The organism is Sphingobacterium sp. BIGb0116, assembly GCF_024808035.1.
GTDB classification, from domain to species: Bacteria; Bacteroidota; Bacteroidia; order Sphingobacteriales; family Sphingobacteriaceae; genus Sphingobacterium; species Sphingobacterium paramultivorum.
Genome location: NZ_JANUDT010000010.1, coordinates 173015 through 230685, shown reverse-complemented (window position 1 = coordinate 230685; position 57671 = coordinate 173015). Strand labels below are relative to the sequence as shown.

The 57671-nt window shown below is 39.5% G+C and carries 53 protein-coding genes, 1 pseudogene and 1 riboswitch (2 of these 55 running past the window's edge); of the genes and pseudogenes, 34 read left to right on the top strand and 20 right to left on the bottom strand.

All coding sequences use genetic code 11. The annotated features are described in order from the left end of the window. Together M2419_RS22515 and M2419_RS22510 are read left to right on the top strand one after the other, a co-directional pair. Positions 1-521, top strand: the 3' portion of a protein-coding gene (locus M2419_RS22515) for a 5-formyltetrahydrofolate cyclo-ligase (protein ID WP_182983426.1). The gene continues 64 nt to the left of window position 1, outside the view; only the last 521 of its 585 coding nucleotides appear in the window; its start codon lies beyond the left edge, outside the window; the stop codon is at positions 519-521. Between the two features lie 327 nt (positions 522-848). Next, the gene (locus M2419_RS22510; RefSeq protein WP_259255646.1) at positions 849-2519 is read left to right on the top strand and encodes a hypothetical protein; all 1671 of its coding nucleotides are present in this window, start codon (positions 849-851) and stop codon (positions 2517-2519) included. Positions 2520-2642: 123 nt separating this feature from the next. Here the strand turns inward: M2419_RS22510 and galE are convergent, their stop codons facing one another. Both galE and M2419_RS22500 read right to left on the bottom strand, forming a co-directional pair. Further along, positions 2643-3674 carry a UDP-glucose 4-epimerase GalE gene (gene galE / locus M2419_RS22505; RefSeq protein ID WP_259255645.1) on the bottom strand — a complete coding sequence of 344 codons (1032 nt, stop codon included), beginning with the start codon at positions 3672-3674 and terminating at the stop codon, positions 2643-2645. After that, on the bottom strand, positions 3674-4666 hold the full coding sequence (locus M2419_RS22500; RefSeq protein ID WP_120333049.1) for a UDP-glucuronic acid decarboxylase family protein: 993 nt from the start codon (positions 4664-4666) through the stop codon (positions 3674-3676). Before M2419_RS22500 ends, galE begins: the two co-directional genes overlap by 1 nt. A gap of 65 nt (positions 4667-4731) precedes the next feature. On the opposite strand from M2419_RS22500, the gene M2419_RS22495 reads away from it, so the two are divergent. Then, positions 4732-5976 (top strand): 3-deoxy-D-manno-octulosonic acid transferase, encoded by a 1245-nt coding sequence (locus tag M2419_RS22495; RefSeq protein ID WP_259255644.1) that lies wholly within the window; start codon positions 4732-4734, stop codon positions 5974-5976. A 46-nt stretch (positions 5977-6022) separates the two neighbouring features. Here the strand turns inward: M2419_RS22495 and M2419_RS22490 are convergent, their stop codons facing one another. Together M2419_RS22490 and hemW are read right to left on the bottom strand one after the other, a co-directional pair. Continuing rightward, complete coding sequence (locus tag M2419_RS22490) at positions 6023-7474, bottom strand: glyceraldehyde-3-phosphate dehydrogenase (RefSeq protein ID WP_259255642.1); 1452 nt, start codon at positions 7472-7474, stop codon at positions 6023-6025. A 134-nt stretch (positions 7475-7608) separates the two neighbouring features. Next, the gene (hemW, locus tag M2419_RS22485; protein WP_153844866.1) at positions 7609-8736 is read right to left on the bottom strand and encodes a radical SAM family heme chaperone HemW; all 1128 of its coding nucleotides are present in this window, start codon (positions 8734-8736) and stop codon (positions 7609-7611) included. A 368-nt stretch (positions 8737-9104) separates the two neighbouring features. Here hemW and M2419_RS22480 point away from each other — a divergent pair, with 368 nt between their 5' ends. Further along, on the top strand, positions 9105-10226 hold the full coding sequence (locus tag M2419_RS22480; RefSeq protein ID WP_202883702.1) for a glycoside hydrolase family protein: 1122 nt from the start codon (positions 9105-9107) through the stop codon (positions 10224-10226). A 101-nt stretch (positions 10227-10327) separates the two neighbouring features. Here M2419_RS22480 and M2419_RS22475 read toward each other — a convergent pair whose 3' ends face one another. Next, positions 10328-12205 (bottom strand): M1 family metallopeptidase, encoded by a 1878-nt coding sequence (locus M2419_RS22475; RefSeq protein WP_259255636.1) that lies wholly within the window; start codon positions 12203-12205, stop codon positions 10328-10330. 160 nt (positions 12206-12365) lie between these two features. Between M2419_RS22475 and M2419_RS22470 the strand changes: the two genes are divergently transcribed. Further along, positions 12366-13223 carry a hypothetical protein gene (locus M2419_RS22470; RefSeq protein WP_201666661.1) on the top strand — a complete coding sequence of 286 codons (858 nt, stop codon included), beginning with the start codon at positions 12366-12368 and terminating at the stop codon, positions 13221-13223. A gap of 123 nt (positions 13224-13346) precedes the next feature. On the opposite strand, the gene M2419_RS22465 is transcribed toward M2419_RS22470, so the two are convergent. The 6 genes from M2419_RS22465 to M2419_RS22440 form a co-directional block, all read right to left on the bottom strand. Beyond that, on the bottom strand, positions 13347-14744 hold the full coding sequence (locus tag M2419_RS22465; RefSeq protein WP_259255635.1) for a rhodanese-like domain-containing protein: 1398 nt from the start codon (positions 14742-14744) through the stop codon (positions 13347-13349). Positions 14745-14755: 11 nt separating this feature from the next. Further along, positions 14756-15571: a sulfite exporter TauE/SafE family protein gene (locus tag M2419_RS22460; protein WP_259255634.1), complete on the bottom strand. Its 816-nt coding sequence runs from the start codon at positions 15569-15571 to the stop codon at positions 14756-14758. A gap of 88 nt (positions 15572-15659) precedes the next feature. After that, on the bottom strand, positions 15660-16073 hold the full coding sequence (locus tag M2419_RS22455; protein ID WP_259255633.1) for a YeeE/YedE family protein: 414 nt from the start codon (positions 16071-16073) through the stop codon (positions 15660-15662). Beyond that, positions 16074-16634, bottom strand: coding sequence for a YeeE/YedE family protein (locus tag M2419_RS22450; RefSeq protein ID WP_220801666.1), 561 nt, complete (start codon positions 16632-16634; stop codon positions 16074-16076). Positions 16635-16717: 83 nt separating this feature from the next. Next, the gene (locus tag M2419_RS22445) at positions 16718-17158 is read right to left on the bottom strand and encodes a hypothetical protein (RefSeq protein ID WP_083663466.1); all 441 of its coding nucleotides are present in this window, start codon (positions 17156-17158) and stop codon (positions 16718-16720) included. Further along, positions 17148-18551: a WG repeat-containing protein gene (locus M2419_RS22440; RefSeq protein WP_259255631.1), complete on the bottom strand. Its 1404-nt coding sequence runs from the start codon at positions 18549-18551 to the stop codon at positions 17148-17150. The genes M2419_RS22445 and M2419_RS22440 overlap by 11 nt, the downstream gene beginning before the upstream one ends. A gap of 408 nt (positions 18552-18959) precedes the next feature. Here M2419_RS22440 and M2419_RS22435 point away from each other — a divergent pair, with 408 nt between their 5' ends. The 26 genes and pseudogenes from M2419_RS22435 to groL all read left to right on the top strand — a co-directional run bounded on the left by M2419_RS22435 (position 18960) and on the right by groL (position 43121). Then, positions 18960-19640, top strand: coding sequence for a response regulator transcription factor (locus M2419_RS22435; RefSeq protein ID WP_088160011.1), 681 nt, complete (start codon positions 18960-18962; stop codon positions 19638-19640). Next, entirely contained in the window at positions 19630-21012 is a 1383-nt protein-coding gene (locus M2419_RS22430) for a cell wall metabolism sensor histidine kinase WalK (protein WP_088160012.1), read from the top strand. Before M2419_RS22435 ends, M2419_RS22430 begins: the two co-directional genes overlap by 11 nt. A 157-nt stretch (positions 21013-21169) precedes the next feature. Then, positions 21170-22360, top strand: coding sequence for a porin (locus tag M2419_RS22425; RefSeq protein WP_088160013.1), 1191 nt, complete (start codon positions 21170-21172; stop codon positions 22358-22360). A gap of 37 nt (positions 22361-22397) precedes the next feature. Continuing rightward, entirely contained in the window at positions 22398-22700 is a 303-nt protein-coding gene (gene ureA, locus M2419_RS22420) for an urease subunit gamma (protein WP_046674789.1), read from the top strand. A 15-nt stretch (positions 22701-22715) separates the two neighbouring features. Then, a pseudogene (gene ureB / locus M2419_RS22415) lies at positions 22716-23012 on the top strand (urease subunit beta); the annotation flags it as partial. A 77-nt stretch (positions 23013-23089) separates the two neighbouring features. Further along, positions 23090-24940, top strand: a complete 1851-nt coding sequence (gene ureC, locus M2419_RS22410) for an urease subunit alpha (protein WP_259255630.1) — start codon at positions 23090-23092, stop codon at positions 24938-24940. 10 nt (positions 24941-24950) lie between these two features. After that, positions 24951-25445 (top strand): urease accessory protein UreE, encoded by a 495-nt coding sequence (locus tag M2419_RS22405; RefSeq protein WP_088160015.1) that lies wholly within the window; start codon positions 24951-24953, stop codon positions 25443-25445. A gap of 23 nt (positions 25446-25468) precedes the next feature. After that, a complete protein-coding gene (locus tag M2419_RS22400; protein ID WP_088160016.1) occupies positions 25469-26155 on the top strand; it encodes an urease accessory protein UreF in 687 nt (228 codons plus the stop codon). A gap of 18 nt (positions 26156-26173) precedes the next feature. Continuing rightward, positions 26174-26794 carry an urease accessory protein UreG gene (ureG, locus tag M2419_RS22395; RefSeq protein WP_088160017.1) on the top strand — a complete coding sequence of 207 codons (621 nt, stop codon included), beginning with the start codon at positions 26174-26176 and terminating at the stop codon, positions 26792-26794. 12 nt (positions 26795-26806) lie between these two features. Beyond that, positions 26807-27748 (top strand): urease accessory protein UreD, encoded by a 942-nt coding sequence (locus M2419_RS22390; protein ID WP_088160018.1) that lies wholly within the window; start codon positions 26807-26809, stop codon positions 27746-27748. Next, complete coding sequence (locus M2419_RS22385; RefSeq protein WP_088160019.1) at positions 27741-28223, top strand: urease accessory protein UreE; 483 nt, start codon at positions 27741-27743, stop codon at positions 28221-28223. The genes M2419_RS22390 and M2419_RS22385 overlap by 8 nt, the downstream gene beginning before the upstream one ends. 42 nt (positions 28224-28265) lie before the next feature. Beyond that, on the top strand, positions 28266-29315 hold the full coding sequence (mutY, locus tag M2419_RS22380; protein ID WP_088160020.1) for an A/G-specific adenine glycosylase: 1050 nt from the start codon (positions 28266-28268) through the stop codon (positions 29313-29315). A 19-nt stretch (positions 29316-29334) separates the two neighbouring features. Then, positions 29335-29793 (top strand): single-stranded DNA-binding protein, encoded by a 459-nt coding sequence (locus tag M2419_RS22375; RefSeq protein WP_046674796.1) that lies wholly within the window; start codon positions 29335-29337, stop codon positions 29791-29793. Positions 29794-30032: 239 nt separating this feature from the next. Continuing rightward, entirely contained in the window at positions 30033-31073 is a 1041-nt protein-coding gene (gene pheS / locus M2419_RS22370; RefSeq protein ID WP_088160021.1) for a phenylalanine--tRNA ligase subunit alpha, read from the top strand. A gap of 125 nt (positions 31074-31198) precedes the next feature. Next, a complete protein-coding gene (locus M2419_RS22365; protein ID WP_046674798.1) occupies positions 31199-31774 on the top strand; it encodes a TetR/AcrR family transcriptional regulator in 576 nt (191 codons plus the stop codon). A gap of 233 nt (positions 31775-32007) precedes the next feature. Further along, the gene (rlmD, locus tag M2419_RS22360; RefSeq protein ID WP_153844881.1) at positions 32008-33417 is read left to right on the top strand and encodes a 23S rRNA (uracil(1939)-C(5))-methyltransferase RlmD; all 1410 of its coding nucleotides are present in this window, start codon (positions 32008-32010) and stop codon (positions 33415-33417) included. A gap of 11 nt (positions 33418-33428) precedes the next feature. Then, complete coding sequence (locus M2419_RS22355; RefSeq protein WP_182330336.1) at positions 33429-33827, top strand: hypothetical protein; 399 nt, start codon at positions 33429-33431, stop codon at positions 33825-33827. A gap of 207 nt (positions 33828-34034) precedes the next feature. Next, positions 34035-34787: a hypothetical protein gene (locus tag M2419_RS22350; RefSeq protein WP_153844882.1), complete on the top strand. Its 753-nt coding sequence runs from the start codon at positions 34035-34037 to the stop codon at positions 34785-34787. Positions 34788-35005: 218 nt separating this feature from the next. Further along, entirely contained in the window at positions 35006-35689 is a 684-nt protein-coding gene (locus tag M2419_RS22345; RefSeq protein WP_394353570.1) for an OmpA family protein, read from the top strand. Positions 35690-35955: 266 nt separating this feature from the next. Next, on the top strand, positions 35956-37392 hold the full coding sequence (miaB, locus tag M2419_RS22340) for a tRNA (N6-isopentenyl adenosine(37)-C2)-methylthiotransferase MiaB (RefSeq protein WP_153844883.1): 1437 nt from the start codon (positions 35956-35958) through the stop codon (positions 37390-37392). A gap of 36 nt (positions 37393-37428) precedes the next feature. Next, positions 37429-38703, top strand: coding sequence for a sigma-54-dependent Fis family transcriptional regulator (locus tag M2419_RS22335; RefSeq protein ID WP_153844884.1), 1275 nt, complete (start codon positions 37429-37431; stop codon positions 38701-38703). A gap of 9 nt (positions 38704-38712) precedes the next feature. Beyond that, complete coding sequence (locus M2419_RS22330) at positions 38713-39228, top strand: LptE family protein (protein WP_046674805.1); 516 nt, start codon at positions 38713-38715, stop codon at positions 39226-39228. 13 nt (positions 39229-39241) lie between these two features. Further along, the gene (locus M2419_RS22325; RefSeq protein WP_159731431.1) at positions 39242-40312 is read left to right on the top strand and encodes a hypothetical protein; all 1071 of its coding nucleotides are present in this window, start codon (positions 39242-39244) and stop codon (positions 40310-40312) included. 12 nt (positions 40313-40324) lie between these two features. Continuing rightward, positions 40325-40738: a preprotein translocase subunit SecG gene (gene secG, locus M2419_RS22320; RefSeq protein ID WP_159731429.1), complete on the top strand. Its 414-nt coding sequence runs from the start codon at positions 40325-40327 to the stop codon at positions 40736-40738. A 302-nt stretch (positions 40739-41040) separates the two neighbouring features. Further along, on the top strand, positions 41041-41316 hold the full coding sequence (groES, locus tag M2419_RS22315; protein ID WP_028070710.1) for a co-chaperone GroES: 276 nt from the start codon (positions 41041-41043) through the stop codon (positions 41314-41316). Positions 41317-41483: 167 nt separating this feature from the next. Continuing rightward, complete coding sequence (gene groL, locus M2419_RS22310) at positions 41484-43121, top strand: chaperonin GroEL (protein WP_153844887.1); 1638 nt, start codon at positions 41484-41486, stop codon at positions 43119-43121. Between the two features lie 60 nt (positions 43122-43181). Here the strand turns inward: groL and M2419_RS22305 are convergent, their stop codons facing one another. The 5 genes from M2419_RS22305 to M2419_RS22285 form a co-directional block, all read right to left on the bottom strand. After that, positions 43182-43556 (bottom strand): hypothetical protein, encoded by a 375-nt coding sequence (locus M2419_RS22305; RefSeq protein WP_159731427.1) that lies wholly within the window; start codon positions 43554-43556, stop codon positions 43182-43184. A 56-nt stretch (positions 43557-43612) separates the two neighbouring features. Further along, positions 43613-45313 (bottom strand): gamma-glutamyltransferase, encoded by a 1701-nt coding sequence (gene ggt, locus M2419_RS22300; protein ID WP_088160032.1) that lies wholly within the window; start codon positions 45311-45313, stop codon positions 43613-43615. Positions 45314-45374: 61 nt separating this feature from the next. After that, a complete protein-coding gene (locus M2419_RS22295) occupies positions 45375-45701 on the bottom strand; it encodes a nucleotide pyrophosphohydrolase (RefSeq protein ID WP_088160033.1) in 327 nt (108 codons plus the stop codon). Positions 45702-45717: 16 nt separating this feature from the next. Then, positions 45718-46176 (bottom strand): D-aminoacyl-tRNA deacylase, encoded by a 459-nt coding sequence (gene dtd, locus M2419_RS22290; protein WP_088163428.1) that lies wholly within the window; start codon positions 46174-46176, stop codon positions 45718-45720. A 140-nt stretch (positions 46177-46316) separates the two neighbouring features. Continuing rightward, a complete protein-coding gene (locus M2419_RS22285; protein WP_153844890.1) occupies positions 46317-48752 on the bottom strand; it encodes a TonB-dependent receptor domain-containing protein in 2436 nt (811 codons plus the stop codon). 54 nt (positions 48753-48806) lie between these two features. Then, positions 48807-48932: riboswitch (TPP riboswitch) on the bottom strand. A 228-nt stretch (positions 48933-49160) separates the two neighbouring features. Here M2419_RS22285 and M2419_RS22280 point away from each other — a divergent pair. From M2419_RS22280 to M2419_RS22270, 3 genes are all read left to right on the top strand, one after another. Next, on the top strand, positions 49161-50336 hold the full coding sequence (locus M2419_RS22280) for an amidohydrolase family protein (RefSeq protein WP_088160035.1): 1176 nt from the start codon (positions 49161-49163) through the stop codon (positions 50334-50336). A gap of 118 nt (positions 50337-50454) precedes the next feature. Then, a complete protein-coding gene (locus tag M2419_RS22275; RefSeq protein WP_046674815.1) occupies positions 50455-50736 on the top strand; it encodes an acylphosphatase in 282 nt (93 codons plus the stop codon). Between the two features lie 44 nt (positions 50737-50780). Then, the gene (locus M2419_RS22270; protein WP_088160036.1) at positions 50781-52250 is read left to right on the top strand and encodes a lipopolysaccharide biosynthesis protein; all 1470 of its coding nucleotides are present in this window, start codon (positions 50781-50783) and stop codon (positions 52248-52250) included. A gap of 67 nt (positions 52251-52317) precedes the next feature. On the opposite strand, the gene dusB is transcribed toward M2419_RS22270, so the two are convergent. From dusB to M2419_RS22250, 4 genes are all read right to left on the bottom strand, one after another. Continuing rightward, positions 52318-53313, bottom strand: coding sequence for a tRNA dihydrouridine synthase DusB (gene dusB, locus M2419_RS22265; RefSeq protein WP_153844891.1), 996 nt, complete (start codon positions 53311-53313; stop codon positions 52318-52320). Between the two features lie 66 nt (positions 53314-53379). After that, positions 53380-55821 carry an outer membrane beta-barrel family protein gene (locus M2419_RS22260; RefSeq protein WP_088160038.1) on the bottom strand — a complete coding sequence of 814 codons (2442 nt, stop codon included), beginning with the start codon at positions 55819-55821 and terminating at the stop codon, positions 53380-53382. A 28-nt stretch (positions 55822-55849) separates the two neighbouring features. Continuing rightward, positions 55850-56983 (bottom strand): PepSY domain-containing protein, encoded by a 1134-nt coding sequence (locus M2419_RS22255; protein WP_182330330.1) that lies wholly within the window; start codon positions 56981-56983, stop codon positions 55850-55852. 70 nt (positions 56984-57053) lie between these two features. Beyond that, positions 57054-57671, bottom strand: partial view of a DUF4374 domain-containing protein gene (locus M2419_RS22250; protein ID WP_088160040.1) — the 3' portion only. Its footprint extends 612 nt past the window's final position; the window shows 618 of its 1230 coding nt (coding positions 613-1230); its start codon lies beyond the right edge, outside the window; it ends in the stop codon at positions 57054-57056.

Sequence of the window (57671 nt, the reverse complement as noted above, 5' to 3'; positions counted from 1 at the left end):
AAGAAACTGCGCTCAATGAACAACTACTTTCGCGGTTTACAAAGCTTGATCTCTCAGGGGTCGAATTTTTGCATATTTTCATTCCTATAGGAAAATACCACGAACCCAATACATATTTAATAATAAATTATGTTCAAGAGTTTTTTCCACAGATAAAGATCGTTGTTTCGCGATCTAATTTTGATGATTATTCGATGCAACATTTCATATTGGATGAGCATACACTATTTGAGACGAACAGCTGGGGTATTCCAGAGCCAATATCTGGCATTAAGGTCGCTTCATCGGTTATTGATATGATTATAGTGCCATTGTTAATTTTTGATCTTTTCGGATACAGGGTAGGTTATGGGAAGGGGTTTTATGACCGTTTTTTCTCGTCCTGTAAAGTTGGTGTACAGCGTGTCGGACTATCTTTTTTTAATCCAATTGATGTTATTGCAGATAAAAATGAATATGATGTCCAATTAACGAAAGCTATTACACCAGATCATATTTATCATTTTTTTGATGACAAGTAATACTATTGGTCAGAAGAATAATCTCACCGCTTTTTGTGACTAGTCACAAGGTTTTTTAAAAAGTGGCTTCTCTGTTTAATTTGCGAACAATAGTAGGATATTATTTAATGCACTATTCTTCTTTTTAATCGAAGAGTGTAAGGCACGATTACGGTCTCAATCTTAACAGTGTTTGTAGTTGGTTGATTTTTTCTCATGATGATTTAATTAAAATTATTTTTTATTTTTATTGCGAAATTCAATGCCTGTGCCGATATGTTTCGATGTCTTCTATTTTTTCTTTTCCTAACAATCATACCTTGTCGTGTTGTCTATGGGATGGATTTAATGGATTCCAATTCCTCGATAGAAGAGAAGAACTTTTACGAAACAATTATAAAAGAATCAGCGCAGTATCAATCCTCTAGTCTGTCGTTGAGCAAGTATCTTGCGCCATATTTTAGCCAAGCGGTACGAAAAAATGATAAGGCACTTTTGGCAATCTATTATTGTTTATTGGCGGATCAGTCGTTTAATGACGAGGGTGCAAGAAATAACTTTAGTGATAAATACTATTTAAAAGCGCTGGACCTTGAAGAAGGCTATAGCTATCAAAACGTACGCGTTTGGGTAAAGGTAATGTATGGCTTTTACTTATATCGATGTCTGAAAGCCTCTGAGGCATTACCTTTTATCTTGGAAGGAGAGAAAGGGCTCGAAGATATACCGAAAGAACTTGTTTTAGACCTAACACAAACTTACAAGAAGCTTGGCTATTTTTTTGGAACTTTAGGTGATTATACTTCTGGAATTAAATATCTGGAATTAGGGCAACGAGAAGAACAAATTTCACCGAAATTGAAAGCTGAAATCTTAGACAATTTAGGTGTACTGACTCTGAAAAGTGGTGGTGATACCTTGCAGGCAATGAAAATTTTTGAATTGGCTCAAACTTTAGCACTTTCAGAAAACGACTCATTACGCTACGCGAAGATTTTAGGGAATCAGGCTGCTGTGTTTGAAGGTATGAAGGATTACCATAAGGCTTTATTGCTTCTAGATAAAGATCTTGAGATTTCCAGATCTCTTGGGAATGACCGAAATACAATCTTTGCCTTAATGATGCGGATTCGATTAGATATAGCGAATAAGGAAACGAAGGATGTTCGTCATATGATTGCGGAAGCTGAGTCCCTTTTGTTGGGCTCGGATGATAAGAAGACAATACTTGAACTTGAGATTCACAAGTTGAATTTGGCTATGCAAAGTAACGATATAGGTCGTGAGCTGAATGCACGAAGAAGGATAGAACGTCTCCAAGACTCACTACGCTTTTTAGATGGTGATCCAGTATTGTCCCAATTGAAGTTTATGGCCGACAAGCAAAAGTATGCCGATAAATTATCGCTGGCACAAGCTGTTATTAAGAAAAAGCAAGCTGAGAGACGATTATGGCTAATATTAAGTTTATTGGTATTGGTCTTATTCTTTTTTATTTATAATGCTGTTCGATCCCGTGCTAGAAAACGGATACGTGACTATGAATATCAGCTTCTTAATTTAAAGTATACAAAAGCGGAATTAGACAGGGAACTGGTGAGCTCTAAAAGCCAAGTGGAAGAGTACGTCGCTTATCTTAAGCGCAATAATGAACAGATAAATGTACTTTCTGCGATGCTTGAAGAAAAAGGGAATGTTGTTGAAAAAGATCGCGAGGAGCTAAAAATATTGTTGCAGTCACATCTCATCACTGAAGAGAAATGGCAGGAATTTAAATTATTGATTGTAAAAGAATTTCCCAATTTACTCCAGGATATACAATCTAGATTTCCCGATATAACGGAATCCAATCTGAGGGTAATTGTGCTTATGAAACTGGGGCTAAATAATAAGGAAGTAGCCAACGTATTGGGGGTTACTCCAGACGCGATAAAAAAATCTATGCAGCGCTTGAAAAAGAAGCTTGGAGATCAGGCCGGAATGCTCATGGAATATATTTCCGACAAAGAGTTTGTTTAATGTTGACCTTCAGTTGGCAGATAGACCCTTTGGGAGCCAAAAAGATGACCGTCTCAGTTTTTAAGACGGTCATATAAAGTTAAGCTGAGTATAATGCTTTGCTGTAGCAGCAGAGGCTATTGTTTAATCTAATGGATTTTCCTTCAGATTTTTTTCCCATGCCCAGGCAGAAGCCATCATTTCATCAATACCAAGTGCTGCTTTCCAATGCAACTGATTGGCCGATTTAGTGACGTCCCCATAAACCTTGATGATATCTCCGTCACGACGTGGACCAAATTCGTAATTTAGTTTTTGTCCTGAAGCTTTCTCAAAAGCCTCGATCGCTTCAAGGACAGAATATCCATTTCCTGTTCCCACATTAAAGACATCGTATTTTCCGTTCGGGTTGCCTTTTTCCAATAATCTGATTGCTGCAACGTGAGCTTTTGCTAAATCAACAACGTGGATATAGTCGCGGATACAAGATCCATCCGGTGTGTCGTAATCAGAGCCGAATACCGTTAATTTTTCTCTTTTTCCAATGGCTGTTTGTGTGATAAAAGGAAGCAGGTTCTGAGGAACACCGTTTGGTAATTCACCGATCAATGCCGACTCATGTGCACCTACAGGGTTGAAATAACGGAGCGCAATAATATTGTAGTTGTCATATGCAGCAGCAGTTTCCTGTAGGATTTCTTCAGCAATTTGTTTTGTATTTCCATAAGGAGAGGTTGCCTTTTTCACGGGAGCACTCTCGTCTACAGGTAAGTAGTCTGGCTCACCATATACGGTACAGCTTGAAGAAAAGACAAAATTAATAGGCTTATTTTGATATGCCTCTAATAAGTTAATTAACGAGAAGAAATTGTTGTGGTAATATTTCAAAGGCTTCTGTACAGATTCACCTACTGCTTTAGAGGCCGCAAAATGGATAATTCCTGAGATATCGGTATTGTTTTTTACAAATTCATTCACGCGGTCTGTGTCACAAAGGTCAAATTGGTGAAATTCAGGTCTAACGCCGATGATCTTCTCAACCTGATCCAAAATTTTGATGTTTGAATTGGACAGATCATCCACGATGACAGGTACATATCCTGCTTTATGTAGTTCGACTACTGTGTGCGAACCGATATAACCTGTTCCTCCTGTGACTAGTATTTTTTTGTTCATTATTGTTGATTATAGTAAGTAAAGTCTTTATGTGATAAGGTATCCAAAGGGATCTTTTTGTAAAATTCTATGGTTTTTTTCAATCCTGTTTTTCGGTCTATTTGAGGTTCCCAAGCTAATTTTGATTTGGCCAAGCCAATATCGGGTTTCCGTTGTTTGGGATCATCAACCGGCAATGGTTCGTAGACGATTTTACTCGAGCTGTCTGTCAATTCGACAATTTCATGGGCCAATTGTAGCAAGCTGATTTCGTCTGGATTACCAATATTTATAGGTGTTGCACATGCCGAATGCAGCAAGCGAAAGATGCCTTCGACCTGGTCGTCAATATAACAGAATGATCGTGTTTGTGAACCATCCCCAAAAATCGTGATGTCTTCGCCACGTATCGCTTGTGCGATAAAGGTGGGGATAGCTCGGCCGTCATTGAGACGCATTCTGGAACCAAAGGTGTTAAATATCCTGACAATACGGGTCTCCAGACCATGTGCATTGTGATAGGCCATCGTTATCGCCTCTTGGAAGCGCTTCGCTTCATCGTATACACCGCGAGGTCCCACGGGATTTACATTGCCCCAGTAGTCCTCGGATTGTGGTGAAACCAGTGGGTCGCCATAAACCTCAGAGGTGGAGGCTACCAAAATGCGTGCTTGTTTAGCACGCGCTAGGCCCAAGAGATTATGTGTGCCCAAGGATCCTACCTTCAATGTTTGTATCGGAATTTTAAGGTAATCAACGGGACTGGCTGGCGAAGCGAAATGCAGGATATAATCCAAGTGCCCGGGAACGTGGACAAATTTTGAGACATCGTGATGATAGAAGTCAAAATTTTCCAACTTAAATAGATGTGCTATATTCTGTAGATCTCCGGTAATTAGGTTGTCCATTCCAATTACATCGTAATCTTCCGCAATAAAGCGATCACAAAGGTGAGAACCGAGGAAGCCAGCTGCTCCTGTTATCAAAATCCGTTTGCGATGTTTATTTTCCACTCAATGGTTCCGTTTAATGAAATGGGTTTAATATCTTTGACTAAGATAAACATTATTTTAAAAACATGCGTTTGCTTTATTCAATTGGAATCTTTCTTTATGGACTCTTACTGCGTATTTCGGCTCCTTTTCATGCCAAAGCCAAGCTCATGGTAGAGGGACGAAAAGACTGGTATTCGAGGATGAAACAAACGGTTGATTCTTCCCAAAAACATATTTGGTTTCACTTTGCTTCATTGGGGGAATTTGAGCAAGGAAGACCTGTCCTGGAAGCGGTGAAAAATAATTATTTGGATCATAAAATAATTGTAACATTTTACTCTCCCTCTGGCTATGAAATCAGAAAAAACACTACTTTGGCCGATTATGTTTTTTATCTCCCCTACGATACTGCTCAGCACGCACGGCTTTTTCTCGACTTGATTAATCCAAGTTTCGCTGTGTTTACGAAATATGAATATTGGTATTATTTTTTTGAAGGCCTGCATAGACGGGGTATTCCCTTGTTTTTGATCTCAGCAATATTTAGACCCGATCAGATTTTCTTTCAGGCCTATGGTACTTTTTTTCTGAAAATTTTAAGTTATGTGACTTACTTCTTTGTGCAAAATGAAGAAAGTGTACGTCTTTTGAAAGAATTTGGGATACGGAATGCCGGGTTAGCCGGAGATACACGTTTTGATCGTGTGGTAGACATTCCTAAAAGCAGAAAAATGATTCCCGAGATCAGCCAATTTATTGGTGAAAATCCGGCCTTGGTTGCAGGAAGTACCTGGCCCGAGGATGAGCAGGCTCTACAGGAATTGCTGCTGGATAATTCAGACTATAAGCTGATCTTGGCTCCGCATGAAATTAATGAATCACATTTAGCGAGCATTTTTAACCTTTGGCCGAAGGCACTCCGCTTTTCGGACATGGCTACCTACGATGCCGCAATAATAGCCGATTCAAAGGTACTGGTTATCGATAACATTGGTATGCTTTCGTCTTTGTATGGGTATGGCCAACTGGCCTATATTGGTGGTGGTTTTGGCGTGGGGATACATAACACACTCGAAGCCGCAACTTATGGCATACCGGTTCTATTTGGACCAAATTTCAAGAAGTTTCAGGAGGCGAAAGATCTTGTGCAAAATGGATCAGGTTTCGCCATTGCCAGTGCTAAAGAATTAAAGAAAGTCTTTGCTGTTTTGCAAGATCAGACTGTCCGTCAAAAGGCCGGAAAACTGGCCCGTGAATATGTTCTGCAGAAAGCAGGAGCAACACCGATAATTATGAAATACCTCAAAAGCAATCCTGTAAAAATATAAGCGGTAATTGCACAACGAACTGCCGCTTATATTTTTAGGGGTGATGCTAATAATATGTATACCTTCTTACGCCGGTAATATGACGAGATAAGCGCATTACCTGATGGGAATATCCGTATTCATTGTCGTACCAGACATATAGAATGACATTCCTGCCATCTGCCGAGACTATCGTCGCTGGAGCATCCACGATCGCAGCGGCAGTGGAGCCGATGATATCTGAAGAAACGAGTTCATTGTCTTTAGAAAATTTAATCTGTTCGACAAGGTCACCCTGTAGTGATGCCTCTTTTAAAAGTGCATTGATTTCTTCGACGGTAGTTTTAGATTTAATTTCGAGATTTAAAATCGCCAATGATCCATTTGGCACGGGAACACGAATGGCATTGGAGGTCAGTTTGCCCTTCAGTGAAGGCAATACTTTTGAAACGGCAGCCCCCGCTCCAGTTTCTGTGATCACCATATTGAGCGCTGCGGCACGGCCCCGTCTGGACTTCTTGTGCATATTGTCGACAAGATTCTGGTCGTTAGTATAGGAATGTATGGTTTCGATATGCCCTTTTTCAATGCCTATTTTATTTTCAAGGACCGCCAAAATAGGGGATATTGCGTTGGTCGTACAGGAAGCGGCGGAAAAGATCGCATGCTTTTGCACGTCAATATCATTTTCGTTGACTGCGTATACGATATTTGGAATACCTTTCCCGGGTGCTGTCAATAAAACTTGGGCGGTACCTTTGGATTTCAGGTGGCGACTCAGTTCTTGCTCATCTCGAAAAGCACCCGTATTGTCGACGACTAAAGCATGCTGTATTCCATAATAGGTATAATCGATGTCCTCTGGCTGTTTGGCAGAGATAAGGTGGACAGTGATGCCATTGATAATAAGTGCCTGATTTGGAATGTCGACCTGTACGTCGCCTTCGAACGCACCATGTATGGAATCTGTTTTTAATAGTGTCGCTCTTTTCAATATGGACTTGCTATCATTGGCGTCTCGCGTTACAATGGCACGAAGGCGAAGCTGCTGTCCAGCACCGGCTTTATGCATAAGCTCTCGGGCGAGTAAACGGCCGATACGACCAAATCCATAAAGCACAACATCGCGTGGTTTTAATTCCGCTTGTTGATTGATATCTTTTAATTCATTTGTAATAAAACTAGGCAGATCGTTGTTGTCAATAGTCTGTTTCTTGCCCTGTAAGGTAAGTTTTCCGATATCGATACGCGCAGGTGATAGCGTGAGTTTTTCCAATACCTGTGCTGTGTGAAGGGTGTCAAAAATATTGAATGGCTCGTCGGTAAGGAAGACGCTTTCCTTGATCAGGTTGAGAATTGAACTCGATTTTACATCAATGAGTTGATTTCGAAAAAATACAAGTTCAATAGCGTGGTTATACCACAGGTTACTGACAATTTGAATTAAGCTTACGGCAGCGTTTTGTTGCTCTCTGTAACTTTTGATCTCTAAATCAAAAGATGGCTTGTGTGACATCATAATTTTATAATAGATTATGTTGCAAACATAGTACAAACCGCCTAGAAAATAGATTTATATTTTGATTTTCGTAATTTTTTAAATGTAAATACTTGTGATATTATTATTTTAATAAAATATTAGTGATTTATTTGTTAATCCTCTATTATGAATAATTCAGACATGATATGATCGGCCATTAATTTACCGGGATCCGTCAAGCGTAATTTGTTTTCTTCCAAAACGAGATTTTTCTCTGCTAGAAATGGTTCTGCATCTTTCAATACACGATTTTTGACAGATTGCCCGAATTTACTTTCCAGCGCAATCAAATCCAGTCCCCACATGGTTCTCAGTGAAGTCATGATACTTTCGTTGATCTGGTCCAGCGTAGAAAGCTCCTCAATTTCCAGGGGAAGTTGGTTTGAATTGATTGAGGTCATATATTTTGCGTTGTTGGAAACATTCCAAGCTCTGGAAGTTCCATTGAACGAATGTGCCGAAGGACCTATACCAAGATAATGTTTACCTTTCCAATAATTTGTGTTGTGACGCGCATAACGGCCATTTTTTGCAAAATTGGAAATTTCATATTGTTCATATCCCGCGGCTTTCAATGTATGGATAAGAAGACTCATCTGATCCGCTGCCTGATCTGAATCTATAGCCGGACTTAAGCCTTTTTTAATAAAGTGATCCAATGCTGTCTTATTTTCTACGGTCATGGAATACGAAGAAATATGGGGAATTTCAAAGTCAATCAGCTGTTGCATATTGTGGCGCCATTTCTCATCAGTCAACAGCGGGTAGCCATAAATAAGATCACAGGTAATATTTTCAAAGCCCGCATCTTGCACCCGCATGATAGAAGCCAGTGCTTCCTGCTGATTATGTGCTCTGTTCATCCATTTAAGATCCTCTTCAAAGAAAGACTGTATGCCTATGCTGAATCGATTGATTGCTGTATTCCGCAGACTGTTTACTTTGGCCGCATTTAGATCGTCGGGGTTTGCTTCCAGCGTAATTTCAGCCTGATTTACGATGTCAAAATGCATTGCTATCGTATCGATGATCCGTGCGATCTCTTCAGCTTCCAATAAGGATGGCGTGCCACCACCAAAATAGATCGATTCGACCTTTTTGTCTTCCAAATAGGCTGCTCTGAGCTCAATTTCCCGTCGTATGGCATTGATCATCTCACTTTTGTATTGTAGTGAAGTGCTAAAATGGAAGTCACAGTAATGACAAGCCTGTTTACAGAAGGGGATATGGACATAAATCATGGGGACAAATATACCAAGACCTGACCAAATCGCCCTTTATTTTTTCTTCTTTCGACTATGCGTACCTGAAATCTTCGCATGGCTTTTCCGCACGCTCATTAAGGATTTAAAAAGAAAGTGCAATAGTATGGAAGAATCATCTAAAAGAAGGTTGACAACAAGCTAGTTATTCTTTATCTTGTTGTCAATATTTGTAGGTAGAAAGCACCAATATAGCACCTAATGTCTGATGAAGGAGGAGTGAATTCAAAAGTTTCCTTCTGAAAAAATCGAAAAGCTATAGGTATCAGGCTCGTGTAAATTATTTCATGGGAGCTTATCAAATAGATTAAAAAACGAATTATTTTCTTCTAATAAAAGTAAAACGTATGAAAACCTCCCGTCGAGACTTTCTAAAAAATGTAGCCGGTGTTTCTGGCTTCTTCATATTTTCAAACCATGGATATGCTTGGGGGGACAGTCTTGAAGACTCCTTTATAGATAAGTTATTACCGGCGCCAAAAGGAGGAGGATTTGCGATGAAAGATTATTGGATTTGGGACCCATCGGTCATAAAAGGAGAAGATGGACGATATCATATGTTTGCTTCGCGTTGGAGCAAACAATATGGCTTTGGTAATTGGGTGACAAACTCCGAAGTCGTCAGGGCTATTTCAGATACCGCTGAAGGGCCATACGAATTTGTTGAAGTTGTACTGCCTGCCCGGGGGAAGCAATATTTTGATGGCTGTACAACACACAATCCTCGAATTGTAAAAAATGGTGACTATTATGTGCTTTATTACTTTGGCAATAATTATGACGAACCAAATCCCTCTTTTACAGAAAATGTATGGGAGTCGGGCTTAGGCCAGAAAGCCTGGATGCATAAACGTATTGGGATGGCCTATTCCAAGTCAATTGCAGGGCCATGGAAAAGAGTTGATCAACCGATTTTGAATCCCCGAAAAGGGGAATGGGATGCCTCCATTACATCAAATCCTTCGCCAGTTGTCTTACCGAACGGAAAGGTTTATTTAGTTTATAAATCTTCCCCAGTAAATTATAATCCACCACTTTTATTGGGAGCCGCGCAAGCGGATTCTTTCCTCGGACCTTATCGCCGTTTATCGGACAAGCCTATTTTTTCATTCCATACGGACCAAAACCATGAAAACGATGTAGAAGATCCATTTGTCTGGTATAACGGTCAGCAGTTTGAACTTATTATGAAGGACCGTTACGGAAAGATCTGCGGTGAAGAGGGGGGCGGGATACATGCTTATTCGAAGGATGGCATAGATTGGCATCTTTCGAAGTCTGTAAAAGCTTATTCTAAAACAATTCAATGGGATGATGGCACGACGAGTCATCAGGCCAATTTTGAACGACCGTTTTTACTATTTGAAAATGGGAAGCCTACTCATTTGTTTGCGGCAACCGGGGATGGTTCAGAGCCCTATCAATTTGAACGTACATGGAATATGGTTATTCCCCTTAAGAGTATATAATCCACGGAATTAAAAAACAGCTTCCAAACCGCGTCGTATATATTGGGTTTGGAAGCTGTCTTGATTTTCCCATCTGTTCGGATAATGGGAAATATATGTAGTTACTTACTAAAACTGTTGTTTGCCGATTCTACATCCGCTAATCGCAATGAAGGATCAATTGTTACCGTTTTTGGTGTTTTCGATACATGGATAGTATAGTCCGGTTTGGTCCAGAACCAATCCTCAAGCACGGTTCTTTTAACACCTTTGTAAATGTCAAAATGCTCTTCTGGTTTTTCTCCGCGCATTTCACGCAAAGGGATATAAAATAATTCTTTGCTTCCATCGGTGTATTCTACCAGAACATCCAGTGGCATGGCAAAATTGGACTTATTGGCCAATAGGATTTCTGTATCTGTTACTTTTTCAATGGCGTAATCGATTTGACGTGTTGTATTGATAAACAGATTGAAATACCATTTTAAATTGATACCGGAAACATCTTCAGCAACGCGTTTGAAATCATTTGGTGTCGGATGTTTAAACTTCCAGATGTCATAAAATTTCAAGAAGGTTTTTTCTAAATTTTCCTGACCAATAATATAACCCAACTGCTCTGCAAGCACGGCACCTTTGTTGTATGCTTCGTTGCTGTAGCCATAGTTGGTGTTATAATAATCTGCCAGTAAACTCATCGGTTCTTCTTTACCTGAAAGGGCCAATTTATAATATCCACGGTAGGCTGCAATTTGCGGGTTAGATGCTATGGCACCTCTTTTTTCAAAGATATGCTGCATAGCTAACTCTTCGACATAAGATGTGAAGCCTTCATCAAACCATTCATCTACGGTTTCGTTGATCCCAAACAATTGTTGGTACCAAGAGTGCGCCGATTCATGGAATATTACACCGACAAGGCTTTTTAGATTGCGGCCACCTGTGATAAGCGTAGCTGTACCATATTCCATTCCGCCATCTCCACCTTGAATGATGGTATAAGTTGGCCATGGATATTTACCAAACTTCGCACTACAGAAGTCAAAGAATTCGGTAGAAAGGCCTATTGCTGTTTTCCAATTCGAGATCACTTCTTTGTCTGTTGGCAAGAATACGGTATACACTTTTATACCATTTTTACTTGAAGCGGAATCCACGACAAATTTAGGGTCTGCTGCCCATACAAAATCATGGATATTTTGGGCCTTATAGTGCCACGTTGCTTTATTGTCGACGGCTTTTACTTTTGCTTTTGGTTGATAGCCTTTAACATCTGATGGATTTTGAAGAACACCAGAGGCACCAACGACATAATTTTTATTGAGGTGTATGGTAACGTCAAAATTGCCGAAAGGGGCAATGAATTCGCGACCTGTATATTCATCCAAATGCCAGCCGAATTCATCGAATTGAGCCATCTTCGGATACCATTGCGCCATAGATAGCGCTACACCCTCGGCCGAATTTCGGCCAGTTCTTCTGATTTGTTCCGGAACTTGTGCGGTCCATTCCATATCAAAACGTGCTGTTTCCCCATCTTGGATCGCAACTGGTAAAGTTACCTCCAAAATAGTTCCATCAATTTTAAATGTTGTGTTGGCACCATTGACCGTTAGGGTTTTAATTTTCTGGTAACCAGTTTGATTGGCTTTCAGTTCTCCGATGCGACTTTGATATACCGGTTTTTCTTTTGTACCCAAGTTAGTGACCATTCGCTTGTCGGGGTCACTTATGTTTTTTAATCGATAGTCCATCATCGATCCTGGTTGAAAAGCATTGAAATATAAATGGAAATATACCTTTTTTAGTGACTGCCCTGAATTATTGCTGTACTTCAAGGTCATTTTTCCATCGTACTGATATGCTTTTTCATCCACGTTGACATCCATGTTGTAGTCAACTTTCTGTTGCCAGAATCCTTTTCTTTGGGCCTTCGCTACTGCCCCCCAAATATTTAATACACATGCAAGTGTAAAAAAGGATATTATTTTGATTTTCATGTCCCAAACTTACAAAATTGTCTCAATAAATGGCACTTAAACGAATGTAACGAAGTTAATGTCATCAAATCTTGACGAAAATTGACTGGTCTTTGGAGAATTGGCTTGGTTTTGGTTAGGGGATTTATCTGTTAAGTTAAAAATCAATTTTACTGTTTTTATGGAAAATCTATATTATAAGCCCTCGGGAAAGGCTCCTGCTTTGGCATTTATTGGATCTCTTGTGCTAGGTACAGTGGGGGCCATTGTCCTGGCAATTGTTTACATCGCTTTGCAATGGTTTATTCCTATTATTTATTTTAATGTATTTATTACATTGGGATTTGGTGCTGGAATATTCTATGTTCTTAACTTCTGTTTCAAACAATGGAAATTAAGAAATAAGGGCATTGCAATATTGATTACTTTGCTGATTGCAATTTTAGGCTTTTATGCCCAGTGGGCTCTTTTTGTGTCGCTGATGTACAATGCGGAGGGGACAATGGGCGGAGATACCTGGGTAAAATCGTCTTTTAATCTGGAGGGGTTTAAGGCGTTTTTCTTACACCCTTCATTTATTTGGGAAGCGATGCAGGGTTTAAATGAAGTCGGCACTTTTACTTTGAAAAAGAGTCCGGTTTCGGGCGGTATGTTGTGGGCCGTGTGGGCGATTGAAATGGGTATTATTCTGATTACCCCAATTATTATGGCATTCAGGGGTATTACTATTTATCCTTTTTCTGAAAAAGACGAAGCATGGATGAATAAGCGGACATTGCCGGGAAGGTTAAAATTCGTGGCGGATAAAGATGCTGTAGTAAGCTCCTTGGGTAATCATGATTTTGCCTATGTGTATGACCATCTTTCGGATGAAGAAGAGCATTTCTCTTTTGCCACTGCCGAATTATATGAATCTGAAACGGACGACCATCAGTACCTGACCATCTATAATCATCAATTTACGGAAAAGAAAGGCAAGATGGAAGAGAAGAAGGATGAGATCATCGAATTCTTGCGGATCAATAGAAATAGTCTATAAACGAAACATACTGCCGAGCTGAGTTGCTCTATATTGAATGCAGTGGCAGCTAAAGTTCGATCGTATAGCTTGGTTCTTTAAAAAAAGATCCCAGGATAAATATCCCGGGATCTTTTTTACATGTTATTGTACCAATGTTCCACCCTTTAATTTCCATTCATTGATGGAAGGACTATAAATTTTGACGTCCTTAATACCATTTTTCGCCAATATGGATGCCGCTATGGTTGCTCGGTCTCCGGACTGACAATGCAGGTACAGCTGTTTACTTCGATCAATTTGGTTAAGATTGTCTGCAATTGTACCAACAAAGATATGAGTCGCATGCGGTAAATGGCCCTCTGAAAACTCACTGGCATTGCGCACATCAAGTATTTGGATATCGGATTTGCCCAATACACTATTCATCTCTTCGAAACCGATGAGTTGCTGATGTTCCAATGGAATCCCCAAATGAGGAATCGTATCAGGTGTAACATATCCAGCGACATGATCCAATCCAATGCGCATAAGCTTGCGGGCAATGTCGTCCAATTGGCTTTCCTCTACAATGAGTATAAAAGGATCCGTGTAATTAAGGATCCAACCAGCCCAGGTATTAAACGTTTTGTTATTCTGAATATTGATGCTATTGGGGAGATACCCTTTGGCAAACTCAAACTTATGGCGTGTATCAATGATAGTTGTTCCTTTGTGGTATAAACTCAGAAAAGTTTCGTTCGTTAACTTGTTGTACTGAGGAACTGCCGTTTGCAAAGGCCGTGCTATTTTGTTGAGTTTTTTCATCATGGCAAAATAGCGTGGCGGTTCGGGCTGTCCTGATAATAGCTCTTCCACGAAGGCTGTTTCGTTGTTTTGGTATTGAAGCGCCCAGTTTCGTATTTTTTCATAACCAACTGTTGAACTCGGAACGGCGCCTAGCGCCTTTCCACAAGCGGATCCGGCCCCGTGTGCGGGCCATACTTGAATATGATCAGGTAGAGCCAAGAAATGTTGCAACGATCGGTACATTTGGTGGGCTCCAATTTCCTTGGTTCCGATCATTCCCGCTGCATTTTCTAACAGATCTGGGCGTCCGATATCTCCAACAAATACAAAATCACCTGTAAATATCATGACAGGCTCCATGGTTGCAGGCGTATCAATCAATATAAAACTGATACTCTCGGGCGTATGTCCAGGGGTATGGATAACTTGGAAAATCAGATTTCCAACTTGAAATTGATCTCCATGTTTTAATCCAATATGTGGAAATTCATATTGCCAATCTTCTCCACCTTCATCGGAAAGATAAGGTTGGGCGCCTGTCAATGCGGCTAATTCTAGCGTACCTGAAAGGTAGTCGGCATGTATATGCGTTTCCGCAATATGGGTTATGGTCAGATTATTCTTTTGTGCAATCTCAAGATAGCTGTCTACATCTCTTTTAGGGTCAATGACTAGCGCTACACCCTTGGCTTGACAACCAATGATATAACTCGAATGTGCTAAAGATGACTCAAAAATGTGTTGAAAAAACATAACGTGTGATTTTAATAATTTACAAATTGAATGAATTCGAAAGCAAAGATTAGGATGCCGATACTAATTAAAAAGTACCCAAAAATACCTTTCAATTTTGCCGCATCTAATTTGTCTTTCCATTTGGAACCAATTTGGAGGCCTATTAAAGTGATTAACGTAAAGGTAACCAATATAAACCAATTCATATGTTCCAGGAACTGATAATTCGCGATCAAACCGAATGAGGCGTTTAAACCGATGATAAACAACGAGGTGGCAATGGCCTGCTTAAGTGGAATTCCTAAGAGTAATACGAGGGCCGGCACAATGATAAAGCCTCCTCCTGCACCCACTAGGCCAGTCATGATACCGACGAGCAATCCGACGAGGACAACGTTGAAAATCTGGCCAATTCCACCTCTGAATCGATCGTGCTGAACCTGTTTGCGTCTTCGTACCATTGCTGTCGCAGAAATCAGAATCACAATCGAGAAAAGGAGCATAATGATATGGTTTCTGGAGATCGCTATCTCGCCAAGGTGGAATGACTCTGGTATGGCTACAAGGAGATAACGCTTGGTCAAATAGACCGAAATTAGCGATGGAAAGAGAAAAATGGCCGTAGTTTTCAGGTCAATTTCTCTTTTTTGCAATGGAGAAATTGATCCGACCAAGGCTAATATTCCTATAGAAAACAGCGAATAGTCCAATGCATATTGAGGTTCTATATGAAAAATATAAACAAATATTGGCAATGTTAGAATACTTCCGCCGCTACCCATCAAACCCATTGATAGACCAACCAGAACAGCTAATATAAAACCAGCTATAAATATTAATTCCATTTTCTTTTTCTAAAATTTTAACTAGTGGTACAGGCGTCAGTCAGATTTCGGATATGTGATTAATTTACTGTAAAGTAGCTAGTTAAAACTAGTGCGGCAACTTATTGCGCAAGACACCATAAAGCCAAGTACCCAACAAAGCGAAAAGAAGGACGATTCCTAGAGTCCAATAACCAGCACCGATTAGGGCAAACATTGGTCCCGGACAAGCGCCTGTCAATGCCCAGCCTAAGCCAAAGATTGTTCCCCCGAGCAGGTATCGTGTAATACTTTTGTCTTTATCATGGAATGCTATTTGCATCCCGTTACTATCTTTAATTTGCTTTCTCTTGATGATTTGTACGATTATAATTGCTGTGGTCAGTGCTGTACCGATAATCCCATACATATGAAAGGAACGAAATTGAAACATTTCGTAGATTCTATACCATGATGCGGCTTCCGATTTGTATAAGATGATTCCAAACAATATACCGATGAAAATAAATTTTAGTGCTTTCATTTATGCGAAAATTAGCGGGAATAAAAAATGAACCATAATGATCCCACCTAGGAAGAAACCTATAACGGCGATCAAAGAAGGAAGCTGAAAATTGCTAAGTCCAGAAATAGCATGGCCTGATGAACATCCACCAGCATAGCGTGTTCCAAATCCAATCAATACACCGCCAATACTTAAAAGTAGAAACTGAAACAAAGATCCGTCGAAAACGAAAATGGATTCAGGAAGGTAGCCTTGTAGATGGTCGATAATACCCAGCTCTTTTAAGTCGGCAACACTTTTGGAATTAATCTGGCTTGCAGTGCCATCGCTCAGAAAATTATGTGCAATAAAACCGCCAATAGCTGTCCCAAGTACCACCAATAAATTCCAGGACTGGGTCTTCCAATCGAATCTGAAAAAAGAGGAAGTTTTTCCGGCACCTAATACAGTACACATGGTGCGCAGATTATTGGACATGCCAAAATCCTTTCCCTGTTTGAGCAGCAGGTACATGACCAGTGCAATTAAAGGTCCTGAAATATACCAGGGCCATGGTTGTTTGATGTATTCCAATAGCATAACAATGTTCTTAAGTGATGTTACAAAGGTACATACTGCCTTTGCAAAAGCCTGTAACAAATGTTACCGAAGGAAGAAAGAATTTATAGGTCGTAATATTCGATGTCAGCGTCCTTTAGGGCTTCCGTTAGCAGGGGAAGATCATCTTCCTTTTGAAATAATTTGTTGCGCCAGGTACGGAAGGCTGGACCTTTGTTTTGGTTGATAATGATCAGGTTTCCGCCGGAACGTTTGAGATTCCTGATATGAGAAATATTATTCAAAGGGAAAACGATTGTTTTTTTAGCGTTACTTATCTGAAGTGTATTTTCATCCAAGACCCAAGTCGATGACAAAGTCGAAGACTTTATGGCCAGATACAGTGCTAAAGGAATCATTAAAAGAGCAATAATAATCTTGAGAATTTCCTGTATGGGAACTTTAGACATTCCCATTCCGATCAAAAAGATTGAAATCAGCAAGATTAACATGTATTTTCCACGATGCAACGTCGACAAGTGGAATGTCTGTGGATTACTCTTCATATTTCTTGATAAACTTCCCTTTTGCGTCAATATAGTAAAAATTCTCTAGATCCTCCGTTACAAGCGCTAGCCCGTTTTCAAAAGCTTGGGCATTTTGTAATTTAAATGGAACAACGACTTTTCCTGTGTAATCAATGTACCCATATTTATTGTCATTAAATGCCAGTAGAAGTCTTTCACCCGCAAACGATAGGAACTCATAATCCGTTTTAAGTTGATTATGCCCAGTTTTATTAATAAGCTGGTAGGATTGGTTGACTAAAATTAACGCGAGGTTATCGCGATAATCCGAAATGGTTTCATATTTGGCAGGAAGTAAAACAGCGCCTTTTTGATCCATGATACCCGTATGTTCTCCTTCCGTAAAAAGTGCATATTCTGGGCTAGGAACTGAAATAAAGTCATATTTGGCCTGCAGCAATATTTTACCGTTTGTATCCAACAGGCCATACTTAAGATCTCTCATATAAACTACTGGACCGCCTTCGGTTTCTAAACTGAGCGATTCATATTGACATGGAATAACTTCTTTGCCGTGTATGTCTATTAAGCCAAACATTTGTGCTGCATCAGTTACGATGGCATAGTCTCCTACATAGCTATATATTGCCGTATACTTTGCTGGTGTTAATTTGTTTCCTAAGCTGTCCTGTACACCAAAATATGCTGTATTGGAATCTTGATACCAAGATAAATGGTCGTTTAGCGTGGAATCTACAGCTTCTTCAATAGGTTCACCTTCTTCATAATCCGCCGGAATTTCAAAGAGTGATTTGTCGAATGTTATTTCTTCCACCTTGGTCGCTTGTATTCCGAGCCCGGCCGATCCGATATAGAGCGCTGCCCCGGGCACTTTTTCGAGATAATCGTAAGTGCCCCAGTATAACTTTGGCAATTTTGGTGCATACCAAACGGTAATTTCCGTTTGTGGATCTTGGCTACCTGTTAGATTGAATGTTGCTTTTTCGCAGGTGATTCCTGCAATTATCTTCTTTTGATCGGGAACTAAGCTGATCTCAAAATCTCCCGAATAGGCATAATTATCACCCTCGTTTACGGCAGTCTCAATGAGTTTGCCGGTGGCCAGCTCTGTTGCAGTATAGGTTTTATTTATTTCATCCAGTAGAAAAGAGCTGCCTTCGTGGATATTGCTGATCTGTATCGATTTTCCGAATAATAAACTTTCAATTCGCATCTGGTCTTTGGTGATGAAGGCCTGCATTAATGCTTCATTATTTCCAGCCAATATTTTGATGAATTCTGAAGATGCGGTATCTGTTCCCGTTTCAGGATCAGCAAATTGATATGAAATTTTATATAGCTTTTGCTGAGCGTGTCCTTGTCCGATAAGGAGTAAAAACGCCAACTGTAAACAAAGGATAAATTGTTTCATTGTGTGATTTTAAGCTGCAAAAATATTGAAATTCGATTGATTTTTGAAATAATCTTTCGCTGTTTGTGGAAATTCTTTCAAAAATAGATATTATTGTATTTGGTTGTTTAAATCTAATTTTTGGTCTGTGCTTCAGATTCAGGTGCTCGAAATAGTCCTATCTTTTGAGTAGAGACCTTAAGTTGTGGACTATTTCTATATCAAGTGAAGTAAATCGTTGTAAGGACGACGGTTGAGATAGCGGTCTTGCGGGGGTGTATGTATTTTTTACTTGTTTTATAGGTTATTATCATATAATCGTCAAGAAAAAGCGAAAATAATTAGGGAATGTAGCTTTTTGGAAAAAGGTGAAATGTTAATTTTGTATTTTACAAACCTCGAATTTTTTACTGTTTAAAAAAGATACCTGTGGAACTATTACTAATAGAGGATGAACCATCCGTCATATCATTGATCGAAAGAGGCTTAAAAGAAGAAGGCTATCATATTAGTATTGCTATGGATGGTTATACTGGTCTAAAAATGGCGGGATTGAACCGTTATGACCTGATCCTATTGGATGTGATGTTGCCTGGTATGAATGGCTTAGATGTCTGTAAAAACATTCGGATGTCCAACAACGAAGTCCCAATTATTATCTTAACGGCATTAAATCAAACGGAGGACATTGTCGAGGCCTTTGACAGGGATGCGGATGATTACTTGACAAAGCCGTTCCGTTTAGAGGAATTAAAAGCTCGAATCAGTCGCTACAGCCGCAAATCCAAAACCATTACCGAGCAGAAAAATATATTGGTATTTGACGATCTTCAATTGGATAGAGACAGTAAATCGGTTCAACGTGCCAATTCTCCTATTATTCTCACAGCTACTGAATTTCGTTTACTTGAATTTTTAATGCTCAACCGAAATAAGGTATTAAGTCGGATCGATATCCTAGAAGAAGTATGGGGTATGGATGTCGACTTAAGTACCAATGTTGTTGACGTGTATGTGAATTACCTTCGGAAAAAGATCGATAAACAATTTTCACGTAAACTTATCCATACAGTGATTGGGATGGGCTATGTAATCCGTCATGAAAATTAGGACCAAAATAGTTCTCCTATTTTCTATCATCAGCACCCTGCTGCTTGTTATTTTTGCCATTTATGTGTCTTATTTCACGTACGACAGTCTACAGACCAAATTTTTTCATCGGCTAGAAGAGAACGCCGTGATTGTCGGAGATCATATCGTCCATCAGAAGGATGAAAATAGGGCGCTTTATATTCAGGTAAAACGTAAATACCTGAAACAATTATCTGAAGGAACAGACCATCTCATTCGTGTTGTTAAGGGAAGTGATCGAGTTCAATTGAGGCCTGAGCTGCCTATGCCAAAAACATTCTATGCCGATGTAATTCGTCATGGAAAGGGAAGATATATGCATGGTAAGACTGCCTTTGTAGCGGTATTCTTTCAGGATCATCTTCACCAGGAAAATTTGATTGTTGTATCGGAAGGTATTGATGATTACGGCCATGATGAACAGCGTCAATTGGATCGTACCCTGATCACAGGTGGGATTTTGGCGATTTTTTTAATTGTACTGATGTCTTTTTACTTTGCTGACCGATTATTGAAACCCATTAAGGATATCAACAATGATTTAGATAAAGTTGATATCGCACATTTAGACCATCGCCTGTTTAGTAAATTTAGCAATAGCAAAGATGAATTGGGTGTTTTGATTGCGAACTTAAATTCAATGCTTAGCCGATTGGATATCTCGGTTCAGTCGCAACAGAGTTTTATTGGAAATGCCTCTCATTCGCTAAAGACCCCACTTACAATTATTGGGGGAGAAGCCGAATTGGCACAACAGCTCCTGTCGAAAGAGCATGAAGCCTACTATTCCCTGGAGACTATCGCGAAATATGCGGATAAAATGGAGTTGATTATCAACAATCTTTTGCAACTATCCCGCATGGGCTTCAAGGGGGAAGTGGACAATAAAGAAATTATTCGAATTGACGAGTTACTCTATGAAATTTATAAAGCCGAAAAAAGTATTCATAAGGACCTCAAGCTTTCTTTTGATCTAACAGAAATTCCAGAAGATAGTGATGAACTTACGGTTTTGGCGAACCCGGATCTGTTTTTTATTGCCTTTAGCAATATTATTTCAAATGCATTTAAGTACGGCAATGGACTGCAGGTTGGCGTAGCCATAAGTAGCGATAGCAAAAATATTACGATAAAAGTGTTTGACCAAGGGATAGGTATTCCTAAAAAAGACCAGCCACATATTTTTACCTCTTTTTACCGTGCTTCTAATGTAGGTGACATCTATGGCAATGGTTTGGGGCTTGTTTTAGCCAAAAATATCTTTGACCTCCATGGTGCTGAATTGTTCCTCAATTCAACGGAAGGTCAAGGCACTTTGGTCGTTGTTACAATCCCAAAAACTCCTCTCTAATTTCATTTTAATCTCATCCTTATTCCATTTTTAGGTGGCTGTGATATACTTGTACCAGAGATAAGTATAACTCATGGATCTATCTTGTTGTTTCGAATCGAATTATGTTTTGAAACCGCGGGATTGCTTCGTTACCATAAAGGAACAAAATATAAGGATGAAAAAAACACTTTCACTTTTTACAACACTGGGGATTGGCATAGCATCATTGCATGCGCAGGAGCAGATCCAAACGGACTCTGTTCAGGCGCAAAGGAGCAGCTTGTTACTGAAAGAACCCGCGAGAGCAAAATCATTTCAATTGGATGTCCTGTTAAGAGCAGGCCTGCAAACGGACAATGGGGAGGGGGCGTCTCAAGCAAAAGCAAACCTTGATGATGCCCGTATTTTGATGAGCGGGGAATACAATGATAGACTGTCGTATAAAGTACGTTTTCGCTTGAATCGGTCATTTGCTCCAACGAGTCAGGATAATGGATCCAGAGCCTTGGACATGGCATTGATCAAGTACAAGTTTGGCAAGGATCTCAAATGGTCCGTTACGGCCGGCAAGCAAAGTGCGATGGTCGGGAGTTATGAATTTGAAAATAACCCAATTTACGAATATAAGTTCACAGACTATGTCGACCGTATACTGAATCTCTTTGTTGTCGGTGGAATGTTATCTTATGAAGTCAACCCGAATCATTCGTTACATGCCCAAGCTTACAACACGACCAATGATAGTTTTATGGAGCTTCATGCAAAAAATGGTTTTGCTGTAGGTGATTTGGAACGCTCTAGTGTACCAATGGGAGCCTATTTCACTTGGGTGGGTGCATTTATGGATAAGCGTTTTAATACGAAATGGTCTTACAACATCTCTCAGTTTGCAAAGGGACATACTAATCATGCCGTTTCATTAGCGAATAAATTCAAAACAGCAAAACAGATGCTATATCTTGATTTACAGTACTCTTATCTTGCTGTCGATCATGCGATGATTGCATCTTCGGCGATCAACGAATTTTATGGTAGAACTGGCGAGAACCGTGTATTGGCCAAAGATGTGAACTACAGCTCTGCCATATTGCGCTATGATCAATTTTTGAGTAAAAAATGGGAGGTTGCTTTGAAAGGTGGGTATGAGATCGCGGGATCGAGAGATGATAATCAACTCGGTAAGAATTTTCGCCAAAACTGGACCTATTTTGCGGCTTTGCAACATAAGCCGTTTCACAACCAGGATCTTCGGTTTTATTTAGGTTACGTTGGTAACACCGTAAACTATAAGGGCTATATGGATATGGCCAAGAGTCAGTACAACCGCTTAGCCTTTGGGGCATATTTTACCATTCCAGTTTTATAATAATTCCTTTAACAAATTAACAAATAATTATTTTTTTATGCGTTTAACACCGAGAGAAACAGAAAAGCTGTTGTTGCATTTGGCCGGCGAATTGGCGGCTAAGCGATTGAAACGCGGGGTAAAATTAAATTATCCAGAGTGTATCGCTTACATCAGTGCCCAGATTATGGAGGAGGCTAGGGACGGAAGGTCTGTGGCGGACTTAATGTCTTATGGTACTACCTTATTGAAGAGGAGCCAAGTCATGGAAGGAGTCCCCGAGATGATCCATGATGTACAGATCGAAGTTACTTTTCCGGACGGAACTAAATTGGTGACTGTCCATGATCCTATTCGTTAATAAATATTGAATGATATGATTCCAGGAGAATACATTTTAAAAAAAGAGGAAATCAAAGCTAATGTTGGGCACAGAACCACAAGCATTGTTGTGAAAAATGAAGGTGATCGACCGATTCAGGTAGGTTCACACTATCATTTCTTTGAAGCGAACAAGTTGCTTTCCTTCGACAGGGAGAAAGCGTTTGGGATGCGCTTGAATATTCCAGCCAGCACCGCTGTTCGTTTTGAACCAGGGGAACAAAAATCAGTTGTTCTGGTTGAATTTGGCGGAAGTAAGGAAATCCACGGTTTTAATGGATTGACAAATGGGAAGTATACAGATCAATCGGTGAAGACCAAAGCCATTGATAAAATGAAAAAATTGAAATTCAGACAATCTAAATAAATATGGGAGGATGGAATAGACGCGAATGGATTAAAGTTGTAGGGCTCACTACTTTGGGTACTACTGTTGGTCTACATGCGCTTGGTTTAGATAAACTAGGTTTAGATAAATCATCTGTAAAATATGTTGATGGGGAACTTTATATCCCGAGAGACAAATATGCCGCTCTTTTTGGACCGACCACTGGAGATAAGGTTCGTCTGGCAGATACAGAGCTTTTTATTGAAATTGAAAAAGATTTCAATGTTTACGGAGAAGAGAACAAATTTGGTGGCGGTAAAACTATTCGTGATGGTATGGGGCAATCTGCTCGTGCCTTGCGTGATGAGGGTGTGTTGGATTTTTGCATCACTAATGTCATTATCATTGATCACTGGGGTATTGTAAAAGGCGATGTCGGTATTAAGGATGGTAAAATTGTAGGTATTGGTAAAGCTGGAAACCCAGATGTACAGGATGGTGTAACCGAAGGCATGATCATCGGTGCTTCTACGGAAGTGCATGGGGGAGCGGGCTATATCCTAACTGCAGGCGGTATTGATACGCACATTCACTTTATCTCGCCGCAACAGATTGAAACAGCGCTATATTCTGGTGTAACTACTTTTATTGGTGGCGGTGCGGGACCTGCAGATGGAACACTGGCAACGACAGTGACTTCAGGAAAGTGGTATATCGAGCGTATGTTTGAAGCTTTTGAAAACCTTCCTATCAATGTTGGTTTTTTCGGAAAAGGTAACGTATCGACCACTAAACCTATCGAAGAACAAATTGAAGCTGGTGCACTGGGCGTGAAAATCCATGAAGATTGGGGAGCGACTCCGGCAACAATTGATGCGGCATTGAAAGTTGCTGATAAATACGATGTACAAGTTGCGATCCATACCGACACACTGAATGAGGCCGGTTTCTTGGAAGATACTGTTGCTGCGATAGATGGTCGTGTAATCCATACTTTTCACACGGAAGGAGCCGGCGGTGGACACGCTCCGGATATTATTAAGATCGCCATGTATCCCAATATCCTCCCTGCATCTACCAATCCAACAAAACCTTTTACGGTAAATACTGCTGAAGAACACTTGGACATGCTGATGGTCTGCCATCACTTGGATAAAAATGTGAAAGAAGATGTGGCATTTGCTGATTCACGTATCCGTCCACAGACAATTGCTGCCGAGGATATTTTGCAAGACATGGGCGTATTTTCAATTATGAGCTCGGATAGCCAAGCGATGGGACGTGTGGGAGAGGTCATTTCCCGTACATTCCAAACCGCCCATAAGATGAAAATCCAACGCGGCCCTTTAGCTGAAGATCAAGGCAAAGAAAATGATAACTTCCGTGTCAAACGTTATGTGTCTAAATTTACAATCAACCCTGCTAAAGCACATGGTATTGACCAATATATTGGTTCGATTGAAAAAGGAAAGTATGCAGATTTGATCCTTTGGAAACCAGAATTATTTGGTGTAAAACCCGAGTTGATCATCAAAGCCGGTATGATTTTGGGCGCTAAAATGGGGGATGCCAATGCGTCAATTCCGACGCCACAGCCAATCATTTATAGGCCAATGTTTGGGAATTATGGTAAAGCAGTTTCAAAACTATGCTTCAATTTCGTTTCGAAAATTTCTTTGGAGAACGGAAATATTCAAAAATTGAATTTGTCACGTAAATGCCTGCCTGTGGAGGGATGTCGTACGGTGATGAAAAAAGATATGGTACATAATCATGCAACACCAAATATCGTCGTTAATCCAGAAACCTATGAAGTAACAGTCGATGGTGTGTTGGCGACCTGTGAACCATTGAAGGAACTTCCAATGGCCCAACGGTACTTCTTATTCTAATTGGTTATTTATGTTGTTAGCAAGAGACATTAAGGGGAATATTTGGGCCGATAGCACAGATCAGAACGGTGTTGAACTTGATTTTTTGGAACTCGAATGGTTTGATACGGAAAGACGTATTATCCGAGGGTTCACTGTTGAAGGCCGTGAAATAGGCTTTAAAAATTTGGGGACGGAATCCTTGTTTGACGGTGATATTTTGTTCGAAACAAAGGAACTGCGCATTGCTGTTCGAATATTGCCCTGTCCTTGCCTTGTTGTACGTCCTAAAAACCTCTTGGATATGGCTCGGATATGTCTCGAAATTGGCAACAAACATATCCCTGTTTTCATCAACGCTGCACATGAAATTATTGCAGCCTATGAAAATCCCCTTTGGGAAACCTTAGAAAGAGCAGGTTTTACGCCGACGAAAGAACTACGGGTGATTGAAAGAACCCATACGTTACGCATACATCAGTATGCCGTAGTCCAGCACAAAATTACCCTGGCCAAGGGACTCTAATACTTAATTAATAACGATTACATATGAATCCATTGTTGACATTAATGCAGATTAATGATTCTGTATTTCCGATTGGAGGCTTCACACATTCCTATGGCTTGGAAACTTATATCAATAAAGAGATTGTACATGATGCTAAAACTGCAAAAGAATATGCACAGACTTTATTGGAGCATAGTTTCTATTACAACGATGCCGCTTTTTTTCATAAGGCCTGGCAATTGTGTGAATCAAGAGCAACTAGGAAAAAGATCGCTGAACTGGATGCATTGATAACCGCTTTCAAAGCCCCTTATGAGATTCGGGATGCCAGTAAGAAATTGGGAATACGGTTTTTAAAATTGACAGAAAAGTTAAAACCGGTCAAGCGTTGTTCGGCTTATCTAAAGGCGATAAATGCGCAAGAATTGCATGGTCACTATGCGATGGCATTTGCCATGTTTGCCCATGCGCAGGAAATTAGTTATGCAGACGCACTGAGTGCTTTTTATTATAATTCTTTGAATGGTATTATGACGAATTGTGCCAAACTGGTTCCAATTAGCCAAATGGATGCACAGCAGATTTTGTTTAAACTACAGCCCTTGATTAATAAATTGGTTGCATTACAGCCCGAACTGGATGATGATCTGATTGGAAATTGTTGTATCGCTCAGGATATTGGATGCATGCAACATGAAAAATTATACACGAGAATTTACATTTCGTAAAAATAACTGAAATAAAAGATGTCTAAGAGAAATTACGTGAAAATTGGTGTTGCTGGTCCTGTGGGCTCTGGCAAGACGGCACTTATTGAACGGTTGACACGTTCGATGTCGGCAGATTATAGTATCTGTGTCGTAACAAATGATATTTATACGCGTGAGGACGCTATGTATCTACAACAGAATTCGGCACTGCCCGCTGAACGTATTATTGGTGTTGAAACAGGAGGTTGTCCGCATACGGCTATCCGTGAAGATGCTTCGATGAACATTGAAGCTGTAGAAGAATTAGCGAATCGTTTTGAGGATGTGGAACTGATTTTTGTTGAAAGTGGGGGCGATAACCTGACGGCGACTTTTAGTCCGGATCTAGCCGATTTGACCATATTTGTTCTCGATGTTGCTGAAGGAGAGAAAATGCCGCGTAAAGGTGGGCCAGGTATTACGCGCTCGGATTTGTTGTTGATCAATAAAATAGACCTTGCCCCTTATGTAAATGCCGACTTGGAAGTTATGCGTCAGGATACAATCCGCATGCGTGGTGAACGACCATTTATTTTTACAAACTTAATGACTTTAGAAGGTTTAGAAGATGTGAAATCATGGATCAAAAAGTATGCTTTGTTGGAGCCCGTAGGTTAAAATTTATCGTATATGGATAGCAAAATCGTATTAAATGTTGCCAAAGAGGACGGCAGAAGTAGATTGAAGGAAAGTTATCATAATGCACCTTATAAACTAACGCATTATGGCGCGTCAGGATTGACCAATCATTTGGAAATGATCATCATGAGTGCATCGCCTGGTATTATGGATACGGATTATTTGCACATTGATGTTCATGTGAAAAAAGATGCACAATTGAAACTTTTTACACAGTCTTTCAATAAGCTTCATCCTATGAAAACCGGAGCAAGACAACATACGGACGTGCATGTGGATGCCGGAGGCCTGTTTCATTACATTCCACATCCAGTAACCCCGTTTAAGGATTCTATTTTTAAGGCAAGCAATCATATTCACTTGGCTGAAGATGCAGTTTTGATGTGGGGGGACATTATTAGTGTGGGAAGAATCCACATGAAAGAAGCTTTTGAGTTTGGTAGCCTGCATACCCAAACCAAGATTTTTAGACAAGGTAAACTGTCCTTTATTGACAATCAGCTTTTGCGTCCCAAAAGTCAGCCGATACAGAAGATGTTATTTTTTGAGGGATACACCCATCAGGCAACTTTTGTGTTCTCGGCTCTTTTTGCGCAAGAATTAAAATATGAATTGGATGAAATCCTAACTGTTGAATACAATGACATCTCTTACGGCTTTACGCAGGCTTCAAAAGATGTGGTTATCCTACGTGCTTTGGGTACTGATGGAGAGTTGCTTTATGACTTTTTACATATGTTGGGGCAATTGTGTTGGGATTTTACACAACATAAGCTTTCTGAAAAGAAGGAAGACACAACAGTTGAAGCTATAGCCGAAGATGAGAAATCGAAGGCGCAGGAAATCACCGTCATTGAACACAGAAAACCTCGTCGAAAAAGTAAGCGGGAGTTGGTGGATGCTGTAGTGGTGGAAGGAACTAACTATGCATAAGGGAAACCTGCACGACGAGATATGGATTGATGTTATCCCTGATTTTGACAAATTGAAGCTGGGCCGCGATTCAGATATTTTGGATCTTTCCTATTATGAAGTAAATAAGCGCGTTATCCAGCGGAAAACAAGAAAGGGTAATCGAGTGCGCATACAGCGTGATGATAGCAGCGCATTGCGTTCAGGGCAGTGTATTTATCATCGCGGTGATTTATTTATCCAGGTCAACATTTTACCTTGTCTTTGTGTATTGTTGGATAGTCAGAATCTATCTGTTGTGGGCGAGTTCTGCTTCGACGTGGGCAATCGACATTTGCCGGTTTATCTCAAAGCCGATGGGCGATTTGCTGTTTCTTATGATGGACGTCTCTATCAGGCGCTAAAGGAAAAATATAAGGGGTTTATCACATTGGAAAATACGATTTTAGAACCTGATGAACAGATTACCTACATTCGTAGACCTATCCTCGAATGATGGAATGTTGGTATTAGCGAAAAATTACGCATTTTTGTCGCTATGAAATTTGGCGAGGAATTGCAAGTATGGTATCGACAACATAAGCGAGATCTACCATGGCGAGAAACAAAAGATGCCTACAAAATATGGCTTTCTGAAATTATTCTGCAACAGACTCGTGTCGAACAAGGCTTGCCCTATTATGTACGCTTTGTCGAGCGATTTAAGAATGTTGTGGAATTTGCGAATGCAGAAGAAGATGACATTCTTCATCTTTGGCAAGGTCTGGGTTACTATTCTAGAGGCCGGAATATGCATAAGGCTGCGCGAATAGTTCGCGATCAGTATCAGGGTGTTTTTCCGGTAGATTATCAAACATTAATAACGCTTCCTGGAATAGGAGAGTATACTGCTGCGGCGATATCCTCTTTTGCGAACGATGAAGCCCAGGCGGTATTGGATGGAAATGTGTTTCGTGTATTGGCGCGATACTATGGCATAGAAACACCTATCAATTCTACGGAAGGAAAGAAGATTTTTACAGCTATAGCCAAAGAAAATCTTGATCCTAAACACCCGGCATTGTATAATCAGGCGATTATGGATTTTGGTGCTACCCATTGTAAGCCCAAGCTGCCTTTATGTGAATTCTGTATGTTTCGTCCTTCCTGTTATGCGTTATCTAAAGGCCAGGTAGATCAATTGCCTGTAAAGCTTAAAGCCAAGGCAAGCAAAGATAGATACTTTAATTATTTTATCTTGAAGGACAACGATCGGATACTGATGTCTAAACGCGGTGAAGGTGACGTTTGGCAGAATCTATATGAGTTTCCACTTTTGGAGTCTAATTACAGCTTGTCAATTCCGGATGTTCTTAGCGATGAGTGGTTTATTTCCTGTTTCGGTCCCGATGCAGAGCTGCATGTTTTACAGCAGCAGACAAAACATATCTTGAGTCATCAGAATATTTATGCGACATTTTTTGAGGTGCGGTTAAAAGGCGATCTAATTCAAAAAAAATCCAATTGGGATTATGTATTTCTAAAAGATTTAGATAAATTAGCTAAACACAAGTTGATCTTTACCTTTTTGGAAAGGTCAAATTTTTAACCATTTATGCTTTTAAATTATGTCAGGAGTTAACAAAGTCATTTTAGTGGGACATCTTGGAAAAGATCCCGAAATTCGCTATTTAGAAGGCAATGTCTCTGTTGCCAGTTTTCCATTGGCAACATCAGAAACGTATAACAAAGACGGAAAAAGAGTAGAACAAACCGAATGGCACAATATTGTTATGTGGCGAGGTCTGGCTGACGTGGCTGTAAAATATCTAACAAAGGGGAAGTTAGTTTATATTGAAGGTCGGCTGCGGACTCGTACTTATGAAGATAAGGAAGGTATTAGACGATATGCTACAGAGGTTGTCGCCGAAACCTTTACGCTTTTAGGCCGTAAATCGGATTTTGAGCCGAATGCTGGTGTAAGTGCTGGTAATACAGCAAACACACAAGCGCAAAAAGTCGAAGATAAGGAAGTGGAGGTCGATTTTACGGAGAATGATCAGGAGGATAATCCATTACCATTTTAAGCGGAAGAATTTGAGATTATGTAAAAACTTTACATGTATAGTAAATATAGTAAAATCATCGAAAAACAAAAGAGCAGGCAACTATGCCTGCTCTTTTGTTTTATTCGTATTTTGGGGGTTGAAATCTGATAGCTTTCTCCCAAGCGAGTATGCTGTTTCTGTTGCGTGTTTTTTTATGATGCTCAGTCGAAGTTCAAAATTTCTTTTTAGCGGAAATTTTGGCTATGTTTGCTCTAATTATGTTGCAAGATAGAATTACGCAGTATACTGAAGAGATTAAGGCATTTGTGCCAACTTCTTCAGCCGATGTAGAAAATTTCAGATTGAAGTTTTTGGTTTCCAAAGGGATTGTGAAAAATCTTTTTGATGAATTCAAAACAGTTACGCCTGAAGAGAAACGTACTTTGGGAAAAGTGTTGAATGAATTTAAGCAGTTAGCAGAAAATACATTCAAAGAAGTACAAGAAAAGTTCGGGTCTGGTGAGAAGCAAAAATCCCAGGAATTAGCGAGTGATTTAACATTGCCTGGTCAAGGTTTTCAGCTAGGGTCTAGACATCCAATCTCTTTAGTTCGTAAAGAAATTGTTGAAATTTTCAAGAAATTGGGTTTTATTGTGTCAGAAGGGCCGGAAATTGAAGATGACTGGCATAATTTTTCTGCGTTGAATTTTCCGCCGGAACATCCTGCGCGTGATATGCAAGATACTTTCTTTATCAAAAAACAAGAAGGTAATGACATTACATTGAGAACGCATACCTCTTCGGTTCAGGTGCGTTTAATGGAAGCCGGTAAACCACCGTTTCGTGCGATAATGCCTGGACGTGTTTATAGAAATGAAGCTATATCAGCACGTGCACACTGTTTCTTTCATCAAGTAGAAGGTTTATATGTAGATGAAAATGTTTCTTTTGCGGATTTGAAACAAACTTTATATCATTTTGTTCAAGAGATGTATGGCGAAGGTACCAAAGTACGTTTCCGTCCATCCTATTTTCCTTTCACTGAACCTTCGGCAGAAATGGATATCTCCTGTACAATCTGTAAAGGGGCAGGGTGTAACTTGTGTAAGTACTCTGGCTGGGTAGAAATTTTAGGCTGCGGTATGGTCGATCCTAACGTGCTTGATAACTGTGGTATCGATAGTAAAAAATATTCGGGTTTTGCTTTTGGTATGGGAATAGAACGTATCACAAACCTTAAATATGTGATTAAAGACCTACGTCTTTTCTCAGAAAATGACACACGTTTCTTGTCTCAATTTGAGACTGAATTAATATAAATTAATCATTGTAAAGATTGTGGCATCACATTATTCTCTACGATAACTAGGCAAGAGAATAATGTGATGCTTTTTGGTCTTTAAGCTTTGTAGATGACTTTCAACATTCGTACGATCTAACGTATATGGAACCAGATTATATTATTGAATCCATAAAAAGAACAGCACGTGAGCTCTTTCGTCAAAATGGCTACCATAAAACCAGTGTAAACACATTGGCAAAAAAAGCTAAGATTGCGAAGGCGACGGTGTACAAGTATTTTGATAGTAAAGAGATGATCTTGCATGCCATTCTCATGGATTATCTTCGTGCGAGTCTGCAGGATATTTTGAAAACAACCAAATATGAAGATGATATGGCTTCGTTTTTGGCTTCAACAATTTTGCGGGTAAGCCGACTGACTTATACGGCTTGCAATGAATTGATCGGTTGGGAGTTTATCCGGGAATCTGCGAACGCACAAGAATATTTAAAAACGCTTTCTGAAGATTTGGAGTTTTTGCTCCTAAGCACATTCATTCAGAATGAAAAAATAAATGAAGCGATTAGCGAAGAAAAGCTGACCTTTTTGATCAAGTCCAGTAAAAGCATTGTGTTTTCTTTTGCTTTTACGGCCGTCTCAGATGCCGATGTACGAAAAAACTTTATTTCGTTTCAGAAAGAGATCCTTCCTTATCTTGTTCAGGCAACAGTTCAGTAAAATTATCCTAAGCCTTTCATCTCTGCCCAAATCGCGGCGCCATCTTTTGAGTATAGCTCTCTTTTCTTATGATTCTCTTGTAGGGGAGTTGCTTTTGCTCATATTCCTTTGTCCCATTGTTTCCTTTACGAAGTTACGAGCCTGTTAAGAACCCGTTTATACCAGTGATAATCAATGCCTATAAATAATTTATGCAGATGGAAAATCGGTATAAATTTGTATTTTTGCACCCTATGAGTAGAAGAATTCCGCAAGATAAAAAGTTCTTGAAAGATATTGCCATCATTGATATTGCCGAAGAGGGTAGAGGTGTTGGAAAAACCGAAGATTTGGTTTTGTTTGTAGAAAAAGCTGTTCCTGGTGATGTTGTTGACGTGGAGCTTATGCGCAAGAAAAAGAATTTTGCGGAAGCTCGGGTAACCAGTTTAAAAGAGGCTTCATCTTATCGCGTAGATCCGTTTTGTGCACATTTTGGAGTGTGTGGTGGATGTAAGTGGCAGCATATGACCTATGATGCTCAGTTAAAATTTAAGCAACAATCTGTCGATAATGCGCTGTCGCGTATTGGGAAAGTAGATACTTCAGCGATGGAAAGTATTTTAGGCTCTGTGCAAACAGAATATTACAGAAATAAATTAGAATATACTTTTTCAAACAAAAAATGGTTGACTTCTGTTGATGAAGATTCGTCCCAATTAGAAATGAACGCACTGGGTTTTCACGTGCCTGGACGTTTTGATAAGATTTTAGATATCGATCATTGTTTTTTGCAAGAAGATCCTTCAAATGAAGTTCGTAATAGCATTCGTGATTTTGCTCTTAGTCAAGGTATGACGTTCTACGATCTGCGTGAGCACGCAGGTGTATTGCGCAATTTGATTATCCGTATTTCTTCAACCGGGGAGATGATGGTGATCGTTGTGTTTGCATATCCGGAAGAAGGACAGGTTGAGTTGTTGATGGAATTTGTTAAAGAAAAGTTTCCGCAAGTCGCTTCTCTGTTATATATCGTAAACCAGAAACGCAATGATACAATCTTCGACCAGGATATTCATGTGTATGCCGGTCGTGATTTTATCTATGAGGAGATGGAGGGTTTGCGTTACAAAGTAGGGCCTAAGTCGTTCTATCAAACAAACTCTGCGCAAGCGTATGAGCTGTATAAAATCACACGTGACTTTGCCAATTTAAAGGGGGATGAGTTGGTATATGACTTGTATACAGGAGCAGGTACAATTGCAAACTTTGTCGCTAAGAAGGCAAGAGAAGTTGTTGGTGTAGAGTATGTCCCTACCGCCATTGAGGACGCTAAAGTCAATTCGTCGATCAATGATATTACGAATACAAAGTTCTATGCTGGAGATATGAAAGATGTGTTGACCCCTTCCTTTATCGCCGAACACGGTAAACCAGATGTGGTGATTACCGATCCACCACGTGCAGGAATGCACGCTGACGTTGTAGCTCGTTTGTTAGAAATGGAATCTCCGCGTATTGTGTATGTCAGTTGTAATGCTGCTACACAGGCACGCGATTTGGTGTTGTTGGGCGAAAAATATGAAGTGAAACGCATCAAGCCAGTAGATATGTTCCCGCATACCCAACACGTTGAAAATGTGGTTTTATTGGAGTTAAAGAAGTAATAGCATACAGTATGGAAGTAGAAGATTTGTTTGCAGGATCTGCAAGAGAAGAAAATGCGCCGTCTACAGAGCAAAGTCCATTAAAGAGTCTGCAGGTAGATCTCGATTTTTATAGTGAATCAATCCGCGAAGTAGCGCTGGAGATTGTTGAAGAAGGTTATTCTGACTACCCAATTTTTGTCGCACATCAGCATGAAGTTTCCGTTGGCGAAGTGATACTAGATCGCAAGGAATTGGAGACGAAATGGAGCATAAACGCCTCTACATTGGAAGAGTTTGTAGAAATGGATATTATTCAAGAAGATCGTAAAGCGTCTTTTATTCAGAACTATAAGCCTGCGAAAGACTATATGTGCTTGTTTGTTGTAGTTGCTGAAGGGGCTAATTTTGTTTTTTATCCATACAAATGATAAACAAAGAATATTTAAACTTTTTTAACAATACAAGTGTCAAACTATTACTACTTTTAGCAAAGTAGGTTAGGTGTAGCTGGGAATTAATAAGATTGAAATAAATTATAGGCTGTTCCTTACGGAATTGAATGTTTGACCCAATGAAATTGTTGATAATTACAATCGCACTGAAACCAATTGGGGTAATTGAAGAGAGATAATAGGATGAAAATAATACAGATACATATATTAGGGCTTTTTTTGCTGTTATTTACCTATTTCGGAGCTACTGCGCAACAACTGCAGAAGGTTTCGGGGATGGTACTGCAAAAGGGGAACGGTAATCGCATTGGAGATGCTGTAGTGCTTAATATGCGCACGCACAGATCAACGTTGAGCAACTCTTTTGGTGTTTTTACGATTGATGCATCGGTAGGAGATTCCCTGTCTTTTACCAAAGTCGGGTATTCACCTGTTAAAACCGTGCTGACCAACCTGAATGAGTTTTATGTGGAATTGCAAGAAGGGATACGATTGGAGACCGTCATCGTTGAACGAAAAACGAAGGAGGCTGAATTAAATGATGCCATGAATAATTACGCTAAAAAGGGTGTTTATAATGGGGGTAAAAATAAGTTTGGAACTTACCTGGGTAGTCCTGCAACCGCCCTTTATAATCTTTTTGGAAGGGAAGCCAAGAATGCGAAACGCTTTGGACGATTTATGGACAAAGAGAAGGATGAATTACAAGTTGATCGTATTTTCTCTCGTGAAGCCGTTAAAAATCTGACGAAGCTGGATAGTACAGAATTAGATGCTTTTATGATACGTTACCGTCCATCTTTTGATCTGGCTGAGCATTGGGGACAGTATGATTTGATGCATTACGTACAACAATCTATGGACGACTTTAATGCAAAGGGAAGGCCTAAAGGGGCTCTTTTACCTGATATTGAAGTAAAGACCCAAGAAAAATAAAAACATTTTGCTTTTGTTACTGTTAGCTGTTTGTAAGAGTAGGAAAAGGTGATTTAAAATTTTGTAGCGTATCAACGTCATTTTTGGAAGTTTCAAAAGCCTTTTTTAGTGTTTTGTAACAAAAAAGTTGGTAAATATATCTTTTGGCACTTTGTTTGATTTTAGTAGAGCGGTATTTAATTGGAATATTAAAAGTCTTAGATAGCATACATATGAAAATGAATAGAAAATTAGCTGTATTAGGTTTGACAGTTGCAACCTCAGCTATGTTATTTGGAAGTTGTTCTACCATCCAAAATACAAATAATACGACTAAAGGCGGAGTAATCGGTGGTGTTGCCGGAGGTGCTTTAGGGGCATTGATCGGTGGCAAAGCTGGTAATACGGCTATTGGTACATTAGCGGGTGCTGCCATTGGTGGAGCTGCGGGTGTATTGATCGGTAAAAAAATGGATAAGCAAGCTGCTGAGATTTCTAAAACTGTTGAAGGAGCTGAAGTTACGCAATCTGCGGAAGGTATCGTGGTTAAGTTTGATTCAGGTATTTTATTTGACTTCAATAAATCAGATTTAAAAGCGTCAGCTAAAGATAATATCGCAAATTTAGTAGCAACGTTGAACAAGGAACAAGGTACTGAAATCTTGGTTATCGGGCACACAGATAATGTAGGTACGTTGGCTGCAAATGAAAAAGTGTCTTTGGACCGCGCAAATTCTGTACGTGCATTTGCGGTATCTAAAGGCTTAGCGTCTTCGCGTATTAGAACTGAAGGTAGAAACTTCTCTGAACCAATTGCAAGTAACGATACGGAAGCAGGACGTGCTCAAAACCGTCGTGTTGAAATCGTTATTGTTGCAGGTGATCAAATGAAGAAAGAAGCAAAACAACAAGCAGGTCAGTAAGCATTTTCAGGAATATTCTCCTGAAACAAATCTATTGATCTTGAATCATAAGAAAGCGTTGATTTAATCGACGCTTTTTTTGTGAAATTTGACAAAGCATAAACCATATTTCTGTCTGCCAAACTGTCATTATATGGATTTAAATTTCTAACTTTGTAGTCTTTGAAATAACTAAGGGCATAAAATCAGATCAGCAAAAAGATCGGTCATTGCATTGGTTACGCCATCGAAAATAATAAAAATTATATTCTATTGAATATCGAGCTATGCTAGATTTAACACATACCACTAAGGAACACGACGAATCTCGTCAGGGTGAGGCATTATTATTAGAACAGGATCCGATTTTAAGTAATGGACGCAAACTGTATATTGAAAGTTACGGTTGCCAGATGAATTTTTCGGATAGTGAGATTGTTGCTTCTATTTTGTTGGATAAGGGATTTGAAACAACTAAGAATTATCAGGAAGCTGATGTGGTTTTTATTAATACCTGTTCAATCCGCGAAAATGCAGAACAGCGTGTGCGCAATCGTCTAAAGGAATTTGAAGCTGCTAAAGCAAAAAATCCCGGAATGATCGTTGGTGTGCTGGGGTGTATGGCGGAGCGTTTGAAATCGAAATTCCTAGAGGAAGAAAAATTGGTTGATGTCGTTGTAGGGCCAGATGCTTATCGCGATCTACCAAATTTGATTGATAAGGTTGACGATGGAGCTAAAGCTGTAAACGTTTTGTTATCTAGAGAGGAAACGTATGCCGATATTAATCCAGTCCGTTTGAATTCAAATGGCGTAACAGCTTTTATTTCGATTATGCGTGGCTGCGACAATATGTGTTCTTTCTGTGTTGTTCCTTTCACACGCGGACGTGAACGTAGCCGTGATCCACAATCTATCCTGAAGGAGGCCCAAGATCTTTTCAATGCAGGCTATAAGGAGGTTACGTTGTTGGGGCAAAATGTGGATTCGTATAAATATAGCGTTCCTGTCACCGAAGGTGAAGAGCAAACTGAGACAGTAACTTTTGCGTCTCTACTTACGATGGTTGCTGAAATCAGCCCGCTTTTACGTATTCGCTTCTCTACTTCCCATCCAAAAGATATTACAGATGAAGTTTTATATGCAATAGCTTCGCATGAAAACATCTGTAATTATATTCATTTACCAGTTCAATCTGGAAATTCCCGCGTATTGGAACTGATGAACCGTACATATGACCGTGAATGGTATATGGAACGTGTGGATGCCATCCGTCGTATTATTCCTGAATGTGCTATTTCTACCGATGTTATTACAGGTTTCTGTACTGAAACAGAAGAGGAACATCAAGAAACATTGTCTATGATGGATTATGTCAAATACGATTTCGCCTATATGTTTGCTTACTCAGAAAGGCCAGGTACTTTGGCTGCAAAAAGATATGCAGATGATATTCCGGAGGAGGTGAAAAAACGTCGTTTAACAGAAGTTATCAATAAACAGCGCGATCATAGCTTATATCGTTATCAACATTTTGTTGGCAAAGTTTGTAAAGTGCTTGTTGAGGGATTTTCAAAAAGGTCTGAGTTCGATTTTTGTGGTCGTAATGATCAAAATGCATTGGTGGTATTTCCAATCGATCCTCGATTTAAACAAGGTGACTATGTGAATGTACTTATCGAGTCATGTACTTCTGCGACATTATTGGGAAAGATTGTTGATTAAGAAAACTTAGATTGTTTTATTTCCAACTGGAAATTTATGGATAACCAAGATATAAAGAATAGATTTGGAATTATCGGTAATTCGCCTTTGTTGAACCGTGCTATTGATATTGCACGACAAGTGGCTCCAACTGATATCTCCGTATTAATACAGGGTGAAAGTGGGAGTGGTAAAGAAGTTTTTTCGCATATTATCCATCAATTGAGCTCCCGTAAGCATGGCCCTTTTATTGCGGTCAATTGTGGAGCTATACCAGAGGGGACCATTGACTCCGAGTTGTTTGGTCACGAAAAAGGCTCTTTTACGGGTGCCCACGAAGCCAGAAAGGGATATTTTGAAGTCGTTGATGGTGGAACAATCTTTCTGGATGAAGTAGGTGAGTTGCCTTTGGGTACACAAGCAAGATTATTACGTGTATTGGAGTCAGGTGAGTATATACGGGTAGGGTCATCCAAGGTACAGAAGACAAATGTGCGGGTGGTTGCTGCGACAAATGTGAATGTGTTTGAAGCCGTACAAAAAGGTAAATTTCGCGAAGATCTTTATTATCGCTTAAATACTGTGCCGTTGCGTGTACCGTCTTTACGTGAAAGACCTGAAGATATCAACTTATTATTTCGCAAGTTTATTGTGGACTTTTCTGAGAAATACCGTACACCTGGGGTTCAATTGACAGAAGATGCACAGAATATGCTACGCAACTATAGCTGGCCCGGAAACGTGCGTCAACTGAAAAATGTTGCGGAACAAATCGCTGTTTTGGAGAAAGAACGCATTGTTGATGCATATATACTTCAAAATTATCTGCCCAATGAATCCCGAACGAGTTTGCCGGCGGTAGTTCCTTCAAATAATGGTGGAAAAGAGGATTTCTCAGAAAGAGATTTGCTGTATAAGGTCTTATTTGATATGAAGAAGGATATGGTTGATCTGAAAAAACTGGTGGTTGAATTAATTCAGAAAGGTGTCGATTCTAGCACATTTGATCAAAATTCTCCCTACATTAATCAATTGTATCAGGAGATTGAACCACAATTGAAAGCAGATCCAGAAAATTATAATACGACCCCAACACTAACTATACATTCTCCGGCAAATACGACAAATGTATTAAAAAGTCCTGTTGCACAAGATGAATATCTGCAGGATGCTCAAGAAGTTGAGGAATCTTTATCGCTTGTTGATAAAGAGTCTGATCTGATCAAGAAAGCACTAAAAAAGCACCGTGGTAAACGTAAAGCTGCTGCGCAGGAGTTGGGAATTTCTGAAAGAACGTTGTACAGAAAAATTAAAGACTTAAATTTAGATTAAGGTTTACAGATGTTGTCAAGAAAAATTTTATATGCTTTTCTCACCACAATCTTTTTGTTTGTAATGAATAGTTGTGGGGTAAAATATGGATTTACTGGTGGATCCATTCCTGAGGGAATGAAAACAGTCAATATTCAATATTTCGAAAATATAGCTCCTTTGGTTTATCCGACCTTAAGTCAGAATTTTACGGAGGCACTGAAAGAGCGTATCCGTAACCAATCTCGATTGAGTCAGGTGAATCAAGACGGTGATGCTACCTTTGAGGGATTTATTACAGAGTATTCGATAAGTCCAGCAGCTGTTGAAGCCGGGACAGATCGTGCAGCTATGAATAGATTGACTATTACAATCAAGGTTACCTATCATAATAAAATTAATCCGAAGGATGATTTTGAACAGCCTTTTACGCGATTTAAAGAGTTTGCAGGAAATCTTCAGAGTGCACAAGAAGAGACCTTGGGTAAAGAAATTATTCAAATGTTAACTGAGGATATATACAATAAAGCGTTTGCTAATTGGTAATTCTATTTCCAAGATGAATCTTAATATATCATTATCCAATAACGAGCTTTTTTTTCAAGCAATCAATCATCCGGACACTGTGGCGGAAGATGTTGTTTTAGCATTGATTGAAAAATACCCTTATGCCCAAAGCCTGCGATTCGTTTATGAACGTAAAGTTTTTGGCAAGCATAGTTCAGTTCAGAATTTATCGTCTACTTTGCTCTATGCATCTTCTCCGAGTTGGTTGTATGAATTTATGCATTGTAAATCAGCGGCAGAACCTGATGCAATAATGCCTTCAGATGATTTCCCGGTGGATGGAGCACTTCGCGACGATGATGCGATTGTCGAAATTGAAGCTGTGAGCGAAATGGTGGCTGAACCAGTTTTATCCAAGGTAGAGGTTGATGAATTGGATCGTTTGATTCAAGCAGGGGTTGCAAAAGATTATTTTCGGTCAAACGATCAGCAGCAAGAAATTATTGCCGATTCAGAGGAGCCTCCACTAGTAGCACCTGTTCTAGCGGAATCTGTTGCCGATATAATGGATGATGGTCAAGAGCGTGTTTCGGTCTATGATGATGATACCATGCCATACAGTTTCTTATGGTGGTTGCATAAGACGAGATTAGAATATGCTGATACCTATCAGCCTTATGTTAAATCTCCATTAGGCCCAATGACACCCTCCAATGACGATATTGCTAAAATTCATGAGAAACTGGATACTCAGTTACTCGATCAACAGATCCGGGAGAATATCTTTCATTTACAATCGCCTGAAGCAAAGTTGAGTGATGAGGTTAAAACGACAATCTCTTTTCAAATACCGCGTAAAACTGACGAGGTGATCGAGAAGTTTATTCGTGAGGAACCTATGATTCAGCCTTTGCAAGCGGAAAAATTAGACTTGGAGAATAAAGCTAGGAAAAGTTCAGAAGATCAACATTCTCTTGTTACCGAAACACTTGCAAAGATCTATATAGAGCAAGGCTTATATCCAAAAGCAATAGAGGTTTACAAAAAATTAGTTTTGAAATATCCAGAAAAAAATGCTTACTTTGCGGCACGCATAACAGAATTAGAAAAGAAATTAAATTAATAACATAAAGAGATGCAAGGATTATTAATCGGTCTAATCATATTAGCTAGTATTATTTTAGCGTTTTTGGTTTTAATCCAAAATCCAAAAGGAGGAGGTTTGTCATCTGGTTTTTCCGGTGGAACGAATCTTATGGGAGTAAAACGTACGGGTGACTTTTTGGAAAAAGGTACCTGGATCATGGTTATTGCCATTATGGTATTTAGCTTAGGTGTAAATGTTATTGGTACGTCTCCAAGTACATCTAAAGGTGGGTTGGGAGGTCAAATCGAAGCACCTAAACAACAAGGTCCATTGAACTTGGGTACAGGACAACAACCTGCTGGTGCTCCGGCGGGACAAGAGCAAGCTGCTCCGGTTCAATCGCAAGAAAAGGCCCCAGCGGCTACACCGACAACAAAACCGGTAGAAGAAGCTAAGAAATAGTTGTCAGTAAAAAATTATGAGCCCCGTTTGTTTTTACAGACGGGGCTTTTTTATGTTGGGTATTTTGTCTAAGGTAGGCATGTACCGTTAAATTTATAGGGATGGCGGTCGGCGGAAGTAAGACTGGCAGACCGGGAATGACAGTGTGACAGCAAAATGAATTTTTGTCGATGGCGATATTATCTTTTCTGTGAAAAATTGTCTTATAAGCTGTCTTATTTACAATTGGCATAAAAGATGATGTGTTTATAACGATTATAACATTAAAATAAATTCAATAACAGATAAAAAGTAAATTAATTATGGCATTAAGTATCAAACCTATCGGAGATAGAGTAGTAGTAGAAGCTGCTCCTGCAGAAGAAAAAACAGCTTCAGGGTTATATATTCCCGATACAGCGAAAGAAAAACCATCTCAAGGTACAGTAGTTGCTGTAGGTACAGGTAAAGTTGACGAGCCGTTAACTGTTAAAGTTGGTGATAAAGTATTGTATGGAAAATACGCAGGTACTGAAATCACTTATGAAGGAAAAGAGTACTTAATTATGCGTGAGTCTGATATTTACGCTGTTATCTAATTAATACGAACAGGTTATTTAAAAAGGAGCTTGCTGGCTCAAATAAGAATTCAATAGGTTATTTTAGTGAAGCTTTAAAATTAGACGTATTAAAAGATAAAATTGGTTTACGGTTCTATTTCAATGCCTAATTATGCTTCTTAGAAATACTAAATACTCATATAAAAATGGCAAAACAAGTAAAATATAACGTTGAGGCTCGCGAGGCCCTTAAAAAAGGTGTAGATACTTTAGCTAATGCAGTTAAAGTAACATTGGGTCCTAAAGGACGTAACGTAATTATTGAGAAGAAATTTGGTGCTCCAGTAATTACTAAAGATGGTGTTTCGGTAGCGAAAGAAATCGAATTGAAAGACGCTTTAGAAAATATGGGTGCACAAATGGTAAAAGAAGTAGCTTCCAAAACAGCTGATCAAGCTGGTGATGGTACTACGACTGCTACTGTATTAGCACAGGCAATTGTTGCTCCAGGTATCAAATCTGTGGCTGCAGGGGCTAATCCAATGGATCTAAAACGTGGTATTGATAAAGCTGTTGTAACTGTTGTTGCAAACTTGAAATCTCAGTCTCAAGAAGTTGGTCAAGACAACAACAAAATCAAACAAGTTGCTACTATTTCAGCGAACAACGACGAAGTAATTGGTGCTTTGATTGCTCAAGCTATGGAAAAAGTAGGTAACGATGGTGTTATCACTGTTGAGGAAGCAAAAGGTACTGAAACAGAAGTAAAAACTGTAGAAGGTATGCAATTTGACCGTGGTTATTTGTCTCCATATTTTGTTACAAACTCTGACAAAATGGAAGCAGAATTAGATAACCCATACATCTTGATCTACGACAAGAAAATCAGCAACATGAAAGAATTGTTGCCTATTTTGGAGAAACAAGTTCAAACTGGCAAGCCATTATTGATCATTGCTGAGGACTTAGATGGTGAGGCATTGGCAACATTAGTTGTTAATAAAATCCGTGGTTCGTTGAAAGTTGCAGCTGTTAAAGCTCCAGGTTTCGGTGACCGTCGTAAAGCTATGTTGGAAGATATCGCTATCTTGACAGGTGGTACTGTGATTTCAGAAGAAAGAGGTTTCAAATTGGAAAATGCTGAATTATCTTATTTAGGTCAAGCTGAGAAAGTTCAAGTTGACAAAGATAATACAACAATCATCAACGGTGCAGGTAATGTAGAAGACATCAAAGCGCGTGTTTCTCAAATCCGTTCACAGATTGAAACAACAACTTCTGATTACGATCGTGAGAAATTACAAGAGCGTCTGGCTAAATTGTCAGGTGGTGTTGCTGTATTGTATGTAGGTGCGACTACTGAAGTTGAAATGAAAGAGAAAAAAGACCGTGTTGATGATGCTTTGCATGCAACTCGTGCTGCTGTTGAAGAGGGTATTATCGCTGGTGGTGGTGTTGCTTTCATTCGCGCTACAGAGGCTTTATTAAACCTTAAAGGTGAAAACGAAGATGAGCAAATCGGTATTGATATCATCAAACGTGCTATTGAAGAGCCTTTGCGTCAAATTTGTAATAATGCAGGTATCGAAGGCGCTGTGATCGTTCAAAAAGTGAAAGAAGGAACTGCAGATTTCGGTTACAACGCGCGTACAGACCGTTACGAAAACTTAATCGCTGCTGGTGTAATTGATCCAACTAAAGTATCTCGTGTAGCATTGGAAAATGCAGCTTCAGTTGCTTCAATGTTATTGACTACGGAGTGTGTATTAGCTGACGAAGCTGAAGAAAACCCTGTAGGTGCTGGTGCTCCTCCAATGGGTGGCGGTATGGGTGGAATGATGTAAGATTCATCCTTATAAAAAAAACCTGTTATCTTAGATAACAGGTTTTTTTATGCCTTGTACTTAATGACGCCTTCTATATTTCTCGTAATAATGATCGTATTCTCGAGGTGAATAATTACGTTTAGTACCCCATTCCTGCAGCTCGTCATTAAAAAAATGTAACCAATATTGACGCAATCCTGAGGCTGAATCTACTGGATTTTCAAGTTGAGGAGTATTATATTCGTATATTTCTAAGATGCCTTCCTGATACTTCTTAGCAGCCACAATAGCATCTGGTTTTCCAAGTTTTTGAATAACTTGTGCTTTGGTCATACCAACTTGTATCTTTGTAAGATCAGGCCCTTGAAGTATTTTGCAGTTTGAAAATAAAATTAACGTAAATATGGTCGCTAATGTTGCTCTGAAAATCCTGTTGTAGTTCCTTTGAATCATAATATGTTATTTCTTGTAAGATAGGGATTGCATCAAATAGTTTAATCATTTTTAATCTAATAACCTTTCGCTGTATCGTCTCCACGTGGATCGGCTCCTGTCTGTAATTTACCATTTGGTAAGACAAGTATATTCTCCACACGGCCGATTGCCCCTCTCGGATTTATCGTATAGCCATCTTTTGTTAATTGGCCACGTAAATTGGCATTGATAGCGTTATTTTCGACATCAATGCGATCAGGAAGCCATTGATGATGAAATCTTGGCAGGCTCACTGCCGATTGTGCATTTTGTCGGAAGTCAATAACGTTGAGGATAGTCTGAAAAACAGAGGTAATGATAGTTGATCCCCCCGGGGTTCCCACAACCATGAATAGTTTGCCATCTTTTTCTACAATAGTGGGTGTCATTGAGCTGAGCATTCTTTTGCCGGGCTGAATCTCGTTCGCTTTTTCTCCTGTAAGCCCATACATGTTTGGGACACCGGTTTTCACAGAGAAATCATCCATTTCATTGTTTAGGAGAAAACCTGCGCCGGCCACAAATACTCCCGAGCCATAAGAATCATTGAGTGTTGTTGTAATGGATACTGCATTCCCTTGCTCGTCTACGATATTGAAATGTGTCGTTTGTTCACTTTCATAGCCAGGAATGACATCTGCATTGACATCTTTGCTTAATGTCGCTTTACGGAAATTGAATGAATTGAGTTTATGTGCATTTGAGCTGGAGTCAATAAGCTGTTGGACGGGTACCCTAATAAAATCAGGATCTCCTAAATATTTGGCCCGATTGGCATATACATAACGTTCAGCTTCGACCATGACACGAATGGTTGAATCGGTTTGAAAGCCCCAGCGTTGAAGTGGAAACTGTTCGACTGATTTGAGCAGGGCCAAAAGAGATGTTCCCCCACTCGAAGGCGGCGGCATGGAAATAACTTTGTGGCCCCTATAATTTGTGGAAATTGGGATACGCCAAAGTGCCTGATAATCCAGTAGATCTTGATGGTTAATAATGCCTTTCCCCTTGCCCATTTCGGCAACAATTAAGTCGGCCGTTTTACCTTTATAGAAGCCGTCTCGCCCTTCTATTGCGATTCTTTCCAGCGTTTTCGCTAGCTCCTCCTGGATAAATAGGTCACCTGTTTTCCAAGCTTTGGTTTTGATAATTGCAGCACCAGAGGGATTCAGCTTGACAAAACGATCTTTATGGCTTTCAAACTCATTAGCTTGTCGTTGACTGATTTTAAAACCTGTTCTGGCTAGCTGTATTGCTGGGAGTACGAGATCTTTCCATTGCAACTTGCCATACTTTCTGTGTGCTTCCCACATACCGGCAACAGACCCAGGGATGCCTGAGGCCAATTGACTATAAAGGCTCAACTCAGGAATAACATTACCTTGGGCATCGAGATACATATCCCGGGATGCTTTTTGAGGAGCTTTCTCACGAAAATCTAGGGCATCTAAATTACCCCGATGATCGCGGTAGAGCATAAAGCCGCCGCCGCCAATATTTCCTGCATTGGGATAAACAACTGCAAGAGCAAATTGCACGGCAACTGCAGCATCTATTGCATTTCCACCTTGTTTTAAAATCTTTACGCCGACTTCTGAAGCCAAAGGATGCGCTGTGACTACGGTAGCCTTATTAAAAGTACTGGCCTGCTCGACCTTAGAATTTAGCTGTTGTTTTGTCGCACAAGAGGCAAGACATATGCTCGCTATGAGCGAATAGGTTATGAATTTATACATCGTATTCGATTTAAAACTTTAATATTATCTCAAAGAGTTGTACAAACAATACTATCTCCAATTATTTAAGTTTTTCGTTGTTTTTATGGCGGTCGGCATCCCGAATTGATTTCTTTTGAAGATTTTGTTCCAGAGCTTCTGTTAGATCAATTCCCGTTTGATTGGCAAGACACATCAAAACGAATAATACATCGGCCATTTCATCTGCTAAATTGACTTCTTTGTCTGATTTTTTGAAAGATTGCTCTCCGTATTTCCGAGCCATTATTCGGGCAACCTCACCGACTTCTTCCATGAGTATGGCGGTGTTTGTCAGTTCGTTGAAATAACGTACTCCGGTACTATTGATCCATTTGTCAATAACCTCTTGTGCTTCTTTAATTGTCATCTTTTTCAATAAAAAATTAAAAGTTGTCCTTATCTTTTGTATCCATGACGATGGTAACTGGACCATCATTCAGTAGGTCGATTTTCATATCTGCTCCGAATACGCCAAGTTGAACCTCTTTTTGGAGCAATTGACTTAACAATAAAGCCATCTCTTCATACATTGGTTTGGCTTTATCCGGTTTTGCTGCTCTGATAAAAGAAGGTCTGTTTCCTTTTTTTGTTTGAGCAAAGAGGGTGAATTGTGAGATGAGTAAGATATTTCCGTCTATATCCTGTATCGATTTATTCATCAAGCCCTGTTCATCCTCGAAGATGCGTAAGTTGATGAATTTCTGTCCTAACCATTTAAGATCTTCTGTTGTGTCTGCTTCTTCAACTCCTAATAAAATCATTAAACCCTTCTGGATCTGGCCTGTAATCTGATTATCTACCGTACAAGAGGCGTTTTTCACTCGTTGTATAACTGCGCGCATAATGAAAAGTATAAAACCAAAGGTAAAAATTCCGATTGTTAAACACGATGTAATGTGCAATTTATCCACCATATTAAATAAAAAACGTCTCTTGCTTCCTCAGGAAAAAAGAGACGTTTTTTTATTTAAATAAATTGTTTCTAAAATTTGAAATTCAAGCCCAATAGGAAATTTGTTGGTGCTTGTGGGAAATAGAAATTATAATATTTTCGGGTATCACCTTCCATCCAACCAAAGGTGTAGCCATTGGCTTCGTACTTTTCGTTGAAGATGTTGTTGACCTGTAAAGTTGCACTGATGTTTTTGATACCTAATGCTGTAAAGCTATAGTTTGCTAACAGATTGTTGACAAAATAAGAGGAAATGCTTCTCTCTTTCGCAGATGAATTATCTAGATATTGTCTTCCTACAAATTTGGATAGAAGAGAGAATGTAAGTGATGTTATCGGACTATAAGAAAAATTACTTGACAAAATCGTTCCCGGAGATAAAGCAATGTCTGTTTTCGAATAAAATATCCTTGTATCACCGATTACCTCTTCAAAGTCTTTAATTTTATTTTGGCTGAAACTAGCTGTTGCTTTCCAGTTGAACTGCTTGTTGATGTTCCATGATCCATCGAATTCAAGCCCCATTCTATAGCTATCTTTGACATTTTGTCGAATTGGAGAGCCAGTATCACTGATTTCACCTGTTGGGATCAACTGATCCTTGTAAAACATGCCATACCCATTCAATCCGATGTTGAATTTTTCATTTGTAAAGCGATAGCCAAATTCGATGTCCTGCATTTTCTCCGGGGTCGGGTCGGGTAAGGCGCTATTTTTCTCTATAAAATCCTTGCGAACAGGTTCTTTCTGTGCAAAGGCATAAGAAGCGTATACATTTGAATGGTCATTTAGCAAATAAGTTGCACCAGCTTTAGGGTTTAAGAAATTAAACTTAGGATGATAATTATAATTTTTCACCTTATCATCATCACCATACATGTGGTAATCTACATTCCGATATTGAATATCGGCCATTAATATCCACTTATCTAGTTTATAATCGACCTTTAAGAAATTACTGAAATCATTTTTTTGTGATTTCCCGAAGTAATATTTATCGTCAAGAAAACCTGTTGATGCATATTGTGCCCAAATCACCTGGCCATAATGTTTTCCTTTGTATTGATTATAAGCTCCACCCCAAGTAATTTCAAGCTGATCATTCGGTCTGTAATTTAGGGCATAGGTCATGCCATAAAAATAATTATCAAGCCATCTCCTGCGGACGAGATCTGTTTTTTGTATGGTATCTTTACCAATGATGACGTTAGGCAAACCGTATTTACTTAGTTTATCTCCGGGTCTCATTTCTTCATAGTAACCATAACCTCTTGTATAGTGTAGGGCTGTATTGAGCGTCAATTTGTCGTTCAGGATATTGGTATAATGAAGTTGATGATGTTTCTGCGTATAATTATCTGTTTGATTTTGATACGTATATAGATTATAATTCCGGCCGGCGTTCATGAAACGATCCTTCTCTGCGCCCGAGATTTCGAGTGCATTATCTGCATAGTCATCCATGCGTGATCGATCGCCAGTAATCAATGGTTCGGGAACGCCATTCCAGGCTTGATATGTCTTTTCTTTTCCCCAGAATACAATTCCTTTTAAAATATGTTTCTTGCCATAATAACCTCCGTCCACATAAAAAGATTGTAAGTCTGAACTACCTCTTTCGATATAACCATCGCTACTGATTCGAGATAATCTGGCATTGAAGGCAAATTTGTCGTTAATTAGCCCGGTACCTACCTTGACTGTATTTTTCCAGGTATTGTAGGAGCCAAATGAATTGTTGAGCTCTGCGTAAGGGGTTTCGACTAACGTATTGGACTGAATATTTAATGAGGCTCCAAATGATCCGGCACCATTCGTCGAAGTCCCAATACCACGCTGAACTTGGATGCTCTCGGTAGAAGAGGCAAAGTCGGGAAGGTTTACAAAAAATGAACCCATGCTCTCCGCATCATTTAAAGGGATTCCATTTAATGTTACGTTGATTCGTTGATTATCCGATCCCCTGATTGTCATTCCGGTATAACCTATACCTGCACCGGCATCGGAATTGACCTGCACGGATGGAGTCTGATTTAAAAGGAATGGAATATCCTGGCCGAGGTTATTACGCGTTATTTCTTCTTTGGAGATGTTTTTAAAGGTTGTAGGAGCATTTCTTTTGGCACGGGTAGATTGAACAAGTACCTCTTCCATTTGAATTGTACTAGGTTCTAACGCTACCGTAAGCTCCAAATTGTCTTTAACATCCACATTTTGGCTCCATGTTTTATATCCAAGAGAAGATACCTGGATCTGGTGCTTACCTGTATTGATACGATATAGTTTAATCAGTCCATTTTTGTCCGATTGGCCAGCGAAGGATGCTTGTCCATCTATGGATATGGAAACATACTGTAAGGGGGTCTGATTAGTATTGTCTACAGCTTTAATTGTCAGATTTTGTTGCGCAATGGCAATTTGGCTTGAAATAGTAGCTAAGGAGCTACAAATCAAAAATTTGATCATGGTAATGTATTTTGTTTGAGTTAAACAAATCATAGCAAGGGGTTACTATGACCGCACTATTTAACTAACCTCTCCCTACGCCAGCATTATCTGGATCAGGTGTACAGAATTTAATCTGTTGGGTATAATCTCAGCCTTTATTTGTGTTCCTGACAAAACAAGGCACCCCTATTCGATGCTGCGAATATATAAATTTAAAATTGAAATGAAGTATAAAGAAGTAATTTATGACAAATGGAAAAGAGTGGATTTGCGGTATTATTTCTTTTTGGTTAAAAATTTGTGCAAATTGTTGTTTTTGGTATTTATTGTTCTTTTTAGGTACCTTGGCATGAATTTTTCTACTAGAGGTATGTATTCATACAGGTCAAAAAATTTTAGTTACTAAATTGATAGTGAGGAGATAAAATGTTAAAATATTTAAGCGCTAATTATATTCTGCCGATTACTTCAATGCCAATAAAAGACGGTATTGTTTCGGTAGATGAGGAGGGGGTAATTCAAGGTATCTATGACCCAACTTCATTTACACCTTCAGATAAAACGAAGGTTGAGAGATATGAAGGAGTGATAATTCCAGGTTTTATCAATGCACATTGCCACATTGAATTGTCGCATATGAAAGGTATTGTTCCTAAAGGTACGGGGCTTCCGAGCTTTCTCAGTAAGGTGATGACAACGCGGTCGGCATCGATGAAAAAAATAGATGACGCTATGGCCAAAGCCGATCGAGATATGTACGAAAATGGTATTGTCGCAGTCGGAGATCACGCCAACACTGATAATTCTTCAAAATTGAAGGAAGATTCACAGATATTATATCACACATTTGTGGAGGTGCTCGGAATTGAACCTGAAGAAGCTGACTTTAAGTTAAAGGAGGCTAAATCGTTGACCCAAGAGTTTAGGAATGGGCATGTATCCATTACTCCGCACGCTCCCTATTCTTGTTCGAAGGTCCTTTTTAAGAAATTCAAGAAGATGGTTCCGGAAACAAATATTATCAGTATTCACAATCAAGAAAGTGAAGAGGAGAATAAACTGTTCCGTTATAAAATGGGTGAGTTCTTGGACTTTTATAAAAGTATAGGAAAAAATGCTGATGCGATTAAGGCGCAGGCAAGAAATTCGATTCAGTCTTATCTTCCTTATTTGCCTTATCCAAATAAATTATTGTTGGTTCATAACACCTATACCTCTCTTAAAGATTTGGATTTTGTAGAGCGTATGGATCGTGATGTGATGTGGTGTCTCTGTCCAAAAGCCAACCTTTATATTGAGGGAACATTACCAAAGGTTCAGAATTTTATGAATGCCGGACAGCGTTTGGTAATCGGAACGGACAGTTTAGCTTCAAACGATACATTGTCCATTTTGGAGGAGCTAAAGGTATTGCATGCGCACTTTGAGGATCTGGATTTCTTGCAGACTATTCAATGGGCTACAATCAATGGTGCTATCGCGTTGAACATTGAGAATGAATTTGGCTCACTTGAAGTGGGTAAAAAACCTGGGATTGTGTTGTTGCAAGGTATGGAACACATGCGCCTAAATGAAGATGTTAAGGTAAAACGTTTAGCGTAGTATTTAATTCCCCAAAACTTCTGTACTTTTGCTCTTATTGAACCGTCCATGACTATAATAACGAAACTATAGTCATGGTAAGTTCCATCTGACCGATGGAAGAAAAAATAAGTTACAGATGAAACATTTGAATATTTCAATAAGAGGTAAAGTACAGGGGGTCTTTTTTAGATTGACAACCAAGGCGGTTGCAGATCAAGTCGGTGTTAGAGGCTTTGTTGTCAATTTAAAAGATGGTTCTGTCTATATAGAGGGCGAGGGCGACGATTTTGCACTAGATTCACTGTTGGAGTTCTGCCAAGAAGGACCCGAGGGTGCAATCGTTGAAAGTGTTGAGGTAAAGGAAGGCGAAATGAAGGGCTTTTCCAATTTTGAAGTAGTTAAAAGAGTTCAATCTTAAGCCGTTTCGCCTTGTCAGTACTTAAAAAATTCGCCGGACAGACCATGATTTATGGCCTGAGTACGATTATAGCCCGTATGCTGTATTTCGTCATGACGCCATTGTATGTCCTCAAATATCCACCTGCGTCCTACGGAATATTTACTAATATGTACGCCTGGGCATCCATGATCAATGCCGTTTTGGCATTTGGAATGGAAACAACTTTTTTTAGGTTTCTCCAAAAAGTCGAAGAAAAGGATAAAAAGCAGGTTTTCAATAACAGTTTTATCGTCATTGCCTCTTTGGCAACATTATTTTTTATTACGGCCATAGTCTTTGCTGGCACTATTGGTAGCTGGTTGAATAAGGGAACTTACAATGCCGATTACGAGAGCTATGTGAAGTATTTCGCCCTCATATTGGCATTGGATGCTTTAGCTATTGTTCCTTTTGCGAAATTGAGATCGGAGGGAAGGCCTATTCGATTTGGTGCTATTAAATTGGCCAACATCGGTATTATGGTTATTCTTAACCTATTCTTTATTGCGCTAGTTCCCTATCTGATAAAAGATGGTGGTACTTTGGGTAATTGGTGTTCCGGTTGGTATAGAAATGAATGGATAGGTTATGTATTTATTTCTAATATTGTGGCAAGTGCAGCAACCTTTCTATTGCTCCTTCCTGAAATGAGGGGTTTCTATTTTAAACCGGAAAAGCAGCTAATCTTAAAGATGCTATCGTATAGCTTTCCGATTTTAATTGCCAATATTTCTTATATCATCAACGAAAATTTAGATAAAATTGTGTTGCCAATCTACCTGCCTAAGGATATTGGGGATCGCGATTTGGGGATCTATGGAGCCGTTGGAAAATTAGCAATGTTTCTGAGCATTTTTGTTCAGGCTTTTCGATTGGGGGCCGAACCATTTTTCTTTTCTTATGCAAAAAATGCCAATGCAAAGAAGACCTATGCGTTGATTATGGAATATTTCGTAATTGCCATGATGTTAGTTATGCTGGGGATTACAGCGAATATTGACTGGCTGAAGTATTTTATTAAAGGAAATGTGGAAACTCGTGACTTATATTGGTCTGGACTTTTTATCGTTCCGCTATTACTATTCAATTATGTCCTGCTGGGTATTTATATGAATCTCTCCGTATGGTATAAGCTTTCCGATCAAACGCGGTACGCATTGTATATTTCATTGGTAGGGGCAGGAATAACCATCGTTGCAAATTATTACCTGATCCCGAGGTACAGTTATGTTGGAGCATCAATAGTCACATTTCTAGCCTACTTTTCTATGGTGGTGCTATCTTATGTATGGGGGCAAAAACATTATCCTATACCCTATAAATTGGGCAAGATCCTGATGTATATACTTTTAGGGATATGTTTCTCCTATCTATCCTACTTTGTATTTAATCATAATGCCTTCGTTGGTAATGGGCTTTTGATTGCTTACATTGGAGGTGTATTTATGATGGAAAGAAATCAGCTCAAGCGATTCATAAAGAAAGACGCTTAAACGAAAAAAGGTCGTGCTAATATTAACTTAGCACGACCTTTTTCTTTATAAATTGTGGACTTTAGGATTATACCATTTCTGCCGAGAAATTGTGTTCAATTTCATGAAGTACCTCAAGAATCTCAGCTTGGCTTTGTAAGCTGACCAACTTCATTCGGTGTTCTTTAAAGTTAGGGATTCCTTTGAAGTAATTCGCATAATGCCTGCGCATTTCAAAAATACCCAATTTGTCACCTTTCCATTCAATGGATTTGTTCAGATGTGTTCTGCAAACCTCGACACGTTCGGCAATAGTTGGTCCTTCTAAACGCTCACCAGTATTGAAAAAATGTTTTATTTCTCTAAAAATCCAGGGGTATCCGATTGCTGCACGGCCAATCATAATGCCATCCACTTCAAACTCCTGCCGCCATGCCGCAGCTTTTTCGACAGAGTCTACATCGCCATTGCCAAAAATTGGAATCTTGATGCGCGGATTGCGTTTGATATCACGAATCATAGACCAGTCCGCCTGACCTTTATACAGCTGCGCGCGCGTACGTCCATGAATAGCAAGTGCTTTGATCCCCACATCTTGTAACCTTTCGGCAACTTCGTATACATTTTTTGTGTTATCATCCCAGCCAAGACGTGTTTTCACCGTTACGGGTAAATCCGTAGCCTCAACGACAGCTTTTGTCATTGCAACCATTTTATCGATGTCCTGTAGCAGGGATGAACCAGCTCCTTTGCAGACTACTTTTTTAACTGGACAGCCGTAATTGATGTCGATTAAATTAGGCTCTGCTTTTGTGCAGATCTCAGCAGACTGACGCATACTTTCAATATCTCCACCAAAGATCTGAATGCCAATAGGACGTTCATATTCAAAAATATCAAGTTTTTGAATTGACTTTGCAGCATCCCGAATTAAGCCTTCCGAAGAAATAAATTCAGTATACATTAAATCAACACCATTCTGTTTGCACACATAGCGAAACGGAGGATCACTTACATCCTCCATCGGAGCTAATAACAATGGGAATTTACCCAAATCAATATTTTCACCAATCTTGACCGACATCTTCGATAATTTTTTACAAAGGTACAAAATTTGGCATTAGTATAAAGTTAGCTAACTGTCACGAGTTTAGAGCCGATTTTTGATCTCTTCAGATCCTGTCGAACGTTGACCGTTCGAATCGCCAACCCCGCCAAATCGATAGTTAAAGGAGAGTATAGCCGTCCTACTGTCAGGGTTCGATTTCCCTACGAGCCTTATTGTTGACGAAAAGGTCTCATAACGCCGATTGTTGGTCCTCAAAATATCATTCACAACTAGCTTGACAGATGCTCTTTTATTGAGTATATTTTTTTGGATGCCAGTATATATTTGGCCGTAACTCTTGATCTGACTTAAGCCTATTGTCAGCCCCGATACGTAGTTCCCGCCGAGTTCTATAGACCAATCTTTAGGCAATTTGAATGTATTCTGACTATTGAGTGTAAGCGTATTGCCTTTTCGGCTGATCAAGCCATCCTCTTGTGGGATATTATATTCATTACGGTAATAATTTGCGAAGTGTGTAGCTGACCACCAAGCTGTCAATTGGCTAGGGGCGATAATTGACAATCCGTAATTTCTAAATGAACCAATATTCTCAGGACGTTCGTAGGTAATGTATGGATTGGTTGGATCCGTACCAATGATCTCGTTAACGACATTGGTCCTCTTTGCATAGTTTAAGGTCAAAATATATTTGCTGGCAAGTGTATAGCCAAACTCAAGAGAATGCTCGTAAGCAGGATTCAGCTGAGCATTGCCTTCCGAATAGGAAAAAGGATCTGTATATACGCGAAATGGATTGAGATCCCAAAATGATGGTCTTTGTACGCGGTAGCTGTAGCTTGTCTGCAATTTGTTTTTTTCATTGAGGGTATAGGTTAGAAATGCCGAAGGAAATAGTTTGAAATATGATTTTTCAAATTGCTCATGGAGGGTGATTTGATTACCTAAAGTATGCGTATGCTCACCTCTGACACCAACCTGTGCCGAAATTTTATGCCAGCTTTTGGATAGATTGATATAACCCGCTTGTATTGTTTCTTTGTAAATGAAATGGTTGCTTGTTGTCAGGTCCGGGACGTATTGATCCTTTTGTAAGGTGTCATAATGCAGGTCATTTTCTGTGCGTACATGACTGGCTTTCCAACCTGTCTCCAGTTTATACCCTTGGGCTAGCGGGAGTATATAATCCAACTTGGCGACGTACACTTTATTGTCTGATGGAATGTCTCCTCTACGTGACGATGGTTGGTTGAGCGTGGAGCCATCTGCTTTCGTATAATTCGTGTTCAGCTGCTGATCCATTTTGGAATAATGGTCGACAAGATCGAGATCGATCTTTAGTTCGTGCCCTTTCTCGTTAAATTTGACAGTATAGTTGACATTGTAGAGCATGTCCCGCCAGTGTTCTTTTCCTTCCGTTATCGTAGCAGAAGACCACACTAATTGATTATCGTCAAAGTTTCTGAAACTATTTGTCGTGGGTTCATACTTCGGATATTTGCCAAAACCGCCATTGATAAGTAGGCCAAGTGTCTGTTTGGAATCTATGTTATAATCTATACCAGCTCTAAAGTTATTAGACCGTAGTTTGGGGCGTATGTTATTTTCCTGTTGGCTATAAGATTCTGGAACATTGTGCTGATCGGGATAAAAATACCGGGTGAGGGAATTGAAATATTCGAGGTTCTGATGATATTGATTGTAAATTCCAAATACATTGAGTTTCTCCGTGCGGTAATTTAAATTGAGACTACCGCCAAGATGTGTGCCCCTGCCTAACCCTCCATTGAGCGAGATGGCACCGTTCCATCCTTGTTTTATTCCTTTTTTTAAAACGATATTGATAATTCCTGCTGAACCGGCCGCATCTTGTTTTGCACTAGGGTTGGACATAACCTCGATTTTGTTGATATCAATGGAAGATGTGCTCCGCAGTAAATTGGCAAGTTGATCGCCTGAAAGATAGGTCATCTTGCCATTGATCATCAGGGTTGCTCCCGATTTCCCTTTCATACTTAATACTCCGCTGTCATCTACAGCTATTCCTGGAATCTTATTCAGTAGTTCAAGTCCATTATTGCCATCAGCAAGCATCGAGTTTTCTACATTGAACACAAGCTTATCCTGTTGTTGTTCGATGAATTGCTTTTTGCGTTGTACCAGTACTTCTGCTAAATACGTATTATTCGGTAAGAGGGTAATCTGACCGAGGTTAATTTCACCCAGTTGCTCTGTCAGGCTGAAATGTGGGCTAAAAGTCTCTTGATGCGTGATGTTTTTTATCTTCACAAAATAACGACCTGCTTTTTCATTGGCGAATGTAAAACGTCCTAAGCTATCCGAAAGAATCGTATTGGATAGTGTACTATCTTTGGCGTTATGAAGGCTTATACTTACATAGGGAATAGCTCGTTTATCTTCACCCACAATTTGTCCCTTAATAGGATTGGTTTTTTGTGCATAGCAATTGAACGTTGTACAAATAAATAGAAAACTTACGATATAATGCTGGATATGACGCATAGTACTATGATTAAGAGATTACTAAAATTTAAGGAGTTGCTAGCTGTGTATGTTTTGTTTTTTTTACCGTTTTTCTTTTCTTGCCCCACCAGATATAGAATCCCGTTGCCGGTAAGGTCGCACAGATCAATGAGGCCACGAAATAGATGATTTTTGTTGTCATTCCTCCAATAAAACCAGTATGGAGTGCATAGTTGGATCGCATCAACCATTCTGTGGTATTTGCCTCATCAATGGGACCTTGTTTTCTGCCGGCTAGCTCAAGTGTATATCGGTCGAAATTGAGATCTCGCCAGGTGCCACCTTCCATGTCGGTACAAGCATACACTGTTTTGTCTTCCGGCTCAGGATAATGGACAATGACTGCCTCTTTGTTATATTTGGCATATTCACGACGTACTTTATGCCAAATCTGGTCTGCAACAACTAAAGCATCGTTTAAAGGTTGATCAATGTATTCTTCTTTATTTGATTTCTCTATCTTAGGTTTATTTGGATACCCCCCAGTCAACGAGACGACAGCGCTTCGGATCCATGGAAAGCTCATGATGAGTCCAGTAAAACACATAACCAGCGCTATTGTTAGCGAATAGAAGCCGAGCACATTGTGAAGGTCATAATTCACTCTTTTAAATTTCGCCTTCCATTTGATTGAAAAGCTTTGTTCTCTAGATCTCTTGTTCCATTTTTTTGGCCACCAGAGTACAAGCCCAGTGATCAACAATATAAAGAAGATGAATGTGCTCCAGCCGACTACTTGTCGTCCTATTTTTACAGGCATCCAAAGGTGACGATGCCCTTCATCCATGAAATGAAAGAAATCTTCATGATCTACAATGGCGAGGACTTCTGCGGTGTAGGGATTTACGTAAACTAGACTATCGGAATGGTCCAAACTCACTTTGACGGATTTGTCTAATCCGTTATACCAGGAACTTGCGATTTCTTTATCAGGAAGAATATGGTTTACTGCTTTGTAAATAACGGAAGGAGGAAGTTGTTCTTCGGCACTTCTGGGTTCGACGTGAATATAGTTGGTAGTCAATTCTTTGATGTCATGTTCAAAGACGAGTACACAACCTGTAATTGCTAAGATAATAACGGGAATACCGGCGGCAAGTCCCAACCAAAGATGCAGCCAGGCGTTGATTTTACTGAACATAATTTAATAATGATAACGGATAGTATTTAATCGAAGGGGCGACAATAGGTCGCCCCGGTTTAATAAGAGATTAATCTAAATTATATAGCATTGGTGTATCTGCGTCACCCCCAAGTATTTTGGCGCCTTTTGTTAATTTGTCCGTAGTTGGGTTATACTCCCAAATATAGATGGCGTCAGCTTTGGGATCATTTACCGCTATGTATGCGTTCCCATTGATGACAACTGCCGAGCGGGAATTACTGACCAATGGAAAGTCTAATTTTTTAACTACTTTTTGTGAGTTTACGTCAACGATTAGGTATTCCCACATAGCAGCATACCACCAATCGTTCCATTCTTTAACATTATTTTTTGTGTCATGTGCGCTGATAAGTAAAGCCTTACCATTACCTAGGTAAGAAACCCCCAGTTGGTTATCTCCGCCTTGGTACTGACTGATATTGAAGAAGTAATTTGGATCAAGTTTGTCATCTCCATCTTTAATTCGATAGAATCCAGTAGGTAGGTTTTTGCCCCCACCCAATGCGGGCATTGTATACGTTTGCAAATAAGTGTAACCATTTTCCTTGAATTTATGAAAATAACCGTTTCTAACTGGACCTACGGGTGCTGAACGGTTGTCTTCACCTGTTTTCTTAAAGTTTTTAAACGATGGATAGTCAACCGAACCTGTATACGTAATGTC

Coding starts and splice junctions, on each gene's coding strand:
- M2419_RS22335 (WP_153844884.1), top strand. CDS start 37,429: ATGGATAACCAAGATATAAAGAATAGATTTGGAATTATCGGTAATTCG.
- M2419_RS22280 (WP_088160035.1), top strand. CDS start 49,161: ATGTTAAAATATTTAAGCGCTAATTATATTCTGCCGATTACTTCAATG.
- M2419_RS22490 (WP_259255642.1), bottom strand. CDS start 7,474: ATGATGTCACACAAGCCATCTTTTGATTTAGAGATCAAAAGTTACAGA.
- M2419_RS22365 (WP_046674798.1), top strand. CDS start 31,199: ATGGAACCAGATTATATTATTGAATCCATAAAAAGAACAGCACGTGAG.
- M2419_RS22430 (WP_088160012.1), top strand. CDS start 19,630: ATGAAAATTAGGACCAAAATAGTTCTCCTATTTTCTATCATCAGCACC.
- secG (WP_159731429.1), top strand. CDS start 40,325: ATGCAAGGATTATTAATCGGTCTAATCATATTAGCTAGTATTATTTTA.
- M2419_RS22470 (WP_201666661.1), top strand. CDS start 12,366: ATGGAAAATCTATATTATAAGCCCTCGGGAAAGGCTCCTGCTTTGGCA.
- M2419_RS22510 (WP_259255646.1), top strand. CDS start 849: ATGGATTCCAATTCCTCGATAGAAGAGAAGAACTTTTACGAAACAATT.
- M2419_RS22440 (WP_259255631.1), bottom strand. CDS start 18,551: ATGAAACAATTTATCCTTTGTTTACAGTTGGCGTTTTTACTCCTTATC.
- M2419_RS22330 (WP_046674805.1), top strand. CDS start 38,713: ATGTTGTCAAGAAAAATTTTATATGCTTTTCTCACCACAATCTTTTTG.
- M2419_RS22275 (WP_046674815.1), top strand. CDS start 50,455: ATGAAACATTTGAATATTTCAATAAGAGGTAAAGTACAGGGGGTCTTT.
- M2419_RS22450 (WP_220801666.1), bottom strand. CDS start 16,634: ATGCTATTGGAATACATCAAACAACCATGGCCCTGGTATATTTCAGGA.
- rlmD (WP_153844881.1), top strand. CDS start 32,008: ATGAGTAGAAGAATTCCGCAAGATAAAAAGTTCTTGAAAGATATTGCC.
- M2419_RS22425 (WP_088160013.1), top strand. CDS start 21,170: ATGAAAAAAACACTTTCACTTTTTACAACACTGGGGATTGGCATAGCA.
- dtd (WP_088163428.1), bottom strand. CDS start 46,176: ATGCGCGCAGTTATACAACGAGTGAAAAACGCCTCTTGTACGGTAGAT.
- M2419_RS22480 (WP_202883702.1), top strand. CDS start 9,105: ATGAAAACCTCCCGTCGAGACTTTCTAAAAAATGTAGCCGGTGTTTCT.
- ureA (WP_046674789.1), top strand. CDS start 22,398: ATGCGTTTAACACCGAGAGAAACAGAAAAGCTGTTGTTGCATTTGGCC.
- miaB (WP_153844883.1), top strand. CDS start 35,956: ATGCTAGATTTAACACATACCACTAAGGAACACGACGAATCTCGTCAG.
- M2419_RS22460 (WP_259255634.1), bottom strand. CDS start 15,571: ATGGAATTAATATTTATAGCTGGTTTTATATTAGCTGTTCTGGTTGGT.
- M2419_RS22355 (WP_182330336.1), top strand. CDS start 33,429: ATGGAAGTAGAAGATTTGTTTGCAGGATCTGCAAGAGAAGAAAATGCG.
- M2419_RS22405 (WP_088160015.1), top strand. CDS start 24,951: ATGTTGTTAGCAAGAGACATTAAGGGGAATATTTGGGCCGATAGCACA.
- hemW (WP_153844866.1), bottom strand. CDS start 8,736: ATGATTTATGTCCATATCCCCTTCTGTAAACAGGCTTGTCATTACTGT.
- galE (WP_259255645.1), bottom strand. CDS start 3,674: ATGAACAAAAAAATACTAGTCACAGGAGGAACAGGTTATATCGGTTCG.
- M2419_RS22390 (WP_088160018.1), top strand. CDS start 26,807: ATGGATAGCAAAATCGTATTAAATGTTGCCAAAGAGGACGGCAGAAGT.
- M2419_RS22260 (WP_088160038.1), bottom strand. CDS start 55,821: ATGCGTCATATCCAGCATTATATCGTAAGTTTTCTATTTATTTGTACA.
- pheS (WP_088160021.1), top strand. CDS start 30,033: ATGTTGCAAGATAGAATTACGCAGTATACTGAAGAGATTAAGGCATTT.
- M2419_RS22255 (WP_182330330.1), bottom strand. CDS start 56,983: ATGTTCAGTAAAATCAACGCCTGGCTGCATCTTTGGTTGGGACTTGCC.
- groES (WP_028070710.1), top strand. CDS start 41,041: ATGGCATTAAGTATCAAACCTATCGGAGATAGAGTAGTAGTAGAAGCT.
- M2419_RS22455 (WP_259255633.1), bottom strand. CDS start 16,073: ATGAAAGCACTAAAATTTATTTTCATCGGTATATTGTTTGGAATCATC.
- ureC (WP_259255630.1), top strand. CDS start 23,090: ATGGGAGGATGGAATAGACGCGAATGGATTAAAGTTGTAGGGCTCACT.
- M2419_RS22325 (WP_159731431.1), top strand. CDS start 39,242: ATGAATCTTAATATATCATTATCCAATAACGAGCTTTTTTTTCAAGCA.
- mutY (WP_088160020.1), top strand. CDS start 28,266: ATGAAATTTGGCGAGGAATTGCAAGTATGGTATCGACAACATAAGCGA.
- ggt (WP_088160032.1), bottom strand. CDS start 45,313: ATGTATAAATTCATAACCTATTCGCTCATAGCGAGCATATGTCTTGCC.
- M2419_RS22305 (WP_159731427.1), bottom strand. CDS start 43,556: ATGATTCAAAGGAACTACAACAGGATTTTCAGAGCAACATTAGCGACC.
- groL (WP_153844887.1), top strand. CDS start 41,484: ATGGCAAAACAAGTAAAATATAACGTTGAGGCTCGCGAGGCCCTTAAA.
- M2419_RS22475 (WP_259255636.1), bottom strand. CDS start 12,205: ATGAAAATCAAAATAATATCCTTTTTTACACTTGCATGTGTATTAAAT.
- dusB (WP_153844891.1), bottom strand. CDS start 53,313: ATGTCGGTCAAGATTGGTGAAAATATTGATTTGGGTAAATTCCCATTG.
- M2419_RS22400 (WP_088160016.1), top strand. CDS start 25,469: ATGAATCCATTGTTGACATTAATGCAGATTAATGATTCTGTATTTCCG.
- M2419_RS22495 (WP_259255644.1), top strand. CDS start 4,732: ATGCGTTTGCTTTATTCAATTGGAATCTTTCTTTATGGACTCTTACTG.
- M2419_RS22385 (WP_088160019.1), top strand. CDS start 27,741: ATGCATAAGGGAAACCTGCACGACGAGATATGGATTGATGTTATCCCT.
- M2419_RS22345 (WP_394353570.1), top strand. CDS start 35,006: ATGAATAGAAAATTAGCTGTATTAGGTTTGACAGTTGCAACCTCAGCT.
- M2419_RS22445 (WP_083663466.1), bottom strand. CDS start 17,158: ATGAAGAGTAATCCACAGACATTCCACTTGTCGACGTTGCATCGTGGA.
- M2419_RS22270 (WP_088160036.1), top strand. CDS start 50,781: ATGATTTATGGCCTGAGTACGATTATAGCCCGTATGCTGTATTTCGTC.
- M2419_RS22285 (WP_153844890.1), bottom strand. CDS start 48,752: ATGATCAAATTTTTGATTTGTAGCTCCTTAGCTACTATTTCAAGCCAA.
- M2419_RS22295 (WP_088160033.1), bottom strand. CDS start 45,701: ATGACAATTAAAGAAGCACAAGAGGTTATTGACAAATGGATCAATAGT.
- M2419_RS22375 (WP_046674796.1), top strand. CDS start 29,335: ATGTCAGGAGTTAACAAAGTCATTTTAGTGGGACATCTTGGAAAAGAT.
- M2419_RS22465 (WP_259255635.1), bottom strand. CDS start 14,744: ATGTTTTTTCAACACATTTTTGAGTCATCTTTAGCACATTCGAGTTAT.
- M2419_RS22350 (WP_153844882.1), top strand. CDS start 34,035: ATGAAAATAATACAGATACATATATTAGGGCTTTTTTTGCTGTTATTT.
- ureG (WP_088160017.1), top strand. CDS start 26,174: ATGTCTAAGAGAAATTACGTGAAAATTGGTGTTGCTGGTCCTGTGGGC.